Origin of the sequence: Longimicrobium sp. (assembly GCA_036377595.1) — a bacterium.
In the GTDB taxonomy this organism is placed as follows: domain Bacteria; phylum Gemmatimonadota; class Gemmatimonadetes; order Longimicrobiales; family Longimicrobiaceae; genus Longimicrobium.
Genome location: DASUYB010000107.1, coordinates 1 through 57671, shown reverse-complemented (window position 1 = coordinate 57671; position 57671 = coordinate 1). Strand labels below are relative to the sequence as shown.

The window sequence follows — 57671 nt, the reverse complement described above, 5'->3', positions numbered from 1 at the left end:
CGACGCGCGACGCGCCGCGCAGCCGCAGCGTGCGGTCGAGCGAGCGGTACTCGGCGCTGTCGGCGTTGTAGAAGATGGGGACGTAGCCCTGCAGCTTCAGCAGCGCGTCGATGGTCGAGTCGCTCTGCGTGGGGCGCCCCGTGGCCGCCGGGCGCGTGGTGTCGCCCTGCGGGCGCGGCTGGTTGGGGCGCGGCGTGGGCGTGGGCCGGGTGCCGCGGTTCATCCCCGGGATCACCTGCGCGCGCGCCGCCGTCGCCAGCAGCGCGCAGGCTGCGAGCGCCAGGGTGAGCGCCAGGGGAACTGCTCTCCGTTTCACGCGGTCCGTGGTCCGGGTGGGGTTTCCGTCATTCTTCCGCGAATCTAGCGCGCCGCGGCCCCGGCCGGGGAGCGCGGCGCGCGCCGTCTAACCGATTCCTCACGCCTCCGCCGGCTCCGCCGCCGCGGCCACCTTCTTCCGCGTGACCAGGCGGGAGAGGAAGATGCTGAACTCGTACAGCAGGATCAGCGGCACCATCATCATCAGCGTCAGCGTGATCACGTCGCCCGGGGTGAGCACCGACGCCAGCACGGTGATCAGGGCGATGGCGTGGCGCCGCTTGCTGGCCAGGAACTCGGGCGTCACCAGCCCCATCACCGAGAGGATGAGGATCACCACGGGGAGCTCGAACACGCCGCCGAACGCCAGCAGGAGGCGGGTGACGAAGCCCAGGTACTCGCCGATGACGATGCTCTGCTCCAGGCTCTCCGTCTGGAAGCCCATGGTGAAGCGCAGCGTCATCGGCAGCACGATCTCGTAGCTCATCAGCACGCCCAGCGCGAACAGCACCAGCCCCATGTACAGCGCGGGGATGATCACCCGCTTCTCGCGCGGCAGCAGCGCGGGCGACAGGAACGCCCACAGCTGGTAGATCACGATCGGCGACGCCAGCACCAGGCCGACGGAGACCGCCAGCTTCAGGGTGATGAAGAACGGCTCGGTGGGGCTCAGGTACTTCAGCTTGCTCCCGTGCAGGAACGGCTTGATGGGGGCGATCAGCAGCCCCAGCACGTCCAGCCGGGTGACCAGGAACCAGCCCGCCACCGCGCAGATCACGACCGCCAGCAGGCTCCAGATCAGCCGCCAGCGCAGCTCCTCGAGGTGGTCGAGGAACGGCATCTCGCCGCTGGCGGTCTTGGCGAATTTCGGCATCCTCGAATATCCGGTGCAGCCGGAGCCGCGGCGGCGCGGGGACGGATCCCGCGATCCGCGAGCTCCGTCGGGCGTGCTGCGTTGGTCTCCGGGAAAACGTCGGAGGGAGTGGCCCGTCTACCCCCGAGCCGCGCGAAAGTGCGGCGGGAGGCCGGGCTAAACGCGCGGCCTCCCGTAACTTCGGCGTTCGGGCCCCCGGTGGGAAGGGGGTGCGGCCTACGACGGCGAGGGATCGGGGCCGGGCATCTCCTCCTCGTCGCCGCCGTCGAGGGTGGCCAGCGGCAGCTCGCGCTGGTAGCGGCGCACCTCGCGCAGCGCCGCCAGCTCGCGCAGCTCGCCCAGCTCCTCGGCGAACTCCTGCACGTCGGCGAAGTTGCGGTACACGCTGGCGTAGCGCACGTAGGCGATCTGGTCGCGTTCCTTCAGCCGGCTCATCACCATCTCGCCGATCTCGCGGCTGCTGACCTCGCCGGTCTCGCGGCGGTCCAGCTCGCGCTCGATGTCCTCGACGATGGTCTCGATCTCGGCGGGGGTGATGGGGCGCTTGGCGCTGGCCACCTCGATGCTGCGCAGCAGCTTGCGGTGCTCGAACGGCTCCGTCTCGCCGTCGCGCTTGACCACCTGCAGCGTGCGCTCCTCGATGTACTCGTAGGTGGTGAAGCGGCGTCCGCAGCGCAGGCACTCGCGGCGGCGCCGCACCGCGCGCCCCTCGCGGCCGGTGCGGGAGTCGACCACGCGGTCGTCCTGGTGATGGCAGAACGGGCAGCGCACGGACGGGGGATCTCCTCGGGGTGATCAGGAATCTACAACAGATAGTCCTAAGTCCTAAGTCCTGAGTCCCAAGTAGCGCAAGATCTAGTGGGTACCCGTACGCGCTCCCGTCAACAGAATGTTCTCACGCGGAGACGCGGAGACGCGGAGAACTACAGGAGAGAGGAGACACGAATCCGTTTCCGCGTTTTTCTCTCCGCGACTCCGCCTCTCCGCGTGAGAACCATCGACAGCATCCGCCGCGACACAGAGGGCATGTCGCGGCGGACGTTCAACTCAGGACTCAGGACTCAGGACTCAGGACTTAGGACTCAGGACTTTCTTTTCCCTACCTCGTCCCCAGCCGGTCCAACTGCGTCCTCGCCTCCTCCGCCTCGTCGCTGCGGGGATAGCTGCGCAGGATCTGGTTGAGATGGCTGCGCGCCTGGGTCCGGTCGCCGCGCGCGATCTCCAGCCGCGCGATGCGCAGGAGCGCGGCCGGGGCGCGGGCGGACGTCGGGTAGCGGTCCACCACGCGCTGGTACGCGGCGATGGCGGCGTCGGGGTCGCGCGTGTACGTCTCGCCGATGTAGAACTGCGCCTCGGCCGCGCGCCGGTCGTTCGGCGCGATGCGGAGGAACTCCTGGAAGCCCGAGCGCGCGGTGGTCAGCGAGCCGCGCTGGTACGCGCCCATCGCCGCCTGGTACGCGTCGTCCGCCGTCGGCGGCGCGTCGTCGCGCGTGGGCCGCGGCCGCGTCGTGCTCCCCGACGTCGTCGGCCGATCCGCCGCCGCCGCGGGGCGATCGGTCGCGGGGCGCGTGGAGGTGCCGCGGTCCGTCGTCGCCGGACGATCGGTCGTGGCGGGACGGTCCGTCGCGGGGCGGTCGTTCGCGGCGGTGCGGTCGGTGGGCGCGTCGTCGGCCGGCGCGGGCTCGGCGGCTTCGGCAGCGGCCTGGGCGGCGCGGGCCTCCTCGGCGCGCTGCTCGATCTGGCGCTGCAGGTCGCGGATCTGCTGCTGGCTCTGGCCGCTGAGCGACTGGATCTGCACCAGCTGCCGGTCGATCTGCAGCAGGCGGTTGGCCACGTCGGCGCGCATCCGCGCGTTCTGCGTGCTCAGCGAGTCGAGCATGGCCTCGGTGCGCGCGATCAGCGCCTGGATCTGCCGCTGCTGCTCGATCCGGTCGCTGTCCATCTGTGTGCGCAGCGTCTCCAGGTCCTGCTTGGTGGCCAGGCATCCGGCCAGCAGGGGCAGGAGCGCGGCGGCCACGGCGGTGCGGGTGTGCTTCATCGGCGCAGCTCCGCGGGCACGGTGGTGATCTCGCCGCCGGCCACGGTGAACTCCGCGCGGCGGTTGCGGGCCCAGGCCTCCTCGCCCTCGCCCTCCTCCAGCGGCCGCTCCTTGCCGTAGCTGATGGTGGAGAGCCGCGATCCGTCGATCCCCAGGTTCTGCAGGTAGGCGCGTACCGCCTCGGCGCGGCGCTGGCCGAGCGCCAGGTTGTACTCGGTGCTGCCGCGCTGGTCGCAGTGCCCCTCCACGCGCAGGCGCACGCCGGGGTTGGCGCGGAGCACCGAGGCCTTCATCTCCAGCCGCCGCTCGGCCTCGGAGGTGATCTCGTCGCTGTCGTACTCGAAGAACACGATCTCGGTCAGCGCGTCGCGCGCGGTGGAGACGGCGGCCTCGCGGGCGCGGCGCTCGCGCTCCAGCCGGTCGCGCTCCGCCTGCAGCGCCACCTCGTTGGCGCGGGCGATGGAGTCGGCGCGCGCCCGCTCCCGGTCGGCGCCGTCGTTCACCACGGTGGTGCTGGTGTACGGCTCGGGGTTGTTCTGCGGCTTCTTCCGGCAGCCGGCCAGCGCCAGCGGAACCAGCAGCAGTGGGGCTGCGTGGCGAAGCTTCATCGTGTGTCTCCCCTCCGTTGGTTGTGACGATCCCGGGCGAATGAATTCGCGGCAACAAGGGCACAAAGTCCCTGCGGGACTGCTGGAGAGGCATTCTGCCGCTCCCTCATCACCCTGCCCGCCTCGATGATCTTCTCGAGAGTGGAGAAATCATCTCCACCCCTCACCATCGATGGCTGCGGCCGCGCTCATCTCACCCGCTCGCTCGGGTGCCGCGTCCGCAGTCGCGCAGCGACTTTGTGCTGTTGTTGCCGTGAATTCATTCGCCCGGGTACAGATGCCGGTCCCGCAGAGCGGCTATCTCCCCGCCCCCGCCGCCTGCGCGCCGCCGCCGCGCGCCAGCGCCGGCGACCATGCCGGCAGCCCGAAGCCGCGCCCGCCGACCAGCGTGCGCACCTTGCCGGTGACGGTGTCGAGCACGAACAGGCCGCCGCCGTCGCGGTTGGGGCTGGCAAAGACCAGGTGCCGCCCGTCCGGCGCCCAGCTGGGGTCCTCGTTGCGGCCGCGGTCGGTCAGCAGCCGCGCGCCGCGCCCGTCCGCGCCCACCATCACGATCTGCGGCACGCCGTTCACGCGCGACGAGAACGCGATCCAGTCTCCCGCGGGCGACCAGTCGGGCGAGGTGGAGTAGCCGCTGCGGCCGTAGGTGTAGTCGGAGACGATGCGCGGCTCGCCGCCGCCGGCGCTCATCACGTACACCGCGGGCTCGCCCAGCCGGTCGCTCACGAACGCGATCCGCCCGCCGTCGGGCGAGAAGGAGGGCGACAGGTTCTCGAAGCGCCGCGACTGCGTCAGCGTGCGCGTCCCCCCCGGCCCCGCCAGCGCGATCTCCGTGTTCCCGCCCTCCGTCATCCCGAAGGCGATGGTCCGCCCGTCCGGCGCGTACGCGGGGGTGATGTTGATGCCGTCGCGGGCGGAGACGGTGCGCTCGCCCCCCGTCCCCAGGTCGCGCTCGAACAGGTGCGGGCCGCCGCGCTTGAAGCTGGTGTACGCCAGCCGCCGCCCGTCCGGCGACCACGCGGGCGAGAGCGCGATCGAGCCGTCGCTCGTCACCCGCGTCACCCCCTCACCGTCGCTGTCGACCAGGTAGATCTCCTTCGAGCCGCGTCCCTGCGTCACGAACGCGATCCGCGTCGCGGCGAAGCCTGGCTGCCCCGTCGCCCATCTCACCACCGCGTCGCTGGCGGCGTGCACGGCCATGCGGAATCCGCGCGAGCCACGGGCGGGGAGGCCGAAGCTTCCCGTCCCCTTCACCTCGCCGTAGACGGCGTCGTAGAGGGTAAGCCGCAGCGTCGCGCCTGCGCCGTTGTCCGTCACCGTGCCGTTCAGCAGCCAGTCGGCGCCGCGGTCGCGCCAGGTGGCGACGTCGGGGCGGTCGGCGACCGGGGTGCCGGCGGGCGGGTCCTTCATCTCGAAGCGATCGCTCAACTCCAGGTCGTTGCGGAGGATCTGCCGCGCCGCGGCCGCGTCCTCGCCGGCGAAGGGGAGGACGAGGAAGCCCGGCGCGGTGCCGGTCTCGTACGTCATCCGCAGCCGCACGCCGGGCGTGGTGTCGTTCTGGGCGAGGGCGGCGGCGGGCGCGAGCGCGGCCAGCGCCAGGGAGAGCGGGACGATTCGGGAGATGGAACGCACGCGGCCGATGGTCACAGTTGGGGGGTGATGTCCACGCAGACGGGAAGCTCGGGCGCCCCGAACGCGCGTGGCAGCGCGCCGAAGGCCTTGTGCAGCCCGGCCTGCTCCACCGCTTCCTGCACCGCCAGCCGGAAGGTGAAGCCGCCGCGCACGCGCCGCACGTCGATGTCGTCCACGCTGCCGTCGGGGAGCACGGTGAAGCACGCCTCGGCGCTGCCGGTGGAGCCCTCGGGGCGGCGGAAGTAGCGCCGCACCTGGCGGACGATGTTCTCGCAGTAGCCCGCGGACGGGCACTCCACGCCGCGCTGGCTCACGTTCAGCCCCTCGCCCCCGGCGGAATTGGGATCGGGATCGCGGCCGGTCGGCTGGCCGCGCGTGCCCGTCCCCGTGCTGCGCGGCCCGCTCCCCGGACCGTTGGATGCGGAAGGCTGCCGCGGGGTTGTGTTCCCCGCGTCCGGCTTCGGCGGCGTGGCGCGGTTCGTCGCCGGCGGCTTCGCGGGTGGCGCCGCCGGGGGCGCGGGACGCGGCTGCGGGCGCGTGGGCGTTGTAGGCGCGGGAGGGTGCGAGGGTTCCTTCGGCGGCGCGGGCGCCGGCTTCGGAGGCGTGGGTGCGGGCGCTGGCGCGGGCGGCGGAGGCGGGGCGGGGGGAGCCGGCCGCGGCGCCTGGTTTCCGCCGAGGTTGGGCGCGGGAGATTCGGCCGGGGGCGCGCCGCGCACGGTGGGCGGGGGCGAGACGATGTTGACGGCGTACACGCGCATCCGGCGGTCGCGCGGCGGCGCGTGCCCGAACCCCGCCTCGGCGATCAGCAGCGCGGCGATGACCACGGCGTGCACGACGACGGAGCCCGCGGCGGCGCGCCACATCCTGCCGCGCCGCTCATTCCTCGCTCGTCCGCCGCGCCCGCCAAGATCCATCTAGGGAGTCCTAAGTCCTGGGTCCTAAGTCCTAAGTCCTAAGTGGCTACTGTGCTTGGGATCTGCTCAGCGCCCAATTGCTGTCATTCCGAGCGCCGCCGCTCGACCGATGCCGCGTCGTGTACCATCATCTGCGCGGCGGCCGAGGAATCTTTGGCCGGCCTCCGCGCGAATGGCCGCCTGTCGCTCGTGCCCCGTCTACAGATTCCTCGGGCGCCGCCGGCATTGGCGCCGACGCGGTTGCGGTGCGGCGGCGCGCCTCGGAATGCCAGCTTTCGCGCGGATGCCGCGTCCGCAGTCGCGCAGCGACTTTGTGCTGTTGTTGCCGCGATTCATTCGCCCGCTCTACGCGGACGTCCGCGCACTCAGCACTCAGCACTCAGCACTCAGCACTCAGCACTCAGCACTCAGCACTCAGCACTTCCCTACCGCCCGCCCGGCCTCTCCTCCTCCGCGATCAGCCCGACCGTCGCTACGTCCGCCGCCTTCATCGCGCCGAGGACCTGCACGACGCGGCCGTAGGGGACGCCCTGGTCGGCGCGGAGGTAGACGCTCTTCGCGCCGCGCACGGCTACCGCCTCGGGGAAGCGGCGCTCGAACTCCTCCCAGCGCACGGGCGAATCGCCGATGAACACGGCGCCCTGGCGATCGACGGTGACGACGACGCCCTCGGACGAGGGGACGGACTCGGTGCGGGCGCGGGGGACGCTCACCTCCACGCCGCCCTGCAGCATCGGCGCGGTGATCATGAAGATCACCAGCAGCGTCAGCACCACGTCCACCAGCGAGGTGACGTTGATCTCCGCGCTGATCTCCAGCCCGCCGTGCCCGCGCCGCCGCGGCATCAGATGCGCCCCTCGCGCGCCAGCGCCCCGATGAACTCGCTGGAGAAGCCCTCCAACTCGCCCATGAAGAGGTTCAATCGACCCGTCAGGTAGTTGTACCCGATGGCCGCGGGGATGGCCACGACCAGCCCGCCCGCCGTCGCCACCAGCGCCTCCGCGATCCCCGGCGCCACGGCGGTGATGCTGCTCGATCCCGCGCTCGCGACGCCGATGAACGAGTTCATCACCCCGATCACCGTCCCCAGCAGGCCGAGAAGCGGCGACACCGTGGCGAAGATGGCCAGCCAGATCAGGCCGCGCGTCAGCCCGTCCCGCTCGTCCCCCTCCTCCTTCTCCAGGACGAGGCGGAGGACCTCGAGCTGCGCGGGGAGGAGGCCCTTCACCTCGCCCGTGGTGCGCGCGGCGGGGCGGAGCTCGGCGTAGAAGGTCATCCCTCGCTTGAACACGCGGGTGAAGGGGCTCTCGGGGAGCGCCATGATGGCATGGTAGGCGTCTTCCAGCCGCTCTGCCCGCTCCAGCCGCTCCACGAAGCGGTCGCTCTCGCGGCGGAGGCGGCGGAACTGGCGCACCTTCATCACGATCACCGCCCAGGAGACGATGGAGAAGACGGCCAGGAGGAACATGATGAGCTGGGTGGAGAGCGTTCCGGCGGCGATCATCCGCCAGACGTTGCCCAGCTCTCCGGTTTGTGCGGCCGACTGGATGATCATGCGGCGGGGGCGGGGCGAAGCGTCATTCGTCGTCCTTGCCGGCGGTTTCGTCGTTTTCGAGCTCGAAGAGGTAGCGCACCGTGTCCAGCACGCCGGTGCCGCGGCCGTTCCCCGCCGCCTGGCGGAGACGGGAGGTCGGCGCGTGCAGCAGCTTGTTCAGCAGCGAGCGGGTCAGCGCGTCCACCGCCGCCCGGTCCTCGTCCGACAGGTGGCTGAGGCGATGGAGCGCGCGCTCGGTCTCCTCCTGCCGCACCCGCTCGCCGTGGTCGCGGAGCGCGCGGATGGTGGGGACGACGGCGAGCGACGCGTACCACGCCCAGAAGTCGTCCACCCCGGCCGCGACGATCCGCTCCGCCTCGGGGAGCTCGGCGCGGCGGCGGTCCAGCGAGTCGTCGACGATCTGCTGCAGGTCGTCGATGTTGTAGAGGAAGACGTTGCGCTCGTCGGCCACCGCCGGCTCCACGTCGCGCGGGATGGCGATGTCGATGATGCACAGCGGCCGCCGCGCGCCGCGGGGGAGCGCCTGGCGGAAGCGCTCACGCGTGAGCACCGGCCGCGGCGCCGCCGTGCTGGCGATGACGATGTCCACATCCGCCAGCGCCAGCGCGAACTCGTCCCAGTGGATGGCGGCGCCGCCCCACTTCTCCGCCAGCTCGCAGGCGCGCTCGTACGTGCGGTTGGCCACGACGGCGGTGCGCACGCCCTCCGCGGCGAGGCATTCGAGCGTGACCTCGCTCATCTCCCCCGCGCCCAGGACCAGCGCGCGGCGGCCCTTCAGCGAACCGAAGATCTTCTTCGCCAGCTCCACCGCGGCGCTGGAGACGGACGCGGCGCCGATCCCCAGCCCCGTCTCGCTGCGCACCCGCCCGCCGATGCTGAACGCCGTCTGGAACATGCGGTTGAGCGCGGGGCCCACGACCGGTCCGCGGTCGCCGGCCACCTCGCGCGCGGCGGCGTACGCCTCCTTCACCTGCCCCTGGATCTGCGGCTCGCCCAGGATCATCGAATCGAGCCCCGAGGCCACGCGGAAGAGGTGCTGCGCGGCCTCGCGGTCGCGGTGCACGTAAAGCCAGCGCGCCGCGTCCTCCGCGCGCACGCCGATCCGCGCGGCGAGCGCCTCCTGCGCCCGGGCGACGCCGTCATCCCCTTCCACCGACGCGAGATAGAACTCCGTGCGGTTGCAGGTCGTAAGCAGCACCGCCTCGACCCCGGCCTCGCGGGCGAGCGCGCCCAGGGCCGGCGGGATCTCGGCGCGCCCGAAGGCGAGCCGTTCCCGCAGCTCGATGGGAGCCGTGCGGTGGCTGGCGCCTACGACTGCGACAGGCATCGGGCGATGCGGTGCTCCACGTCGTCGTCGCGGCCGGCGATGGCCGCGTCCACGAAGTCGGGGGTGATCAGGTCGAACCAGGCCGCGCGCCGCCGCGCCTCGTCGGCCGGCCAGCGCTTCCGCACCTCCCCGCGCAATTCGGCGAGACGCCGCGCCGCGCGACCGAGGCCGGGGGTGACGACGGATTCCAGCCTCTCCCTCAGCCGCCGCGCGAGAAGCGGACTCGCGCCGCCGGTGGAGAACGCCACCAGCACCTCGTCGTGGGCGATGCTGGAGGGGACGTGGACGATGGAGTGCGCCGGATCGTCGGCGAGGTTGAAGAGGGCGCCTTCTTCCGCAGCCTCGCGCCCCACCCTCGCGTTCACATCCGCGCTGTTCGTCGCGGCGAAGACGAGCGCGTAGCCGTCCGTGTCCCCCTTCGCGAACGTGCGCTGGTCCCACCGCAGCCCGTGCTGCTCGACCAGCCCGCGCAGCTCGGGGTGAAGCTGCGGGGCCACCACGTCCGGCCGCGCGCCGGCGTCGACCAGTCCCCGCACCTTGCGCAGCGCCACCTCGCCGCCGCCGACCACGAGGACGGCGAGGCGCGAGACGTCGAGCATCACCGGGTAGCGCGCGCTCACAGGAACGCTCCCCCGCGGCTCTCCGCCACGCGCAGGACGACGTAGCCGACGATCACCACCGCGAAGCCGAACACGCTGGCCAGCGCCGCGCGCCGCGCCGGCCGTCCCCCGCCCGCGCGCACCGCGAGGGCGACGGCGAAGACGAGCCAGGTCAGGATCCCCCACACCACCTTGGGATTGCCGGGCGACATCGGGTGGCCGAAGCGCTCCGTCCACGCCCAGCCGACCAGGAGAGAGACGGTGAGGAACCCCATCCCCGCGATCAGCGCGCCGCGGCCGATGCGGTCGAGCGTGTCGAGCGGGGGGAAGAAGCGGAAGATGGCGCCGAAGCGCTTGCTCTTGAGCTCGCGGAACTGGATCAGGTACATCAGCCCCGCGGCGAACGCGACGGTCAGCCCCGCGTAGCCCAGGAAGGCGAGGACCACGTGGAAGACGAACCACGGCCCCTGGAAGTCCATCACCTGCCGCGACGGCTGCACCCCCGCGATCTCCGCGATGGCGGCCACCGCGGCGGCGACGGGGACCAGCACGAGGCCGACGGGCCCGGTGCGCCCGAACGTCGCCAGCCCCAGCGACCCGGCGGCGATCAGCAGGGCGAAAACGGAGAGCGAGGGGCCCAGCCCGACCAGCGGCAGCTCGTGGAACTCGCCGTGGTAGACGGCGAACTCGGCCACGTGCACCACCAGCGCCGCGCCCAGCACCGCCGTGGCGATGCCGGGAAGGCGCCGGTCGCTGCGCGCCATCGACACGCCCAGGAGGGCGGCCGAGAGCGCGTACAGTGCCAGGGAGAGCAGGTGCAGCGTGGCGGTGGTCATCGCGTGGAAAATGCGTCGCGGCGCGGCGTTACGGAAGGGCGAGAATGCCGCTTCGAGCCGAACGGGCGTTCGACTCCCGCGTACCCCGCGAGGTCTCGCGCGGTCCGTTGCCGGGCGGGTGCGGAGGGAGTGCGAGAGTGCGAGAGTGCGAGAGTGCGGGGGTGCGAAAGCGCGAAACCGCACCGGCCGTGACGCCGATGCGGTTTCGCACTTCCGCACTTCCGCACTTCCGCACTCTCGCACTTCTAGGGCATCGCCCTCACGCGGCGGACGGGCTGGCCGACGACGATCGCCGGCTGCTGCATGGTGGTGATGCGCGCGCTGGCGGTCTGGTCCGTCACCTTCACCACCTGCAGGCGGGCGACGGGGATCTCCGGGCGGGTGCCCCAGTCGCGGCGCTCGCGCGGCATGAACACCTCGAACTCGTCGCCCTCCTTCACCCCTGCCTGCCGACCCACGTCGAGGAAGGCGATCTCCTCGACCGCCTGCGCCGGGTGCGGCTTCTCGAAGGCGAAGATGCGCGCCTGCATCCCGGTGGACGCCACCGGCATCACCCCCGCGCGGACCGGGAAGGGCGCCACGGGAACGACCAGGTCGCCGCGGCGCACGGGGTCGAACATGCGGATCACCACCACCGTGGCCACGTTGCCGTCGACGTTCGCCACGGTGCCCACGCCGGTCGGCGTCCACACGCGGCCGTACGGGCGCAGCTCGCGGGTGGGGCGCACGAACTGGATGCGGTCGCCGATGCGGAACGAGGCGCCGTCCATGGCCGCCACGTACACCTGGTCGTACACCTGGATGGCGGGCTGCTCCTCGAGCGGCACGACGGTGGGCGAGATGACCTCGGTCACCCGCCCCTTCGGCGTGATCTCGACGTCGCGCGCCACGAAGCCGGCGCGGTAGTAGTCGCCCACGCGCACCACCGGGTACTCGGCGCTGCCGGCGGGGAGGATGGTCAGCCGGTCGCGCGCGGTGTTGCGGGAGCCCTGGTAGAACACCGTGTGCTCGGGCTCCTGCTGCGCCGACGCGTACACGCCCACCGGCAGCACCAGCCGCTCGTTGGGATAGATCCAGCGCGGGTCGCGCACCACGTCGGTGTTGAGCCGGAAGATCTCGGGCCAGAGGAACGGGTCGGACAGGTACTGGCGGGCCAGGTCCCACAGCGTGTCGCCGCGGCGGACCACGTGCACGCGTCCTTCCGGCACGGTGTCCCGCTGCGCGGCCAGCGGGGCCGCGGCGGCCAGGGTGGCGGCGGCGACGAGTGCGGCTTTCTTCACGAGACCTCGCTGGGTGCGGAAAGTCGGGTCGGTGTGGTGGCGGCGGGCGCGCAATGGCGGCGCCCGCGCGGGCGTGTCCGGGCGGCTCCGTGCGGGGGAGTCGCCGGGTACGGGTGCTGTAATCGGGGGGAGTGGCAGGAATGGTAAGGCGCTGCCGTCCTGCCCGTCAAGACGGACGGCGCGCTATCCTTCGTCCCGATGCCGCGTTGCGCGCCCGTATACGTTGAGCGTCCGCCCTACCGCCATCCCCGTGCCGTGGCGTCCGTTTCGATGTAAGAAGATGCAGTGCAATCACTTGCATTGTATCGCCACGAGGAGGGGAATGCACAAGTGGATGACCGATGTTCGCGGAATGGAAAAGATTGCGCCGGCTTTACCGTCATACGAGCGGCCTCCGCCCGTCAGCCGGGAGGAAGTGGCCCGGGTGGAAGGCCAAGGTCGGGAAGGGCGTTGACTTGCACCCAACGGCGGAAGAACGGATCGTCGAACGTGTATGCGCCCGTGGCATCACGAGCGAGGACTTCGCGCTCGAGGAGGCGGGAAAGCGCGCTGGACACGGTCGACTTGGCTCCCAGCCGGTAGCGGGCCAGTACGTCTGCCGCGAGAATCGCGATCCCCGGCTCGGCGGCAATCGCCCGCAGGATTCGCTGCTCGATTTTCTGGAGCGTTCTCCAGAGCGCGTCGTAGAGTGCGCCTTCCTCGCGGACGAGCTGGTCGAGCGCGGCTTCCGCTGCACCATCATCCGCACGTCCTGCCCGGATCGCGGAATCCCACACCACGCGGGCGAGCTGCACCACGTCGCGCGTGCGCGGCTGGGCGAGCGCCACGATCCGGTCCGCGAGCGCGAGCGGAACCGTCACTCCCGTTCGTGCCGCGCGGCGTGTGATCCACTCCGCCAGCACATCCGGAGCGATGGAACCGAAATCCAATCGGTCCACCTGCTTCCACAACGCGCGGCCCTTGTTCGTCAGCATGGCCTCGATCAGGTGCCGCTTGGAGCCGGCCAGGACGTAACTCAGGTTGCGGTGGGTTTCCATCGCGGATTTCAGTGCCCACTCGGCATCCTCGCCGCCCCATTCGTGGATGCGCTGGAACTCGTCGATCCCGATCCCGAGCGTGATTCGCTGGGCTTCCATCTGCGCGTCGATGGCCCCGAGCACGTCCCACAGGAGCCGGGGACGCGCATCGGATTCCTCGCGAAGACCGAACGCGAAGCGCACCGACGGCGGCAGGCCTGCCGCCGTCCCGGGGCGCAGCTCCATCGTGGCCTGGAGCCGCTCCGCGATCCGTTCCATTGTCTCGCGCCAGTTCCTCCCGATCTCGTGACGGACCGCGCCGAGCAGCTGCTGCGCGGCATCCGCGGGATCGGTCGCGGTGGCGAAGCTCGCGACCGCGACCTTCTGGCCGGCTTTGCGGGCCGCTGCCGCTGCCCGGTCCAGCGCACTCGACTTGCCGAGCCGGCGATCACCGAACACGACCAGCCGCGTGCCGGGCTCCCGGAACGCACGGACGATTCGGGCGACCTCCTGCTCGCGGTCGGCAAAATGATCGTCGTGGGCCAGAAGCCCGATCTCGAACGGATTTCGTGGCGTCGCAGGCAGTTTCTTCGCCATCGGCAACTCTCCGCGCTGGTACGACGAAAATCGGTCCGATAAATATCGGACCGAAGTGTTCGTACTGCAAGCCCAGTCGTCGGCTCGGCTACGTAGAGGCGAACAATTCCGGCTCGGCAGCTTCGGGCTCGATGAGCGCAGGGCCGTCGTTGGCGGGGCGGTTGACGGCGGTGGAGACGGCGTGCATGCGCAGCGTGCCGTCGGGCGCGGAGCGGAGGAGCGCCAGCAGGTCGTCGGTGGGCGTCTCCGGGTCCAGCCACCCGTCGCGGTCGCCCGGGGCGACGATCACGGGCATGCGGTCGTGGATGCCGGCCACGTCCGCGCTGGGCGTGGTGGTGAGGATCGTGAAGGTGAGCACCGGCTCCGCGTCCTTCGCCGGGCGCCAGATCTCCCACAGCCCCGCGAAGGTGAGCGGCCCGCCGTCCATCGCGTGGATCCAGTGCGGGATCTTGCCGCCGGGCGCCTTCTTCCACTCGTAGAAGCCGCTGGCGGGCACCAGGCAGCGGCGGCGCTGGAACGCGGCGCGGTAGGCGGGCTTCTCGGCCACCCCCTCGGCGCGCGCGTTGATCATCTTGTTGCCGATGGCGGCGTCCTTGGCCCACGACGGGATCAGCCCCCAGCGGAACACGTCGAGCACGCGGCGGCCGGCGTCGCTCAGCAGCACCGGCGCGTGCTGCGTGGGCGCGATGTTGAAGCGCGGCAGCTCCGGCTCGGGGCATCGCCACGCCGCCTCGAACGCCGCCGCCAGCTCCGCGCTGCTCGCCTTCTGCCCGAATCGCCCGCACATCGCGCATCTCCTCCGTCCGAGGGGTCGCCCACATCACACCACGTGCGGATCAATCTAGTACAGAAAAAAGAAAAAACATGGGCTCACGCAGAGTCGGCAGAGTGAGCAGCTTCAATCTGCCGACCCTGCTAACCCTGCGTGAGCCAGATAGATAATCAGGTCTGCGCGAGGTCTTTCAGAACACACCGGTGACAGAGGTAGCAACCGGCCACGAGCGGATCAAGCGCTGGCGGGGGCGAGATCGGCAAGGAGGCGGCGGAGGCGCTGGAGACCGAGGCGGGTGCGCGTCTTGACGGTGCCCAGCGGCTCGCCCGTGGCCTCGGCGATCTCGCTCTGGCTCATCCCGCCGAAGTAGGCCATCTCCAGCGTCCGCCGCTGGTCGGCGGGAATGGTTTCCAGCGCGCGCCGCACCGCCGCGCGCGCCTCGGACGCGACGAGCTCGCGCAGCGGGTCCTCGGACGAGGCCTCGCACGCGGCCGAGGGGTCGGCCAGCACGGAGGCGGAGTGCGCCGCGCGCATCCGGTTGCGGGCGCGCAGCCGGTCCAGCGCGCGGCTGCGGGCGATGATCGTCAGCCAGCTGCCCACGGCGCCGCGCTCGCCGGCGTAGCGCGCGGACTGCCGCCACGCCTGCCAGAACGTCTCCTCCACCACCTCCTCGGCCTCATCCTGGTCACCCAGCAAGTGCAGGGCGAGGGCGAAGATCTGCGCGTGCCAGCGGTCGTACAGCGTGCCCAGCGCCCGGTCGTCGCCCTCGGCCATGTGCCGCACCAGCGCGGCGTCCGTCTCCGCCGGCGGGGTCGCGGGCGCGAACGAGGGGGCGGGCGCTGCGGATGCGAGCCTGCGAAATCCGCGTCCCAGGATCTGCGCGAACAGGGGGGTGCCGCCCAGCCAGATCTCCATCCGTGCCGCCGGGGCGGCCATGGTCACTGCGAGCTGCATCTTGAGTCCAAGATCAGAAGTTGGGGATCAGGAAAGCGCCGGCTCGGGCGAGCCGATGCGCGCGTTCGACACGTCGACCGTCGCGGCCTGCGCGGCGGCGACCAGGGCGCGGATGCGCGGGTTCACGTCCACGTGGTGATGCACCGCCGTCCATCCCGCGCCGTCGCGGCGGACGACCAGCGTGGCGCGGCTGTCGACCTCCACCGTCTCCGGCCCGATCGTCCCCCGGCCCGTCTCCACGGCCGAGACCACGGCCACGTCGCTCGTCACCAGGCGGATGGAAATGTCGCGCGGGGTGATGCGGCCGTCGCTGACGGCGGCCGCCCACGCCTGGAAGGCGCCGCGGACCTCCTCCGGGCCCATCTGGCGCGCGCCGTCGGGGTGCATCACGGTGGCCTCGGGGCCCTGCGTCCACAGCGCCAGCATCGGCGCGGGATCGCCGTTCAGCGTGCGGTTGAGCGCGGCGTAGAAGCGCTCCACGAACTCGCGGATGGTCTGCTCGGTGCTCATCGGTCCGGTCACGGTGGGGGGTGAGTGGATTTCGGGAGATGCGGGGCTCACGACGCGGTGACGGGCTCCGCGCGCCGGATCGGGACGGCCGACGGGGCCGCGTCGCCGAGACGGCGCAGGGAGATGCCGAGCCAGGCGGTGCCGATGCCGGCCAGCACGGCACCCGCGACGAACGCGGCCCACGGCGCCGGCCCGATGGGGTGCGGGGGGACGAGGATGCTGGCGCCGCCCACGGCCAGGCACGCGGCGCCGGCCGCCGGCATCAGCCCCGCGCGCGCCATGGCGACGGCGGTCAGCACCATCCCCGCCGCGAACAGCAGGTTGGTGACGACGATCAGCGGGTGCGGCGGGGAGAAGATCGGCCCCGTCGCCTCGGTCATCGCCGGGGCGTGGGCGGCCAGCGTGGGCCAGACGTACGCGGTGATCATCCCCGTCCCCGTCCACAGCGCCGAGCCGGCGAACCACACCGCGGCCGCCGCCGTGCCGAAGCGCGACGCCGTCCGCACGCGCAGCACCGCGAACCCGGCGATGGCGCCCAGCAGCAGGAGCCCGGAGAGGAAGTGGAAGGTGTGCGCGGCGATCCACCGCGGCGTCTGGCCCACGGCGGCGCCGGTGAGGTGGTCCCACGGGTGGAGCGTGGCCCAGAGCACCAGCGACGCGCCGGCGGCGGCGAAGGTCGCGGAGGTCGCGCGGGCGAGGGTGCTGGTCTGCATCGTGTGCGATCGGGGTTGCGGTCCGGCGGCCGGAAAACGCGAGCGGCCGCCCCCATCGGGAACGGCCGCACGATGTGCCGGGTGTTTGTTCACCCACCAGTTCAAAATCTGCTCACCCGTTGTTCAATCTTCTCCGCGGGTTGCTCACGCTCGCGACGGGCGGCTGAAGCCGCGGCTGGAACATTGGAAAGCCTCGCAAACCGCGCGAGGCTCCAACCGCATGCGGACGCGGCAGCGGCGCGGGTTCTTGCCAACTTGCAGGGAGGCCGGCTTCCGCAGCCTGCGCAGCAGGCTTCCCAATGTTCCAGCCGCGCGTTCACGCGCCCGTCGCGATGCGTGGTCGTCGGGCTTCCGGTTGCCACGGCTGTCGTTGCGCCGGTAACTTCACCGCACCTCAACCGCCATGATCTTCCGATCCCCACCCGTCCCGCGCCCCACGTCCGTCGATGAGCACAACCGAGCCCGCGCTGCGCGTGACCTGCTGGGGGACGCGCGGGTCCATCGCCACGCCGGGGGCGGCGACGCTGCGCTACGGCGGCAACACCAGCTGCGTCGAGGTGCGCGCGGCGGACGGGCCGCGGATCATCCTCGACGCGGGGACCGGGATCCGCGCGCTCGGGCGGCATCTCGCGCACCGGGGCGAAGACGCGCTCGAGGCGCATCTTTTCATCACCCACTACCACTGGGACCACATCCAGGGCTTCCCCTTCCTCCCGCAGCTCCATCACCCCGGCACCCACCTCTGCATCCACGGCCCGCGGCAGGGCGACGTGCCCGTCGACCGCGCGTTCGCGGGGCAGATGACGCCGCTCTACTTCCCCGTCCCCCTGTCCGACGTGCCCGCGACGGTGGAGTTCGCGGCCGCCGACGGAGCGCCGTGGAGCGAGGGCGGGGTGGAGGTGACCGCGTTCCGCGTCCGCCATCCCGGCGTCACCTTGGGCTATCGCGTGTCGGCCGGCGGCGCGTCCGTCATCTACGTCCCCGACGACGAGCTCGGCGACGCCGATCCGCGCTGGTACGCGGGAATGGTGGAGTTCGCGCGCGGCGCCGATCTCCTCGTGCACGACGCGATGTACACGGACGCCGAGTACGCTCGCTTCCGCGGCTGGGGCCACAGCGGCGCGGGGCAGGCGGTGCGGCTGGCGGAGGACGCGGGGGTGCGGAAGTTGGCCCTCTTCCACCACGCGCCGGACCGCACGGACGACGAGGTGGAGCGGATGGCCGGCGAGTTGCGCGATGAGCTGCAGGCGCGCGGCTCGCCGCTGGTGCTCTCGGCGGCTGCGGAAGGCGAGGAAATCGCGCTCGGCGGGAGTGCTGGATGAGCGTAAACATGCGTGCGAGCGGTGTTTCGGCGCGAAGGATCACGGAGGCGAGGCGCGAGGCGCGGCCGGTCCTGCTGCACGGGCCGGCCGCCGGGCTGTCGCGCCTGCAGACGTTCATCGCGGCAAAACGCATCGACCTGCTGCAGGTTGCCACGCTGGCCGACGTCGGCGCCATCCCCGGATCGCCGTCCGTCCTGCTGCTGGATGAAGATCTCGCCGCCACGCCCGACCTCGTCCCCCTCCTCCGCCACGTCCCCGAGTCCGTCGCCATCATCGCCGCGTCGCGCGAGGTGGAGCGGGCCGCGCGCGGGTGCGACCGCATCGCCGCGGTGCTGCCTGAGGACGGGGAGGGCGCGGCCGCCACGCTGCGCACTGCCTTCCGCCTGGCCGCGGCGAAGATGGGCGCGGCGCGGCTGGAGGCGGAGCTGGCGCGCACCCGCGGCGAGCTGCGCGAGCTGACCGCCGTGGGGATGGCGCTGATGACCGAGCGCGACCCCGACCAGCTGCTGGGGAAGATCGTCGACAAGGCGCGGCAGCTCACCGGGAGCGACGCGGGGAGCCTGTATCTCGTCGAGCACGGCGACGATGGCGTGGCCCGGCTGCGCTTCGCGCAGGCGCAGAACGACTCGCTTCCGAACACGGCGTTCGTCACCTTCACCCTCCCGCTCGACACCACCTCGCTGGCCGGCTACGCGGCGCTCACCGGCGAGACGCTGCGGATCGACGATGCGTATCATCTTCCCGCAAACGCGCCGTACGCGCTGAACCGCTCGTTCGACGAGCGCTTCGGCTACCGCACCAGGTCCCAGCTGGTCGTCCCCATGGTCGACCACAGGGGCGAGACCGTGGGGGTGCTGCAGCTGATTAACCGCAAGTGCATCCCCGCCGCGCGGATCAGGGACGAGAACGACGCGGCGCGCTGGGTGCTGCCGTACACCGACCGCGAGCTGGCGCTGGTGCAGGCGCTCGCCGGCCAGGCCGCCGTCTCCATCGAGAACTCGCTGCTGAATCGGCAGATCGAGACCATCTTCGAGAGCTTCGTGAAGGCCGCGGTCATCGCCGTGGACTCGCGCGACCCGACGACCTCGGGGCACAGCGTCCGCGTCGCCACGCTGACCTGCGACCTGGCCGAGGGGCTGGAGCGGCACGCGCCGGCGCCGTACCGCGGCGTCCGCTTCACCGCCGCGCAGCTGCGCGAGCTGCGCTACGCCGCGCTGCTGCACGACTTTGGCAAGGTGGGGGTGCGCGAGGAGGTGCTGGTGAAGGCCAAGAAGCTGCCGCCGGTGCTGCACGAGCGGGTGCTCGGCCGCTTCGACCTGATCCGCCGCACGCTCGAGGCGGACCACTACCGCGAGCGCGCGGAGCTGCTGGAACGCGGCGTCCGCCCCGGTGTGGAGATGGAGACGGCGTTCCGCGCGCGGCTGGACGAGCTGGAGCGCATCCGCGCGGTCGTGGCCGCGTCGAACGAGCCGACGATCCTGCGCGAGCGCGTGGCCGAGGCGCTGGAGCAGGCGGGGCGGCTCACCTTCCGCGGTCCCGACGACCGGCCGGTGCCGTACGTGACGGAGGAGGAGCTGCGCTACCTCCGCATCCCCAGGGGCACGCTGGACGAGGGGGAGCGGCGGGAGATCGAGAGCCACGTGGAGCAGACGTACCGCTTCCTCGTCCAGATCCCGTGGACGGGGGATCTGCGGAACGTGGCGGAGATCGCGTACGGGCACCACGAGAAGCTGAACGGCTGCGGCTATCCGCGCGGCGTGCCGGGCGACGAGATCCCCCTGCAGACGCGGATGATGACGGTGGCCGACATCTTCGACGCGCTGACCGCGAGCGACCGCCCGTACAAGCGCGCGCTGCCGCCCGAGCGCGCGCTCGACATCCTCACCGCCGAGGCGCGCGAGGGGCTGCTCGACGCGGCGATCGTGGAGATGCTGATCGAGAGCGGCGCCTACCGGAAGGTGCTGGAGGTGGACTGGAAGGAGCTGTAGGACCGTTCCGTCTGCGATGGGAGATTCGCCGAGTCCGCGGGGATGGACAGGCGAATGGAATTCGCGGCAACAACGGCCCGAAGTCCGCCTTCGCGGACTCCCGGGGCGAGCTTGGCGCGCGACACCGACACCTGCGCGTCCGCTGGGATTCCCGGGTTGAAACCCGGGGCTGGAACATCAAGAAGTCCGCCTGCGCGGACTCCCGTACGAGGGTTTCGGCGCGCGGATCCAGCTCCGTTGCACCGAAAGGCTGCGTTGGGAGTCCGCGAAGGCGGACTTCGGGCCGTTGTAGCCCCGGGTTTCGACCCGGGGTACATGGCGGACTCCCGAGTCGACCGCCAGGCTGTCGCTCGGAGCAGGCCACAGATTCCTCGGCCTGCAGGCATCGGCGCGGACGCAAGTACGGTCTGGCCGGCCTCGGAATGACATCTCCTCTTCAATCCCGGGGACGTCGCGATTCCCCGCTCCTCCCTCTGTACCCTGTCCCCTGCGGCTGGAAGCACTCTTGCATCCGCCGACGCGAGCGCGCACGTTGGCGCGCGCCGCGGGGACGCATCCGTTTCGCGCATCTCCCGGCATCTCCCGTAACCCGCGCCTGATGTCGTCCAAGCCCCCGCTCGACCCTCGGCTCACCGAGCAGCGCAACCCCGCCACCACGGACATCGACCGGCTGTCGGCCCTCGAGATCGTCCGCGTCATCAACGACGAAGACCACCGCATCGCCCCCGCCGTGGCCGGCCAGCTGGAGCAGGTCGCGCGCGCGGTGGAGATGGCCGAGGAGGCGCTCCGCGCCGGCGGCCGCCTGATCTACGTCGGCGCGGGGACGTCCGGCCGGCTGGGCGTGCTCGACGCGTCGGAGATGCCGCCCACCTACGGCGTCGACCCGCGCATGGTGCAGGGGATCATCGCCGGCGGGCGCGCGGCGCTGACCAACGCCGTCGAGGGCGCCGAGGACAGCCGCGAGGACGGCGCGAAGGCGATCGACGAGATGCAGGTCGACAGCCGCGACTTCGTCTTCGGCATCGCCGCGAGCGGGACGACGCCGTACGTGCACGGCGCCCTCACCCGCGCGAAGCAGCTGGGCGCGAAGGCGGGCTTCCTCCTCTGCACCTATCCCGAGGAGTGGATGCTGATGGTGTACGACGTGGTGATCGCCCCGCTGGTGGGCCCCGAGGTCGTCACGGGGTCGACGCGGATGAAGGCGGGGACGGCGACGAAGCTCGTCCTCAACATGATCAGCACCGGCGCCATGATCCGGCTGGGGAAGGTGTACGGCAACCTGATGGTTGACCTGCGCGCAACCAACCAGAAACTTCAGGACCGCAGCGAGCGCATCTTGATGGAGACGCTGGACCTGGACCGCCACTCGGCCGCGGAGCTGCTGGAGGCGTCGGGGGGGAGCGTGAAGACGGCGATGGTGATGCACTGGTGCAAGGTGGGCCGGCAGGAGGCCACGAAGATGCTGATGCGCGCCGGCGGCCGCCTGGGCGAGATCCTGGAGCCGCGGTCGTGAGCTTCTACGAGGACTTCCCCGCGCGCCCCGCCAGCGAGATGGAGTGGGAGGAACTGCTCGTCCGCTACGAGATCGCCCCGCGCGCGCTCCGCGTCGCCCTGTCGGATGGGGACGCGGCCGGGCCCGCGCGCGAGCGCGTGTGCGACCTGCTGCTGGGGCTCGTCGCGAACGAGCTGTGGACTGCGCTGATCTTCGCCGCCATGCGCGACCGCGCGGGGATCAGCCAGCGCCCGGGGTTCGAGTTCGCGAAGGACGATCCGGACGCGCTGTTCGAGCGCTTCCAGCGGCTGCGCGAGCGCAACTTCAACGAGGTGCAGCGGCGGGGGATCGGCGTCTGGCAGTGGGAGGCCGACGTGCCGCGCTTCGGCCACGCCACCGCGCACCAGGTGATCCTCTCCTCCCTGGAGTTGGACGGGAAGACGCTCGCCGAGGTGCGCGAGGTGCTGCGCGGGGCGGGCGCGTGCTGATCGTCGGGCTGATGTCCGGCACCTCGCTGGACGGGATCGACGCGGCGCTGGTGGAGGTCGGCGGAGCGGACGAAACGAACGTCACCGCGCGCGTGGTTCGCTCGTTGACGGTGGAGTACGAGCCGGCGCGCCGCGAGGCCATCCACGCCGCCATCGTCGCCGGCACCGCCGAGGCGCTCTGCGGGCTGCACGCCGACCTGGGCGAATGGCTGGCCGAGGCGGCGCTCCGCGTCTGCGAGGAGGCGGGGATCTCGCCCGAGACGGTGGACGCCGTCGGTTCGCACGGGCAGACGGTGTGGCACCGGCCGCCGTCCGCGGAGACGCGCGGGGCGACGCTGCAGCTGGGCGACGCGGCGACCATCGCGGAGCGGACGGGGATCGCCGTGGTCTCGGACTTCCGCACGCGCGACGTGGCCGCGGGCGGACAGGGCGCGCCGCTGGTTCCCTGGGTGGAGAAGGTCCTCTTCTCCGTCGAAGGAAAGGCCCGCGCGCTGCAGAACATCGGAGGGATCGGCAACGTCACGCGCGTGCCGCCGCGGGGGAGCGCGGAGCCCGTCTTCGCCTTCGACACCGGCCCGGGGAACGCGCTGATCGACGCCGCCGTGGAGCTGGCGACCGACGGCCGCGCCACCTTCGACCGCGACGGAATGCTCGCCGCGCGGGGCGAGGTCGACGAGGCGCTCCTCGCGGACTTGCTGCGGCACCCGTACTTTGCCGCCGCGCCGCCGAAGTCCACCGGCCGCGAGGAGTTCGGCCGCCCGTTCGTGATCCGCCTGGTCGAGGCGGTGCGGCCCGAGGGTGACCGCGACTGGCTGGACCTCGTCTCCACGCTGACCGAGCTGACCGCGCGCACCGTCGCCGATGCGTACCGCCGCTGGGTGCTGCCGCGCGGGGTGGACGAGGTGGTGGTCTCCGGCGGCGGCGCGCGGAACCCCACGCTGGTGGCGCGGATACGAGAGCTCCTGGCGCCGCTTCCCGTCGCCGACGGCGCGGCGCTGGGGATGGACCCCGACGCCAAGGAGGCGGTGGCGTTCGCGCTGCTGGCGTGGGCGCACCTGCGCGGCCTCCCCGCCAACGAGCCCGGGGCCACGGGCGCGGCGGGTCCGCGCATCCTGGGCTCCTTCACCCCCGGCCGGCGGCCCCCGGCGCGCACCTGAATCTCCCGCTGCCCATGCCCCGCACACCCACCGTCCGCACGCTCCGCCGCCCGGCGCGGTTCGCGCTGCTGGCGGCGCTCGTGCTGGCCACGCCCGGGTGCGAGTCGCTTCTCCGCCGCACGCCGCCGCCGCAGTACGGCTTCAACCGGCTGGTGTACGACGTCAACCGCATCCTCGACGTGGAGGAGCCGGACCCGGCCTTCTACCGCCAGCGCGCGCGGCTGGAGGTGATGGGGCCCGAGCTCGATCCCGCGCTCACCCAGCTCATCACCACCGGCTCGGTGAAGGACAACGTCCGAGCCAACGCCATCCTGCTGCTGGCCGACCGGCGCGGCTTCAACGCGGCCAACCTGCTGCGCGGGATCCTCATCTCCAGCAACAACGACGACGTGCGCGTGGCCGCGGCGGCCGGCCTGCAGCGCTTCGCCGCCGACAGCCCCGCGGTGCGGAACGCGCTGCGCGCGGCGCTGCTGGACCCGCACAACCGCGTGCGCCTGGCCGCGCTGCAGGGGCTGGACGTGGAGGACGCGGCGGCCATCCGCTCGCTGCTGGCCAAGGAGGAGAACGGGCAGGTGCGCGTCGTCGCGGCGCAACTGCTGACGCTGTTCGAGGCGCGCGGCGCGCCGCTGGCCGCCGACGCGCGCGGCGACCTGCGCACCTACGGCGACGACTCGGTGCCGCACATCGTCTTCCACCCGGCCACGGCGGACAGGGCGATGCGGCTGCAGACGGGCGCGCTCTGGGTGGAGCTTCCCGGCGGGCGGGGGCTGGTGCCGCTGGCGCCGACGGTGGAGGTGGTGAACGACGTGGTCCCCGCGTTCTTCGACCCGCTGCGGCGCGTGGTGGTGTACGAGGCCGAGCGGCAGGTGCACGTGCGCGACATCGCCAGCGGCGCCACGCGCACGGTGGGGCCGGGGATCGCGCCGCGGCCGGGGCCGTTCACCGACGCGTTCGTCTACCTGCGCGAGACGCCCGGCTCGCGGCGCGCGAGCGGCACGGCGACGGAGGTGGAGTACGCGGTGGTCCGCGCCCCCTTCGCCGGCGGCGAGCCGACCGTCGTGGGGACGCTGCACGCGACCGTGCGCCCCGAGCGCTTCGGCGGCGCGTCGCCGGTGCGCACCATGGTGGTGGGCGAGACCAGCGCCGGCTTCGTGCTGCGCGGCACGGACGTGAGCACCTTCGTCCTCCCCGGGCCCACTCCGCGCGCGCAGTGAGCGCCGCGCGGTGAACGACTGCCCCTCCCGCGGCGGGAGGGGTGTTTTGTTTGGGTGATGGACGGGGGATTGCGGTGCGTGCGTGCGGAGAGCGCCGGCGCGGCATGGGCTCACCACGCTGAGTTCTCCCCCGCCCCTGCGAAGCGGGGGAGGGGGCCGGGGGGAGGGGGCCGCCTGCGGCCGCGGACGGGCCGGCTTTCCGCGCTACTATCGACCCCGACCTCTCAGCGGGGACACGGCGAACCCAGCAGTTTGAAACGCATTCGAACATCGACGGGATGGAGATGACGGACGATCGGCTGGAGGTCGCGCGGCTGCTGCTGCCCGCGGTGCGGTGGAGCGCGGAGAACGGCTACGAGGAGCATCGCGACACCATCGAGCGCGGACTGGCGCTGGGCGTGGGCGGCTTCATCCTGTTCGGCGGCGAGGCGTCCGCCGTCCGCGCGCTGACGGCCGAGCTGCGGTCGCGGGCGCGGCACCCGCTGCTGATCGCCAGCGACCTGGAGCGCGGCGCGGGGCAGCAGTTCCGCGGCGCCACGCCGCTCCCCCCCGCCGCGGCCATCGGCTGGCTGGGCGACGAATCGGTGGCCGAGCGCGCGGGCGAGCTGACGGCGCGCGAGGCGCGGGCGCTGGGGGTGAACTGGATCTACGCGCCCGTGGCCGACGTGGACCTCGAGCCCGAGAACCCCATCATCGGCGTGCGCGCGTTCGGGACGGAGCCGGACGCCGTCGCCGCGCAGGTGGCGGCGTGGGTGCGCGGGTGTCGGCGCGGCGGGGCGCTGTCGTGCGCCAAGCACTTCCCCGGCCACGGCCGTACCGTCGGCGACTCGCACATCGAACGGCCCACCGTCTCCGCGCCGCGCGAGGTGCTGGAGGAGGACCTGAAGCCCTTCCGCGCCGCCGCAGCCGCCGGCGCCGACGCGATGATGACCGCGCACGTCGCCTATCTCGCGCTCGACGCGGACGGCCGCCCGGCGACGCTCAGCCCGCGCATCCTGGGCGACCTGCTGCGCGGTGAGCTGGGCTTCGGCGGGCTGGTCGTCACCGACGCGCTGGTGATGGACGGGCTGGTGGAGGACACCACCGAGGCCGCCGCCGCCGTGCAGGCGCTCGCCGCCGGGTGCGACGTGCTCCTCTACCCGGACGATGCGGAGGCGGTGATCCGCGCCGTCGAGTCGGCCGTCGCGGACGGGCGGCTGCCGCGCGCACGGGTGGCGGAGGCGCTCGCCCGCATCGCCGCGGCGGCGGACCGCGTGAGCGGCGCGGCGGGCGGCGACGTCGGTACCGAGGCGGACCGCCGCTGGGCGCTGGAGATCGGCATCCGCGCGCTCCGCGTCTGCCGCGGCGAGCCGGGTCTTCCGCAGGGTCCGGTGCGGCTGGTGGAGATCGAGGACGACGCGGGCGGCCCGTATCCCCCCTATCCACGCGACGCCTTTCCGGCCGCGCTCCGGCGTGCGGGCGTCGAGCTGTCGGACGGGGGGACGCCGCTGGTGGCGCTCTACTCCGACATCCGCGCGTGGAAGGGGCGCCCCGGCATCAGCGCCGCCGCCCGGGAGCGCGTCCGCGAGGTGACGGACGCCGCGCCGGACGCGACGGTGCTGCTGTTCAGCCATCCGCGCCTGGCGCACGAGATCCCCACCGCGCGCAACCTGCTGGCCGCCTGGGGCGGCGAGGGCGTGATGCAGGAAGCCGTCGCCGCGTGGCTGCTGGGCCAGACCAGCGGCGCCGCGGGGATGACGACGGGGGTGGATCGATAGCGGGAAGTGCTGAGTGCTGAGTGCCCAGTGCCCAGTTCTGTGCGGCGGCACGCTGATGGCGCCCTGGCCTTGGGTGTCATTGCCGCGAGCGAAGCGAGCCCAGGTCCCTCCTCCGTGTTGTTCGGGGGAGGGACAGGCGCGGAGCGCCAGGGAGAGGGCGCAGCGGGGGAGGGGCGGGGGGAGGGGGCCCGTTGCGGCCGCGCTGATGCTCGCGAACCGCACCGGCCTCGATCCCGGCGCGGTTTTTTCGTGCGATTGGCGGGCGATGCGGGTCGATGCTGATCACCCGATGGGGAGGGGCGCGTGGCGGAGCGGCGGGCGGCGGGGATCGGGCAGGTGTTCGCGAGCCGGAAGATGGCGTCCATCCTCCTGCTCGGCTTCGCGTCGGGGCTCCCCCTCTACCTCACCAGCAAGGACCTCCAGGCCTGGATGAAGCTGGAGCAGGTCGATCTCGCCACCATCGGCTACATCTCCCTCCTCTCCTGGCCGTATACCTTCAAGTTCCTCTGGTCGCCGTTGATCGACGCGCTCCCGATCCCCATTCTCGGGCGGCGGCGGGGGTGGCTGCTGGCCACGCAGATCGGCCTCCTCCTGGCCATCGGCTGGATGGCGACGCACGAGCCGCGGGCGGGGCTGCAGCTCGTCGCGATCAACGCCATCATCATCGCCTTCTTCAGCGCCACGCAGGACATCGCCTTCGACGCGTACAAGATCGACGTCCTGCGCGAGGAGGAGCTGGGCGCGGGCGCGGCCATCGGCGTGCTGGGCTACCGCGTCGGGATGCTGGTGGTCGGCGGGCTGGGCTTCATCCTGGCGGACCAGATCGGCTGGCGCGCGGTGTACGCGCTGATGGCGGCGCTGATGATCCCCGGCATCGTGGGCACGCTGATGGCGCCCGAGCCCGAGCGGGTGATGCGCGCGCCGGGGCTGGGGCAGGCCATCGTGCAGCCGTTCGTGGATTTCTGGCGGCGCGCCGGAGTCTACGCCGCGCCCATCCTCGCCTTCATCGTGCTGTACAAGCTGGGCGACGCGGTGCTGAACAACATGGCCACGCCGTTCCTGCTCGAGGCCGGCTTCACGCAGACGCAGATCGGCGAGGTGCAGGGGGTGATCGGGCTCGCCGCCACCATCGTCGGGGTGATCGCGGGTGGGGCGGTGCAGGCGCGGATCGGGCTGGTGCGCTCGCTCTGGATCCTGGGCGTGCTGCAGTCCGCCGTGAACGTGAGCTACTACGTGCTGGCGCTGAACCCCGGCAACCACGCGCTGATGATCGGCGCCGTGGTGCTGGAGAACTTCTTCCAGGGGACGGGGACGGCGGCGCTGGTGGCGTACATGATGAGCCTGGCCAATCCCCGCTTCTCCGCCACGCAGTACGCGCTGCTGAGCAGCTTCATGGCCTTCGGGCGCGACTGGCTGGGCGCGCCGGCGGGGCGCCTGGCCGAGCACATGGGGTGGCCGCAGTTCTTCCTGATCACCCTGCTGCTCGCGGTTCCCGGCATCCTCCTGCTGCCGCTGATCGCCCCGTGGAACGCCGAGCATCCCCGAGCCGCCATCGCCGCCCAGGTCGAGGAGCCGATCGGGGGACGGGGAGAGACGGAGGATCTGGGGGCGGGGGGGAGGCCGTAGCGTACCTCGCATCCGTGCGGTCGCGGCCGAGAGGCCCTCACCCGAAAATCTGGAAGGGCGAAGACAAAACCCCCGTCTTCGCCCTTCCAGATTTTCGACCTCTCCCGACAGCAGGAGAGGTGAACTGCAACTGCAACTAAACTCGGCCCGCGCTTCCGTTCTCCCCTCCCCTGCGCAGCGGGGGAGGGGCCGGGGGAGGGGGCCACTCGTGGCGGGAAGATGCGTCTCAACCAGCTCCGCAGCCCCTCCCCGCGCTGAGGTCTCCCCCTTCTCCCGGCAATTCGGGAGAAGGGGGTCGGGGGGATGAGGGCCCCGGCGCGAAGCGCCCCCGCCGTCATCTCGTTGTGATCCGAAATCTCCAGATCACCACCCGCCGCCCTCCGGCAGCCAGGGCGCCAGCCGCTCGCGGAGGAGCTTGAGCGCTCGGCCCATGCGCGCCTCCACCGTCTTCACCGAGATCTCCAGCACGCGGGCGATCTCGGGGTAGGTAAGCGCGTCCACGCGGCTGAGCTGGAAGGTCTCGCGCACCTCGTCGGGGAGCTCGGCCACGGCGGCGCGCACCGCCATCTCCAGCTCGCCCGTGCGCGCGTCGGCGTCGGCCGGCGGCGGGGGCGTGGGCGGGCGGATGTGCGGCTCGCCCTCGCGCACCACGCGACCGTGGCGCAGCTGGTTGAGCGCGCGGTTGCGGGCGGACTGGTGCAGGTACGCGCGCAGCGACACGTCCGGCGGCAGCGTGTGGCGGCGGCGCCAGAGCTCCAGCATAACCTCCTGCGCCACGTCCTCCGCGGGCGCGCGCTCGCGCAGCAGCCGCTCCGCCGCGCCCACCAGCGCGGCGTAGTGCGCGCGGAAGATGGCCGCGAACGCGCCGTCGTCGTCCCGGCGCAGCCGCGCGAGGAGTTCCGGCTCGTCCATTGCGGAGGTATCTTCAGGCACGCGCGGCACCGGTCAGGCGTCTCGGAGATTCTTCGGACGAACATGATACGGCTCGCCTCGCACCTCCGCAGGAAGCGGGCGAGACAAATCGATAGGGTGACGCCGCACTCGCGTGTCTCACAGGGCATGAACGACCCGGACCGCACCTCCGCTCCCGCTGACGACGCCGTGTGGCGGGCCGTCGCGCGCTCCCTCGCCGGCGAGGCCACGCCGGACGAGGAGGCCGCGCTACGCCGCCAGCTCGACGGGCACCCCCAGCGTGCCGCCCTGGTGGCCGCGCTGGACGGCGCGCTCGCGGGGCTGCGCGCCGACGCCGCGCCGGAGGTGGACGTGGAGGCGGCGCTGGCGTCGGTGATGGCGCGCCGCGACCGCCCCGCGCTGACGGTGGAGCGCGGCGGGGTGGCGGACGCGCCGCCCCCGCGCCGCCCCGCGATCGCTCCGCAGCCGGCGCGGTGGCGGACGCCGGCGTGGATGCGCATCGCCGCGGCGCTGGTCCTGCTCGCCGGCGGGGCGCTGCTCTGGCGCGCGCTGTCGAACCGTGGCGGGCCGTGGCAGATCCAGTACGCCACGCGCACGGGGATGCGGCAGGAGGTGAGTCTTCCCGACGGCAGCCGCGTGGTGCTCGGACCCGCCAGCCGCCTGGCCGTCGCGCGCGATTACGGGCGGCCCGCGCGCTCGGTCGAGTTGCACGGGCAGGCATACTTCGAGGTCACGCACGACGACGCGCACGAGTTCTCCGTCTCCACTCCCGCCGCGCGGGTGACCGACGTGGGGACGGCGTTCTCCGTCGCGACGGACGACGCGGCGGCGGGGACGCGCGTGGTCGTCACCTCCGGCGCGGTGGCGGTGACGCCGTCCGGCCGCGCGGCGACGCTGCTGCACGCGGGGGACCGCGCCGCCGTCGTGTCGGGTGCCGTGACGGTGCAGCGCGGCGTGGCGACGGCCGAGGACGTGGCGTGGACGCAGGGACGCCTCGTCTTCCGCGACGCGACGGTGGCGGACGTGGCCGCGGAGCTGAAGCGGTGGTACGGCGTCAACCTGCGCGTGGACGACCCCGCGCTGGCGGGGCGGCACCTCACCGCCGACTTCCAGGGCCAGACGGCGGACGGCGCGCTGCGCATCATCGCCGCCACGCTGGGCGGCCAGCTGCGGATGCGCGGCGACACCGCCGTGATCGAATCCCCCCGAGGAGAGACGCGATCGCCGTGAGACCACGGGCGGCCCCGCTCGGCACCACGATGCCCCGGACGCGCTCCATGCGCGCCCGGGGCGTGGCGCTTCCCGCCGCCCTTCTTCTCCTCGCGGCGACGTCGATGCCGGCGCGTGCGCAGATGGGGTGCGTCCCCGCCACGCTCGCGTCGGCGGAGAGCCGCGCGTGGGCGCCGCCGCTGGACCGCGCCGTCACCCTCCGCGCGCGCGACGTTCCCCTGCGCGACGCGCTCGACCGTCTCTCCGCCGTCTCGGGCGTACGGCTCTCCTACTCCTCCGATCTCCTTCCCCTCGACCGCCGCGTCTGCGTCTCCGCCGCGCGGGTGCCGCTGGGGGATGCGCTCGTCGCGCTGGTCGGCGGCGCGGGCGCGGAGCCGATGGTGGTCGCCGGGCAGGTGGTGCTCGCCCCCGTGCGCCCGGCGGCGACGGCGGCCGCGTCCGCGCCGGAGACCGAGCGCGAGAGCGTGCTGGAGCGGATCGTGGTGACGGGCAGCCCGTCCGGCGCCGCCCGCCGCTCGCTCTCCGTCGGCCTGGACGTGCTCGAGGGGCCGGAGCTGGCGCGGCGCTCGGCCACCTCGCTGGCGGAGGTGATGAACGCCACCGTCCCCGCCGTGTGGGTGTGGCGCCGCGGGCCGTCGGACCTCCTGGCGCAGTACGGCAGCATGCGCGGCGCGAGCTCGTTCGCGGCGACCTATCCCAAAGTCTACATCGACGGGGTGGAGGTGGCCAACCCGCTGGTGCTGACGCAGATCGATCCCGATCTCGTGGAGCGGGTGGAGGTGATCCGCGGGCCGCAGGGCGCCGCGCTCTACGGGTCGGACGCGATCAGCGGGGTGATCAACATCGTCACCCGCCACGACGCGGATGGGGCGACGCGGGTGGAGTTCCGCACCGACGGGGGCGTTGCCGCGAGCGACTATGCCGCGCTGCTGGTGCCCACGCACCGCGAGCGGCTGGCCTTCCGCACGGGCGACAACCTGCGGTCGATGGCCGCGGCGGTCACCGTGGGCGGTAGCGGCGCGGTGTATCCCGACGCGGGCAGCCGCACCGTCAGCGCGCTGGCCACGGGGCGATGGGTGGCGCCGCACGCCATCTTCACCGGCACCTTCCGCTTCTACGACCAGACCGCCGGCGCGGGGGTGAATCCCATCCTCGGCGAGATCACCTTCGACACCACCGCGCCGCCGGTCGCCGGGACCGCGGCCAATGCGCGCGGAGAGCGGTGGGTGATGCAGGGGTCGCCGGTGAACGCGGTCTCCGCGACGGCGTATCCGCGGCAGGGGATCCGGCAGTACACCGCCGGCGGCGCCGCCGCGCTGGCGCCGGGGCGATGGACGGTGAACCTGCTGGCGGGGATCGACGGCTACCGCCTCAGCCACGTGGCGGAGAACACCGGCCCCTTCCCCGTGGCCGTCGACCCCACCCTGCGCGCCGGCACCGGCGCGGGCGACCGGGCCACGCTGCGCGCGGCGGGGACCACGCGCGTGCTGGAGCGGGGCGATGCGTCCGCGGACCTGACGGTGGCGCTGGAGCACTCGATCCTGCACCAGCGCTCGACACTCACGATGAATCGCACGCTGCCGGAGGGCGGGCGCTACCCCGACACCACCACCACCATGCCCATGGTGGACTGGCGCAACGACACCGGCCTGATGGCGCAGGCCAGCGGCGCGTGGCGCAACACGCTGTTCGGCACGGCGGGGGTGCGCTTCGAGCGCAACGACGCGTTCGGCAGCGGCTTCGAGCTCTCCACCCTGCCCATGCTCGGCGCGGCGTGGGTGCGCGACCTCGGTGCGGCGGAGCTGAAGCTGCGCGCCGCGTACGGCCGCGGCATCCGCCCGCCGCGGGTGCCCGCGCGCGAGAGCCTGCGCGTGGGCGAGCACGGCTTCATCGGCTTTCCGCTGGAGCCCGAGTCGCAGGCGGGGTTCGAGTTCGGCGCGGAGATGTACTTCGGCGACCGGCTCTCGCTGCAGGTGACGCGCTTCGATCAGCGCGCCACGGGACTGATCCAGGACGTGGTGGTGGGGGTGGAGACCATCACCCGCGGCGGCGGCTCGCCCGAGCAGCACGTGCGCTACGTGCCGCAGAACGTGGGCTCCATCGCCAACCGCGGGTGGGAGATGCAGGGCACGGCGCGGCGGGGGGCGCTGGCGCTGACCGGCTCGCTGGCGTTCGTCGACAGCCGCGTGCGCAGGCTGGCCACCGGCTACGGCGGCGACCTGCGCGCGGGGGACCGGATGCTGGCCGTGCCCGCGCGCACGGCCGGGCTCACGGCGGAGTGGACGGGGCCCGGGTTCAGCACGGCGCTGACCGCCAGCCGCGCGTGGGACTGGATCAACTACGACCGCGTGGCGCTGGCCACGGCGTTCGCCGGGTCCGGCGCCGACTGGCGGCAGTTCAGCGGCGACGCGCTGCGGGCGTTCTGGCGCAAGTACGACGGCAGCACCAACGTGCGCCTGACCACCAACCGCCAGGTGGCGCCCACCGTCTGGCTGGTGGTGACGGGCGACAATCTCCTCGGCCGCCAGCTCGGCGAGCCCGACAACGTGACCATCCGCGCCGGCCGCACCCTCACGCTGGGCATCCGCACGTCGTTCTGAGGTCGGCTCCTCATCCCCCGGCCTTCGTCTCCCGAACTGCAGATGGGGAGAACTCAGCGCGTGGGAAGGCGTTGCGCCGTGGCGAGAAGCGTCGGCGCGGCCGCGAGCGGCCCCCTCCCCCGACCCCTCCCCCGCTTCGCAGGGGAGGGGAGAACAGAAAACTTCGTCCGCGGTTGGTTGCTGTTGCTGTTCACCTCTCCTGCTGTCGGGAGAGGTCGAAAACGTGAAGGGCCGAGACGGCGGTTTTGTCTCGGCCCTTCACGTTTTCGGGTGAGGGTCCCGGCTGGTGTCGTTCTGGCGCAATCTTTCCAGCCGGCCTAGACTGATCCGGCATCGGAACATCCGGCTCCCATCGGCACGGCGGCGGTTTGCGCATCCTCTACGTATCGCACTCGTTTCCCCTTCCCGGGCAGCCGCTCAGCAACGTGGGCGGCATGCAGCGCGTGGCCACCGGCCTGCACGCCGCGCTGGCCGAGCGCACGGACCTGCACCTCTCGCGGCTGGTGCTGGAGACGAGCTGGAAGGCCACGCCCTACCGCATGCCCGGCTACATGGCCGGCCTCCTGCGCCGCATCCCGCGCGTGGTCCGGGAGGAGCGCATCGACGTCGTGCTCTTCTCGTCAATGGTGACGGCGTCGCTCGCGGTGGCGCTGCGGAAGCGGCTGGCGCGGACGGGCGCGCTGCTGGCCGCCATCCCCGTGGGCCGAGACGTGACGCTCCCCACGCCGGGGTACCAATGGTTCGTGCGCCGCGTCTTCCGCGCGCTCGACCTGGTCTTCCCCATCAGCCGCGCGACGGCGGACGAGTGCCTGGCGCGCGGCGCGGACCCGGCGCACGTGCACGTGATTCCCTGCGGCGTCGACGTCTCCTCGTTCGAGCCGCCGCGCGACCGCGCCGCGGCCCGCCGCGAGCTGCTGCGAGCCATCGGCGAGTCGCCCGGGACCATCCCCGACGACGCGCTGCTGCTGGTGAGCGTGGGCCGCCACCAGGAGCGCAAGGGCTTCCAGTGGTTCGCCGACGAGGTGATGCCGCGTCTCCCCGATGACGTGCACTATCTCGTGACGGGCGAGGGGCCGATGACGCCGCGCATCCAGGCCGCCATCGACCGCCACGGGCTGCGGGGGCGCGCGCGGCTGCTGGGGAAGGTGCCCGAGGAGACGCTGCGCACCCTCTACCGCGGCGGCGACCTGTTCGTGATGCCCAACATCCACGTTCCTGGCGACATCGAGGGGTTCGGGGTGGTGATGCTCGAGGCGGGGATGTGCGGGATGCCGGTGCTGGCGGCGGACCTGGAGGGGATCAGCGACGTGGTCGTCGAGGGCGAGAACGGGCACCTCGTCCCCAGCCGCGACGCGGCCGCCTTCGCCGACGCGGTGGCGCGGTACCGCGGCGACCGGGCGCGGCTGGCGGCGGCGTCGCGCTCGGCCGCGCGGTACACGGCGCGGACGTACTCGTGGGAAGGGATCGCGGAGCGGTTCGTGGAGATCTTCCGGGAGCGGCTGGGCCGTCCGGCCGCCGCGCCCGCCGCGCGCGCCGCCGGCGCGCGCTGAACGGCAAAACCTCATCGCGGGGCGATTTTCGCATGGAAAACCTGACTGGCATGATCGCGGTGCTCGGCGGGCTCCTGCTCGTGCTCATTCCCATCGCGGGGCTCACGGCGCGCTTCGCGCTCAAGCCGCTGATCGAGTCCATCGCCGCCGCCATGCGCGCGCGGCAGGGCCCCGGCGGCGGCGAGTCGCTGGCGTCGGTGGAGCGGCGGCTGGCCTCGCTCGAAGCCGAGGTCTCCTCGCTCCGCACGGACCTCGTCCGCCTCGGCGACGGCCGCGACTTCGACCGCAAGCTCGCCGCCTCGTCCACCGAACCGGGGCAGGGCGAGAGCTGAACGGTCGTCGGAGGAAGTACGGCAGGGGCGAGACGGGATGCTGTCTCGCCCCTGCTCTTTGTGGGATTCAATACCGAATCGCCGGATCAACTGTGCATTGGAGGAAGGAACAGGCATAGGCATGTCATTCCGAAGGCGCTGCGCCGCCCTGTCCTCCACGCGAAGCCGTGGCGCCTGAGGAATCTGTGGCCGGCTCCCGAGCCACAGGCCGCCTATCGCTCGGACGCATGCCACAGATTCCTCGGGCGCCGCCCGACATCGTCGTGATTGAAGGTTCGGAGCAGCGGCGCCGCTCGGAATGACATCCGATCAGAATGCACAATCAATTGCAGCAACCGGTGTCATCCTGAGGGAGGCGCCGCGCCAGCCTCGCGTCCACTCTACAGGCTGGCGCCGACCGAAGGATCTGCTCGCCCCCGCGGAGATGCCTGCTCGACGCGCCGTCCTCGCTCACGCCGAGGCAAGATCCTTCGGGCGCGCAACCTACTGCGCGGACTTGGTTTGGGTGCTCCGCGCCCTCAGGATGACACTGTGTGGCGAATCGTCCCGTGCCGAATCTCATACGCCTCACCCGATCTCGTCGGAGAGGATGCCGTACAGCTCGATGTCCTCGAACACGCCCCACTTGAGCACGTGCTTGCGCTGCCGGCCCTCGAAGGTCATCCCGATCTTCTGCATCACCTTCCCCGACGCGGGGTTGCGCGAGTAGTAGTGCGCCGTCACGCGGTTCAGCCCCAGCGCGCGGAACCCGAACTCCACCACCGCGCGGCTCCCCTCGGTGGCGTAGCCCAGGTTCCAGTGCGGCCGCGCCACCCAGTACCCCAGCTCGGCGCGCCGGTGGTGCGGCTCGATCTCCAGCCCCACGGCCGCCACCACCTCGCCCGTGCCGCGCAGCGTGGCGGCGAACACCGCGCTCTCGCCCGTCTCCCAGCGTGCCGTGACGCGCTCGATCCACTCCGCCGCCATCCCCTCGGGGTACGGGTGCGGGATGTGGGCGGTGTTGTACGCGATCTCGCGGTCGCTCACGATGGCGTGCACCGCGTCGGCGTCGGCCGGGGTGAAAGGGCGCAGGATCAGCCGTTCGGTGGTGAGCGTGGGCTGCGCGGGCATGGGCGCGACAGGCTCAGGGAGACAAGGATTCGTCCGCGGGGTCCAGCGGGCGCGCCTCGATCAGGAACTCGTCCACGGCGCGCCCGCCGATCAGGTGCTCCTGGATGATGCGCTCCAGCACGGGCGGGTCGCAGCGCCCGTACCACGCGCCCTCGGGATAGACCACCGCGATGGGCCCGCCCTCGCACACGCGCAGGCAGTTGGCCTTGGTGCGGGCGACGCCGCCGCGCTCGGACAGGCCCAGCGCCTTCAGCCGCGACTTGAGGTACTCCCACGCCTCCAGCCCGCGCGCGTGGTCGCAGCACCTGGGCTTGGTCTGGTCGCAGCAGAGGAAGATGTGGCGCCGCGCCGCGGGGACGCCGACGGCGTGGGCCACGCGCCGCAGCCGCTCGCGGTCGAACTCGCTGCCGGTGTCGGGGATCTCGGGCGCGTCGCTCACGTAGGGCCGGGTGCGGGAGATGGATGGTGGCGGCGCCTCCATCGAACCCGCGGCGCGGGGATGAACGCCTCTCTCGCGGCAATGTGCGGGCGCGGACGCCGCGGATCAATCGGCGGTGATGCTCGGCGCGGATATCGCGCCCTCTCCGGCTCGCCCTCTCCGGCTCGCCTAGGCTCGCCACCTCTCCCGTACCGGGAGAGGTAGGGGTGAGGACGTCCGCGCGAGTGGCGGGGATTCGCGCGGCCGCGGAGTGGCCCCCTCCCCCGGCCCCTCCCCCGCTGCGCAGGGGAGGGGAGAACTCAGTGCGGCGCAAGCACTTGCGTGAGGGATGCGCGCCCGGAGGGCCGGGACGCCGCCGCGCGTGCGCGGACGCCGGCGGATCGCGCGGATGCGTGGCGCGGCGGGGGCCCGGCGCCGTTGGCCACAGTAGTATCGTGGCCTACGGCGCGCGCAGCCCGTTTGGGCGTCTCAGCGCCCAACACGTCCCAAACCCGCGGTTCATCTTCTTCCTCCATGAACAAGCCCCGGGACGGCGAACCGCCCCGGGGCCCTTTCACATCCGGATCTCAGCAACGAACCATCACAGCGTGCTCTTGTAGAGCAGGCGGTTCGGCGTGCCGGTGACGTTGCCGGTGATCACGTTCGCCGTGGAGTTGTTGATGATCCACGACACGATCGTGCTGCTGGCCGCGTCGCCGAACGCGGACTTGTACAGCGCCGCCACGCCGGCCGCGTGCGGGCTGGCCATCGAGGTGCCGCTGATGGTGGCCGTGCCGCTGTTGATCCAGGTGCTGGTGATGCTGCTGCCGGGCGCGTACACGTCCACGCAGCCGCCCCAGTTGCTGAAGCTGGACTTGGCGTCGCTGCTGGTGCTCGACGCCACCGTCAGCGTGCCCGACGCGCTGGCCGGCGACACGTTGCAGGCGTTCTGGTTCTCGTTCCCCGCGGCCACGGCCAGGAACACGCCCGCGTTCACCAGGTTGGTGGCCGCCGTGTTCAGCGACGAGCTGAGGCCGCCGCCCAGCGACATGTTGGCCACGGCCGGCTTGATGTGGTTCAGCCGCACCCAGTCGATCCCCGCGATGATGCCGCTGGTGCTGCCGCTGCCGCTGCAGTTCAGCACCCGCACGCCGCGCAGCAGCGCGTTCTTGGCCACGCCGTAGGTCGTGGACCCGATGGTGCCGGCCACGTGCGTGCCGTGCCCGTTGCAGTCGGCGCCGCTGCCGCCCAGCGCGTCGTACACGGCGCTGGCGCGCGTGCCGAACTGCGGGTGGTTGGCCTGGATGCCGGTGTCGATGATGTACGCCCGCACGCCCGAGCCGCTGGCGGTGTAGGTGTACGTGCCCGACAGCGGCCGGTTGCGCTGGTCGATGCGGTCGATCCCCCAGGTGGCGCCGGACTGCGTCGTCTCGACGGTGTACGCCTGGTCCTGCTCGATGTAGTCCACGCCGGGGTTGTGCTGCAGCGCGTTCAGCTGTCCCTGGTTCAGCTCGGCCGAGAAGCCGTTCAGCGCCGCGGTGTACACGAAGTGCGGGTTCACGCCGGCCACCGCCGCCACCGAGCGCGGGTCGGCGCCTTCCTTCAGCACCACGATGTAGCTGCCGTCGATCGCGGCGCCGCGCGCCATGTGCAGCGGCGCGCTGGCCCGCGGCCCCGCGGCGGTGGGGCCCTGGTCGGCGCAGGCGGCCAGCGACAGCGCGGCACCGGCCAGCAGCAGATTGCGGATCGATTTCATACCACGTCCTCCAGTTGGTGGGGTGGTGGATGCCGCCGGCCGGGCGCTCCCGCCGGCGCGTGGGGGCCTCGCTCAGAGCGACGCCTTGTAGAGCAGCCGGTTCGGGGTGCCCGCGGGAACGTTCTTCACCACGCCCGCGGTGGCGTTGGTCTTGATCCAGGTGTCGATGGTGCTCGACGCGGCGTCGCCGAAGGTGGCCTTGTACAGCGCGGCCACCCCCGCCACGTGCGGCGCCGCCATCGAGCTGCCGCTCAGGGTCGCCGCCCCCGAGCCGATCCAGGTGGAGGGGATGGAGCCGCCGGGCGCGTAGATGTCGACGCACGGGCCGAAGTTGCCGGAGCTCAGCCGCGTGTCGTCGCGGTTGGTGCCGGCCACCGCCATCACCGCCGTGGCGCTGGCGGGGGAGACGGTGCACGCGTCCCGGTTCTCGTTCCCCGCGACCACGGAGGTGAAGATCCCCGCGTTCCACAGGTTGGTGACCGCGGTGTTCAGCGTGGACGAGAACGGCCCGCCCAGGGAAAGGTTGGCGACGGCGGGCCTGACCGCGTTGGCGCGCACCCAGTCGATGGCCGCCACGATCGCCGAGGTGGTGCCCGAGCCGCTGCAGTTCAGCACGCGCACCCCGCGCAGCTGCACGTTCTTCGCGACGCCGTACGTCGCCGCCCCGACGATTCCCGCGACGTGCGTCCCGTGGCCGTTGCAGTCCGCGCCCGTGCCGCCGAACGCGTCGTACACGTTCTGCGCGCGGGTGCCGAACTGCGGGTGGTCGTGCTGGATGCCGGTGTCGATGATGTACGCGCGGACGCCCGTTCCCGTGGAGTTGTAGGAGTAGCTCAGGGAGAGCGGGAGATTGCGTTGGTCGATGCGGTCCAGCCCCCACGGCGGGTTGAGCTGCGTGGTGGCGGCGTGATAGACCGCGTCCTGCTCGATGTACGCGACCGCGGGATTCTGCCGCAGCGCGTTCAGCTGCCCCGCGTTGAGCGTGGCCGCGAAGCCGTGGACGGCGGAGGTGTAGACGAAGCGCGGCGCGATCCCCATCGCCGCTGCCAGCCCGCGGGGATCCGCGCCGTCATCGAGGACGACGAGAAACGCGTCCGCGACCGCCGCCCCGCGCGAGGCGAGGATGGGCGCGGCGTGGGGCTCGCGCGCGGCCGTGGGCCCACCGTCCGCGCAGGCCGCGGCGGCCGCCATGAGTGCGAGAAGGGACGTCGAGCGGAGTGGGCGCATCGGTTCCGCCTCCTCGAGTTATCTTCCGCGATGGCTATCGGATAGCGACAGATGTTAGGGGATGGCGGAATCATGGAGACGCCGCCGTTCTCCGCAATTCCATCGTGCCGCACCAAGCCGTGCTGTGCTCAGGGACAGGCAATTCGCAGCATGAGGTGAGCCAGATACCACGCGAAGATCAACTGCTTGTCTCCCAATCACATAACCCTTTCAGGACATTGCGCGCGCGCACCGGATTGGTGCGGGTTGCACCGGGACGGTGCGAACCGAAGTGCTGATACCGGATTCCAGGATCAACTGTGCATTGGACGAAGGAATGTCATTCCGAAGGCGCTGCGCCGCCCTGTTCTCCGTGCCAAAGCCGTGGCGCCTGAGGAATCTGTGGCCGGCTCCCGAGCCACAGGCCGCCTATCGCTCGGACGCATGCCACAGATTCCTCGGGCGCCGCCTGGCATCAGCGCGATTGGAGGTTCGGAGCAGCGGCGCCGCTCGGAATGACATCTGATTGGAATGCACAATCAATCGCGGCAGCCGGTATGAGTGCTGAGTGCGGGATCGAGCTTGGTCGTCGATCCGAACTCTCGTCACGCGCGGATGCGAAGTCCGCGAAGGCGGACTGTGTGTCGTTGTAGCCGCGACTTCAGTCGCATCGTCCAACAATCCCCTCGTCGCCGCACGCTCGAGGTCGGTCACGCATCCATTCAACCCAGCACTTAGGACTTAGGACTCAGGACTCAGGACTCAGGACTCAGGACTCAGGACTCAGGACTCAGCACTCAGCACTCAGCACTCAGCACTAAAAGAATCCGCCCGGCGCGCGGGTGCGCGCCGGGCGGAGTCCTTCACGGCCGAGCCGAGGCCCGGCTTACGGGTGCTTCAGCCAGAGGTTGAAGGTGCCGCTGCCGCTGTACGAGCGCACTTCCCACTCGTAGTAGCCCGACGTGCCGCTGTACGACACCGTCTCGTTGTTGCTGGCCGTGGTGCCGCTGGCCACGACCACCCAGCTGCTGCCGTTCCACTTGTACAGGTACAGGTCGAAGTCGGTGCCCGCCGGGCCCTGCAGCCAGCCCTGGTGCGTGCCCGACACCGAGCTGAAGTAGTAGGTGCCGTTCGGCTGGTACGACGAGGCGCCGCTGGAGAGCGTGCCCGTGTACTGCGTGCAGCCGGTGCACGGGGCCGTCGTGCCGCCGCCGCCGCCGCCGCCCGTGCCCGACAGCAGCGAGTACAGCAGGCGGTTGGGCGAGCCGTTCGTCCCCGTCACCACGCCGGTGGTGGCGGTGGTGATGATCGCGTTCGTCACCGTCGCCGGCGTCGCCGACGGGTTGCCCTGCAGGTACAGCGCGGCCACGCCGGCCACGTGCGGGCTGGCCATCGAGGTGCCGCTGATGGTGTTGGTGGCGGTCGTCGACGAGTACCAGGCCGAGGTGATGCTGCTCCCCGGCGCGAAGATGTCGACGCAGCTGCCGTAGTTCGAGTAGCTGGCGCGCGCGTCGGTGCTGGTGGTGGCGCCCACCGTGATGGCCGACGGAGCGCGCGACGGGCTCTCGGTGCAGGCGTCCACCGTCTCGTTCCCCGCGGCCACGGCCACCGTCACGCCCGCGTTGGTCATGCGCGCGATGGCGTCGTCCACCGCCTGGCTGGCGCCGCCGCCCAGCGACATGTTGGCCACGGCCGGAAGCACGCGGTTGTTGGCCACCCAGTCCATGCCGGCGATCACGCCCGAGTTGGTGCCGTTCCCCGCGCAGTCCAGCACGCGCACGGCCACGAGCGTGACGCCCTTGGCCACGCCGTAGGTGCTGCCGCCCACGGTGCCGGCCACGTGCGTCCCGTGCCCGTTGCAGTCCACGCCGTTGCGCCCGTCGCCCACGGCGTCGTAGCCCACCGAGGCGCGGCCGCCGAACTGCGTGTGGCTGGCCAGGATGCCGGTGTCGATGATGTACGCGCGCACCCCCGCGCCGGTGGGCGTGTAGGTGTAGGTGCCGTTCAGCGGCAGCGCGAGCTGGTCGATGCGGTCCAGCCCCCAGGTGGCGCCGGTCTGCGTGGTGCTGGCGTGCACCACCGCGTCTTCCTCGATGTACGCCACGCCCGGGTCGCGGCGCAGGGCGTTCACCTGCCCCGCGTTCAGCTCGGCCGCGAAGCCGTCCACCGTGCTGGTGTAGAAGTGGTGCACCTGCGCGCCCACCGCGTGGGCCAGCGTCTGCGGCGCGGTGCCGTCCTTAAGCACCACGATGTACGAGCCTTCCACCGCCATCCCGGGGGCGGCCCGGTAGAGCGGCGCCAGCTCCTGCGAGCTCCGCGCGGGCGTGCGCGCCGAGGTGGGCTGGTCGGTGGAGCAGGCGGCGGCGCCAAGCGCCAGCGCCGCCAGGGCGAAGGGTGTAGCTCTGCGCATGAAAGCGTCCTCCAGGGGGTGAGGTGCGGCGCGCGGCCCGATGCCGGGCGCCCATTGCCGCGCTCGTGTGGGGAACGTCGGCGACAACGGCGAAAGCGCAGCGGCGCCGCGCTCCAGGTGGGAAGGAGGCGGAGGCCGGCGATCCATGGCTGATGCCTGGGCTGAGCGCGTGGTAGCAGGGCACGCACTGCGCCGAAGCTGCCACAGATGCAAAGTCGTTGCAGCGGTTCTACTTGGGATTCGCGGCGCGGAAAAGGCGCCGCGAGATAGTGGTGCGGCTGCACCAAGCCGGTGCACCGAGACGGTGCGTCCTCGCGTATGCCCGCGCGGAACACGCGCACGCGCGGGTCGCATTCACGAGGAATGAGGTGACGGCGGAAACGCGGGAGAGACCGAGGTGCTCGCGCGGGAGGCGCCGGTTTGCTTCCGCCGGCAGCGGTCTCGGAGGCCGCATCCCGGATCCTGGATCATGGGGGAGATGAAGGAGACCGGCCCGTGTTCCTCCTCCCGGTTACCGCCGTTTCCTCCGCGGCGACGGCTTTCCTCTCCGCCGGATGCCGGAACGGCGCGAGGGCGCGGGAGGAAGATTCCCCCCGCGCCCTCGCGCCGTTCAGACTGCGTCCGCTTCGGGTCCCGGGCTCAGAACGAGGCCAGGAACTTGTTCGGCGTGCCGTTGCGGCTGCTGGTCTTGCTCAGCGTGATGGTGTTGGAGCGCGCCGCGTTCTTGATGGCGGTCATCACCTGCGCCGGGGTGGCGGTCGGGTTGCTCCCCAGGTACTGCGCGGCCACGCCGGCCACGTGCGGGCTGGCCATCGAGGTGCCGCTCATCCCCACCACCTGGTTGGTGACCGAGTAGTCCGACGACACGATGTTGACGCCCGGAGCCAGGATGTCGACGCAGGTGCCGTAGTTCGAGAACGAGGCTTCCTTGTCGGTGTTGTCGGTGGCGCCCACGGTCAGCACGTTCGGCGCGTTGGCCGGCGACTCGTTGCAGGCGTTGATCGGCTGGCCGATGAAGTTGCCGTTGCCGGCCGCCACCGCCACCACGAAGCCGGCGGCCACCAGGCGCTCGGCCGCGTCCTTCACGGCCGTCACGTTGCCGTAGCCCAGCGACATGTTCACCACGGCCGGCTTTACGCCGTTGGCGGCGACCCAGTCCATCCCGGCGATCACCATCGAGGCGTTGCCGCCGCCCGAGCAGTTGACCACGCGGCCAACCCACAGCGTCACGTTCTTGGCCACGCCCGAGTAGGTGCCGCCCACGGTGCCCGAGACGTGCGTCCCGTGGCCGTGGCAGTCGGCCGCGTCGGGGTTGGAGTCACCCACGAAGTTGCCGCCCAGGCCGTTGGGGATGTAGTTGGCGCGGAGGCCGAAGTCCAGGTGGGTCTTGTTGATCCCCGAGTCGAGGATGTAGGCGTTCACGCCCGTGCCGTCGGAGCCCCAGCCGAAGGTGTTGTCGAGCGGCAGGTCCACGTCGTCGATGCGGTCCAGCCCCCACGAGTACAGCGTGGTCTGCAGCCCCGAGGCGAACAGCTTCACCTCGGCGTCGGGCTCCACGTACGCCACGCGCGGGTCGGCGCGGAAGGCGGCCACCTGCCCCGAGGTCAGCTCGGCGGCGAAGCCCTTCAGCGCGGTGCTGTACACCTGCGTGGGGGTGATGCCGGACTCGTCGGTCACGTTGTTGATGGCGGTGGCGATCGACGCGCGCGGGCCATGGAACGACGCGTCCTTGAAGACGACGATGTACTTGCCCGAAGCGGAGGTCTCCGCCTGGGTCACGGGAGTGGCGGGGGTGGTCACGTCGCCCGAGCAGGCGGCGAGAGCCAGGAGCGGGAGAGCTACGGCCAGACTGCGCTTCATCGGAACTCCTCGGGGCACAAGCACGCGTGGCGCTGCCCGGTGGTAGGCGGCGCGATCCAGGTTCGATCGGGATGGGCCGAGATGAGTCAGCGGTGGTCCGATGCGGTGGGATCGGCGCTGGGAAAGGCAGGGACCGCGCCACCGTTTTGCATCTACGTAAATGGCCGTATTTGATAGGGTTACGTAGATCTGCAGCAGTGTGGACGCCTCTCAGGTTGGTGCAGCACGCACCGGATTGGTGCAGCAAACGTGTGCCGGGTATGCCGGGGAAGATTGGTCCAACCGGGGACGAAGCGTCCGCTCGTCCATTCATCTTCCGCCTGCTCTCGCGGCGTGTGTGCGCACCACATCGGTGCGGCAGGCGACGCGAAGCGGTGCGGCAGATGATCCCCGCACCGCTTCTTCGCGTGTCCAATTTTGATGCGGACCGCCCGAGCCGATCATCGCGACTGCTTGGTGCGGAGACCCATCTCCCTAGCCGTCCATATCTTCTGCGAGGCCGATGGCGCAAGCGGTCTGCATCTTGTAATCACCCTGCGTCACGCGAGCACGGACCCACCTTCGAAACATGCGACCTCCCAACCAGGACGCGTCGCTCGCGCCCGCCGGTCCCTGGCGACCGGCCCGTCCTGGCACCGCGCCACCCCTGGCGCGGCCACACTCCTCATTTGTGGAGGTCGCATGCCCCGCATTCCGTCCCTCGCAGTTGTCGCCGGTCTCGTCGCGCTCGCGGCGTGCTCGGACCAGAATCCCACCCAGACCACCCCCGCCAGCGCGGTCGACCAGGTGAGCACCGAGCACCTGGGAATCGTGCCGCTGCGCGGCACGCCCACGCCGCCGCGGTTCAACAACGGCAACGAGATGAACCACGGCAACGCCGGCACCGGCACCGCGCTCACGCAGGCCGGCATCAACTACCACGGCGGCCCGGTGCTGCAGGCGCAGACCAACGTGGCGGCCATCTACTGGTCGGCCACCACCATCTACCCGGGCGGGCCCACGCCGGGGAGCACGGGCGCCGGCTCGGCCGACGGCTCCAACGTGGGCTTCTTCCTGAACCACGTGGGCGGCTCGCCGTACTTCAACATCAACACCAGCTACACCGACGGCACCGGCCTGCCCATCGTCAACCAGGTCAGCTACACGCAGTTCTGGGCCAACAACTCGTACAACGTGCCCGGCGGCAAGACGCGCGTGACGGACGCCAACATGGTGGCCATGCTCCAGTACGCGTTCAACAACGGCAAGCTGGCGTACGACCCCAACACGCTGTACGCCATCTTCACCCAGGGCACGGTGAACCTGGGCGGCGGCTTCGGCACGCAGTACTGCGCCTACCACTACCACGGCACGGTGACGATCAACGGCGTGTCGCGCACGGTGCTGTACGCGGCCATGCCCGACGACTACGCCAAGGCCAGCGCTTGCTCGTCGGGGCTCAAGTCGCCCAACAACGACCCGCACGCCGACGCCGAGGTGAGCACCCTGATCCACGAGATCGAGGAGACCACCACCGACCCGCTGGGCAACGCCTGGTTCGACGCGCAGGGCAACGAGAACGCCGACAAGTGCGCCTGGACGTGGGGCACCACGTACACCACGGCCAACGGCGGCGTGGCGAACGTGAACCTGGGCGGCAAGGACTTCCTGATCCAGCGCAACTGGCTGAACGTGGGCTCCGGCAGCTGCCAGCTGAGCTTCTAGCCTCCAGTGGTTTCACGAACGGATGGGCCCGCGTGCGATGCCGCACGCGGGCCCATCTCATTTCATACCGAATCTCCGGATCGACTGTGCATTGGAGGAAGGAATAGGCATGTCATTCCGAAGGCGCTGCGCCGCCCTGTCCTCCATGTCGAAGCCGTGGCGCCTGAGGAATCTGTGGCTGGCTCCCGAGCCACAGGCCGCCTTTCGCTCGGACGCATGCCACAGATTCCTCGGGCGGCGCCCGGCATCAGCGCGATTGGAGATTCGGAGCAGCGGCGCCGCTCGGAATGACATTCGACCGGAATGCACAATCAATTGCGGCAGCCGGTATCAGACGACAACGGAAGACTCACACGGAGGGAACGGAGGAAACGGAGGACCGACCTGAGTTCCTCCGTAGCGGCCGGCGACGTTCCTACCGGATTCGATTGGCCCGCAGGGTGTTTCCGCGTTCGACCCAGTTCAGGTGCGTGACCGCGTTCCCGTCCCTGACGAAGGTGATTTCGGCCGGCCGGATCTTGAAGAAGAAGGTCGTCGGCGATTCGGGGAAGAGTTCGGATTCCTGGTTGCGGGGGATGTCCGCGTACAGCCGGCCGTCGTGGCTGGTCACGTTGAGGGTCTGCGCCGGGTCGAACTCGAACCGGTACTGCCCCACGTAGGACTCGACGGTCGCACGATCGACCGGGACCACGGCATGCGCGCCCGCCCGCTCTTCGGCCAGGGATCTCGCCACGGCGGTTTCGGACGTCCGGGCGCAGTCCACGTCCTGCGTCGGCGCGAACACGAAGTCGCGCAGGAACGCGCACGCGAACGCGTTGTGCACGATGTCCTCGCCGACCGCGTACATGTGGCCGTTCAGGACATCGCTGTTGGCGAACATGATCAGGGACAGGCGTTGTGCCGGGACCTTGACGTAGATCGCGGAGAAGCCGGTGCCCCAGTTGCCGCCGTGCCAGACGATCCGTGCGCCGTTGTAGTCGCGCACGTACCATCCCAGGCCGTACGGCAGCGGCTGGCCGCCATTGGAGACGAAGGGCGTCCAGGCGCGGGCCTGCGTCTCGGGCTTCAACAGCACATGGCGGTCGAGCGCGATGTCGAACTTCGCCATGTCCATCACCGTCGACAGCAAACCGGCCGACGCGCCGAAGAAGTCGCCCGGATAGCCGACGTGGACGATCTCGCCGTCGCCGTAGAGCGTGTAGGGCTGCGCCTGCCGTTCCAGCACCTTCGCGTACCGCGCGAGCCGGTCCTGCCCGAGCACGGCCCACTTCGGATCCCTGAGGACGCCAGAGCCGGGCACGCTGCTCGTCATGCCGAGCGGGTCGAGGATCGTCTCGGCCACCACCAGGCGCATCGGCCTGCCGGCGTGCTTCTCGATGACGTTCGTCAGGTACTCGTAATGCGCGGGGTCGTACGCGAAGCGCTCGCCCGGCGGTTCGCTGCCCGCGGTATGGCTGAGCAGGTGCCTGATGCGGATCGCATCGCCCGTGATCTCGCTCGTGTAGTGCGAGGCAGGCTCGTCGAGGTCGAGCCTGCCCTGCTCGACGAGCTGCATCACGAGCGTCGCCGCCACCGGCTTGGTCTCGGACGCGATGTGATAGACGGTCTCCGGCGTGGCGGGGATGCGGTGTTCGACATCGGCATAGCCGAATCCCTTCGCCCACAGGACCTGCTCGTCCTTGAGGATGACCGCGGACATGCCGGGGATGAAGAGGCGCGCTCGGAGCGCTTCGGCCTGCTGCTCGAAACGCGCCACCTGGTCCGCTTCGGGACCCGGAACGGCGCGGGAGGACGTGGCGCACCCATCGAGCAGCAGCGACCATGCTGCCATCGCGGCCAACGCCAGCGTTCCGTGATTCTTCATCATCGTACCCTCCAGCCCGGGTGGCCCGCCGGCACCCACGGGATCAGGGCTGTCCGAGCCCGGCGACAAGCGCGGAAAGCCTCTGCCGGCGTGAACGCGTCGTCAGCAGGGTGTAGATGCCCATACCTGGTCGCGGGTTGGAACAGTCGTGCGAGTCTTTGATTACGCAGCCAGAATGGTGAGCCGCCCAACGCACCCTCAGCCGATTGTCAGGCCGCAGGCACGTCGATCCAATGCCTGCCATCACTCACAACTGTCGCTCGGTCAGCGCAAAGAAGCGACAGTTCCCGCTCCGCGGCGCCCACTTCGACGTGCCAGCCAGCAGCGTGAATGGACCCTCATACCAGAAGCTCCGGCAGTTGTCCACGGCGAGAAACAAGTGCTCGTTGCAGATGTTGCGAAGATAAACGTCATCCTCGGAAATGCGGATACAGCGGCTGACGACCGCGTCGGAATCTTCACGCCGGCTCGCATGGGCCACTCCAAACTGGGCGAAGTCGGAAGCCGCGATGGGGCTTTCACGAAGCGCATCGAGATACCATCGCCCAGTGCTGCTAGACACCCCGCATACGCGCCTTGGCGCCTCGCGACACCACGTTGCGGACGCACCGTCAGAACGGTAGCCAACAAAAAGCCTATCTCTTGCACGCTCGTAGATGACCACGTAGCGGAGATTGTACCGGCGGTGCTCAGCGATGCAGATGTCGTCGAAAATCGGGCATATCGGATAGATTTCCCAACTGCGACTCCGTCGGCCGCCCGAATACTCCTCCAGGCTCTGTACCCCGGCATTAATGGGCACGCTGATGTAGTACGAATCCTCGGACATTCGGAGCAGTGACGCGATGCGTGTGCGCAGCTCCCGGGATATGCCCATGGTGACCCCGGCGAAAAGCTTGTTCCTGGCAGCTGCGTCCCGCTCTTCCGGCGTCTGCGATACTGCAGGAATGGCCCCGGAGAAGCCGGTGAGTGTGGCCAGAACCACGAACGACCTGCGGGTGAACTTTATGAGCGGTTTCATCATGCATTCCTCTCGCGTGTGGGTATTTCATCCGCATTCTGCAAACTTGGCGGGCCGATAGCGAGCGGCCCGATACTACGAGCGTCTAGCGTGTAAGGGACCGAACTCTTGGTTGAAGATGTACACGGCAGCCGCGAGAGATCACATGCCGCTATCGGGATGTTGATCCAGCGGCCGAACGTGAGAGCTTCAGGGGCGTGGGGCCTCGACGCACTTTCAGCATGAAGAGATGCCTGGCCCCACGTCCCCTGCAAGCGGAAGTCAGGCGCGGGTGCCGGAGGATGACATGGGCGTTAGTCTTGATCATCATAGGGAAGGTCTGCTTCATCCACGCCAGCGAAGTCCGGCTCCGGATCGCGCTCCAACCGGACGGCCAGGATGGTGGACCGACCTTCGAGGTAGGCCTTGGCTACCCGATGCATGCCGTCCATCACGCGGCCGTCGGCTCCCAGGATGACCGGGTACTTCAGATCGGTCTCGGAAATCAGACGAGCATGGTCCGCTACCGCGCGACAGGTTGCCGTCTCGCTTCCGCCTCCGAACCAGAACGGCTCGTCGAGTTCCCGGATGGAGTCAAGTGGTACCTCCACAGGCGGAAGCCGCCTGGTCAACTCGATGAGCCGGTCGACATCCCAGGCGAGAAGACCGAGAGGCGATGGACGGAGGTGATACTGCTTCCTCATCGAAAGGTCTGGAGTTACAAGCCTGGCTTGTGGATAGGCAGATGCATTTCCAGCCAACGCGCAGACCTCGCCGCCGGGCGCGCGACCATACCCGGCCCGCGCCATGGCCGAATCTGCTCCGATCCAGATAATACCCCGCTCTCTCGAACGTCAAGCGACAGTAGATCGCACGCATTCTATCCAATGCCGTGCGTGCCAGGTCCCACTGAGACGCCCGTGCCTCACGACCGGGCCGCGATCTGCCGCCGGTGGCGCGAACGGCGGGGCCGCGGCAACGGCGCCTCGCCAACCGCGCGTCGGGCGATAAGACGGTGCGGCGCCACGGCTTGCCGAGCGCCCGCCACGTCGCGTTCAACGGAATGCCTCACACGGAGGGAACGGAGGAAACGGAGGAAACGGAGGAAACGGAGGACTGCACATGAGTCCTCCGCTTCCTCCGTTCCCTCCGTGTGAGACTCCTTTGATCAGAGACCGTTGCATGCACGGTCGCTGCCGCAATCCGGGATCAGTAGTTCGTGAACAGGAAGAGGTTGGGCGTCCCGTTCTTCTTGCTCTTCTGGTGCAGGGTGATGGTGTTGCTCCGGGCGGCCGCCTTGATGGCGGTGGTCACCTGCGCCGGGGTGGCGGTGGGGTTGTTCTGCAGGTAGAGCGCGGCCACGCCGGCCACGTGCGGGCTGGCCATCGAGGTGCCGCTCTTGGTGACCACCTGGTTGGTGACCTGGTAGTCCGACGAGTAGATGGACACGCCCGGCGCCAGGATGTCGACGCAGGTGCCGTAGTTGGAGAACGAGGCCTCCTTGTCGGTCTGGTCGGTGGCCCCCACGGTGATCACGTTCGGCGAGTTGGCGGGCGCCTCGGTGCAGGCGTCGATCGGCTGTCCGGCGAAGTTGCCGTTGCCGGCCGCCACGGCCACCACGAAGCCCGCGGCCACCAGGTTCGTGGCGGCGTCGCGCACCGAGGCCACGTTGCCGTAGCCCAGGCTCATGTTGACCACGGCCGGGTGCACGCCGTTGGCGGCGATCCAGTCCATCCCGGCGATCACCATCGAGGCGGTGCCGCCGCCCGCGCAGTTGACCACGCGGCCCATGAGGATGGTCACGTTCTTGGCCACGCCCGAGTAGATGCCGCCCACGGTGCCGGCCACGTGGGTGCCGTGGCCGTTGCAGTCGGCCGCGGTGAGGCCGTCGCCCACGAAGTTGCCGTTCAGGCCGTTGGGGATGTAGCCGGCGCGGGTGCCGAAGTCCAGGTGCGCGGTGTTGATCCCCGAATCGAGGATGTACGCGGTGACACCGGTGCCGTCGGCAGTGTAGGTGAAGCTCAGGTCCAGCGGCAGGTCCAGGTCGTCGATGCGGTCCAGCCCCCAGCTGAACAGGTTCACCGTCTGCGTGGTGAACAGCCTGACCTCGGCGTCGGGCTCCACGTAGGCCACGCGCGGGTCGGCGCGGAGGGCGGCCAGCTGCCCCGCGGTGAGATCGGCCGCGAAGCCCTTGAGCGCGGTGCCGTACACGTGGCTGGGCTTGATGCCGCCCTCGTCGGCCACCTCGGTGATGGCGGTGGTGATGGAGGCGCGCGGCCCGCGGAACGAGGCGTCCTTGAACACCACGATGTACTTGCCGGACGCGCTCCGCGCCGGTCCCGCCGCAACCGGCGACACCGGGCTCTGCGCGCCGTCGGAGCAGGCGGCGAGGACGAGGAGCGAGAGAACGACGGCGCTGCGTTTCATCGGAGCACTCCCTGGGTGTGGGAAGGAGGGCGCCGGCCCGAAAGGGGGGACGGCGCGATCCACGGGAAGGACCGGCGGAGAATCCCGGAAAACCGGGCGGGAACCGGCACGTGGATGGAACTGTGAGCAGCACCGATCACGCCACGGATGCGCGGCCATTCAACATAACTCATTGCAATTACTTAATTTGTTTATGAGGTTCGGGCTGTCGGTCGATATTGGTGCACGAGAACCAGAATGGTGCAGTTGAATCGCGAATAAAAAATCTGCTACACGGATGTTTACGGCTCCGTGCGTGAACATCCCGATGCGCGGACGCGGCGCGTGCCGGGATGCCATCGCCGCCGCAAGGCCTGCGTGCGACGCCGTGAATCGTCACCGCGCCGGCCGCCGATCCCCCGCGCGGGCGCTTGCTTGACACCCCCCGGCACCGGGGGTACGCTGTCCCGTTCTCCCCATCTCGATCTGCCCCGTCTGTCACTGGGCACTTGGCACTTGGCACTGGGCACTGGGGACTCGGCACTCCGACTCCGCACTCAGCACTGTCCGGGAACATGTCAGACCGACGGCAGGACGCGCTCGACTACCACAGCCAGGGACGCCGCGGCAAGATCGCCGTGGTGCCCACCAAGCCGGCCAGCACGCAGCGCGACCTGTCGCTGGCCTACTCGCCGGGCGTGGCCGAGCCCTGCCGCGAGATCGCCCGCGACCCCGAGGAGGTGTTCAAGTACACGGCGCGCGGCAACCTCGTGGCCGTGGTCTCCAACGGCACGGCGGTGCTGGGGCTGGGGAACATCGGCCCGCTGGCCTCCAAGCCGGTGATGGAGGGAAAGGGCGTGCTGTTCAAGCGCTTCGCCGACATCGACGTGTTCGACCTGGAGGTGGGCTCGCAGGACCCCGAGGACGTGATCCGCTTCTGCCAGCTGCTCGAGCCCACCGTCGGCGGGATCAACCTGGAAGACATCGCCGCGCCCGAGTGCTTCTACATCGAGGAGACGCTCAAGGCGCGCATGGGGATCCCCGTCTTCCACGACGACCAGCACGGCACGGCGGTGATCTCCGGCGCCGCGCTGCTGAACGCGGTGGAGCTGGTGGGGAAGAAGCTCGACGAGGTGCGCGTGGTCTTCTCCGGCGCCGGCGCGGCGGCCATCTCCACGGCCGAGCACTACGTCTCCCTCGGCGTGCGCCGCGCGAACATCTGGATGTGCGACCGGCAGGGGCTTGTCACCACCGACCGCGATCCCGAGCACACGGACCCGTACAAGTCCCGCTTCGCGCAGACGTCCAGTCTCCGCACGCTGGCCGAGGTGATCGCGGGGGCGGACGTGTTCGTGGGCCTCTCCGTCGCCGGCGCGGTGACGAAGGAGATGGTGGCGTCGATGGCGGAGCATCCCATCGTCTTCGCCCTGGCCAATCCCGACCCGGAGATCATGCCCGAGGAGGTGATGGAGGTGCGGCCCGACGCCATCATCGCCACCGGACGGTCGGACTATCCCAACCAGGTGAACAACGTCCTGGGCTTCCCCTTTATCTTCCGCGGCGCGCTGGACGTGCGCGCGAAGGCCATCAACGACCCGATGAAGATGGCCGCCACGCGCGCGCTGGCCGAGCTCGCCCGGCTCGACGTCCCCGAATCCGTCGAGCGCGCGTACGGCGACGAGCGGCTGCGCTACGGCCGCGACTACCTGATCCCCAAGCCGTTCGACCCGCGCATCATGCTCTGGGTGGCCCCCGCCGTGGCGCAGGCGGCGATGGAGACGGGCGTCGCGCGGCGCGAGATCGAGCTGGTCGCCTACCGCGAGGAGCTGGAGGCGCGGCTGGGCCGCGGCCGCGAGGTGATGCGCGACATCATGCGCCAGGCGCGCGGCGACCCGCGCGCCATCGTCTATCCCGAGGGCGAGCACGAGCGGATCATCCGCGCCGCCGCGCTGGTGGTGGGCGAGGGGATCGCGCGCCCCATCCTGGTCGGCCGCCCCGACCGCATCGCGGAGACGGCGAAGGCGCTGGGCGTGTCGCTGGAGGGGATCCGGGTCGTCGACCGGCTGGCCGACGAGGAGCGGCTGGAGCGCTACGCGCAGACGCTGTGGTCGCGCCGGCAGCGCAAGGGGATGACCTTGGCCGACGCGCGCGGCGAGGTGCGGCGCGCCATCACCTTCGGGATGATGATGGTGCGCGAGGGCGAGGCCGACGGGCTCGTGGCGGGGGAGGACCTGCACTACCCGGAGACGATCCGCCCCGCGCTGCAGGCGATCGGCACCGCGCCCGGCGTCCGCCACGTGGCCGGGCTGTACATGATGGTGCTGGAGCAGGAGATGCTCTTCTTCGCCGACACCACCGTGAACATCGAGCCCGACGCCGAGGCGCTGGCCGAGATCGCCACGCTGGCGGCGGGGTTCGTCCGCCGCCTGGGGCTGGAGCCGCGCGTGGCGATGCTGTCGTTCTCCAACTTCGGCTCGGCGCGCCACCCGCTGAGCGACAAGGTGCGCAAGGCCACGGAGCTGGTGCGCAGCACCGATCCCACGCTCGAGGTGGACGGCGAGATGCAGGCCGACATCGCGGTGATGGACGACCTGCGCAAGGAGCTGTACCCGTTCAGCACGCTGCGCAAGCGGCCCAACGTGCTGATCTTCCCGGACCTGAACTCCGCCAACATCGCCTACAAGCTGATGATGCGGCTGGGGAAGGCCGAGGCGTTCGGCCCCATCCTGCTGGGGATGGGCCACCCGGTGCACGTCCTCCAGCGCGCCAGCGAGGCCGCCGAGATCGCCAACCTCACCGCCGTAGCCGTGGTCGACGCGCAGGAGCACGGCGGGGCGCGGTATCGGGCGCGGTAGGGCGGCGACTCTCAAAGACGGAGAACAGGAGGACTGGTCTCAGGATCGGTATCGGCGCCGACGGCGGGGACCCTCACCCCCCGGCCCCCTCTCCCGACAGCAGGAGAGGGGGAGACCTCAGCGCGGGGGGAGTTTTCGGCTCTCTTCCTCTGGTTTCATCGCAACCACTTTGACGGAGGTTCAGATCAATCCGAATCGTATCCGCAAGAACACGCGAGAGTTGCAGCAGGCGGCGCGGGGCATGCGCAGCGAGCCCACGGAGGCCGAGGACGTGCTCTGGGAGGCGCTGCGCGGACGGCGGCTGGATGGGCTGCGCTTCCGGCGGCAGCACCCCGTCGGCCGCTTCGTGCTCGACTTCTACTGCCCGATCCACAAGCTCGCCGTGGAGGTGGACGGCGAGGTGCACGATTCGCAGCAGGAGCGCGACGCCGAGCGCACCGCCGTGATCGAGGCGCACGGCTACCGCGTGATCCGTTTCCGCAACGAGGAAGTGATGCAGAACCTGCCCGATGTCCTGGCTCGCATAAGGACGACAATTTCCCCGGAGTCACCCCCTCTCCTGCTGTCGGGAGAGGGGGCCGGGGGGTGAGGGTCTCCGCATGACGCACGGTGATTTCGTCCACATCCACTACCGCCGCCTCCCCGACCAGGAGCAGGTGTTCCGGCAGATTGTGGTGCACGATGCCGGGGCCTACGTTGTCACCCTCCTCGAATCGGCGGAGCTGGCGAAGCCGGTGACGGCGGGAGGGCGCACGGTGCTGGAGCCGGGCGCCCCGGTCGTCTGGATCACCTACCGCGGGCAGTGGCACGACGTCGGGCGCTTCCACCTGGCCGACGGCACCTTCACCGGCGTGTACGCCAACATGCTCACGCCGGTGGAGATGGACGGCGCGCGGTGGGAGACCACCGACCTCTGCCTCGACCTCTGGGCCGGCGACGACGGCACGCTGGTGGTGCTGGACGAGGACGAGCTTCGCGCCGCCGAGGCCGCCGGCTGGGTGGCGCCCGAGGTCTCCACCCGCGCGCGCGAGGAGGCCGCCGCGCTGCTCGAGGCCGCGCGGGCGGACCGCTGGCCCGGCCCCGAGGTGCACGAATGGACGCTGGAGCGCGCGCGGGAGGCGGTCTCCCGGGGCGCGCGGCCGGCCACCGACCCCGAATCATCGTGACCACACATCGCTCCGCGCGCCGCACGCGCCTGGCCGCCACCCTCGCGGCCGGCGCGGTGGCGCTCCTCTCGGCCGTCGCCGCCTGCGCGCAGGGCGGCGGCCAGGCGGGGAACGCCGCCAGCGCCGGCGCCGCGCGCGGGCTGCCGCCGCTGGACTCGGTGCTGAACCGCGCCAGCACCGCCCGCCAGAAGGGCCCGTCCGACGCCAAGGTCACGGTGATCGAGGTGTCGGACTTCCAGTGCCCGTACTGCAAGATGTTCTACGACAGCACCTACCGACGCTTCGACAGCGCGTACGTGAAGACGGGGCGCGTGCGGATGGTGTACATCAACTACCCCCTTCCCATGCACAACCAGGCGTTCGCGGCGGCCAAGGCGGCCATGTGCGCGGGCGCGCAGGGGAAGTTCTGGGAGATGCACGACCTGCTCTTCGGTCGCCAGCGCGAGTGGGCCGACCAGCAGGACGCGCCGCAGCGCTTCACCCGCTTCGCCACGGAGCTGCGGCTCGACGCGGCGCAGTACCGCGACTGCTACGACAACGACCGCGTCTCACCGCTGATCACGAACGACCTGACCCAGGCCGCCAGCGCGGGGATCAACTCCACGCCGACCTTCGTCATCAACCGCGAGAAGATGCTGAACGGCGCCATCCCCTTCGCCGAGCTGGCGGCGGAGGTGGATTCCGCCATCGCCCGGCAGAGCGGCACTCCGCCGGCCGGCGCCCCGCCGCCCACGCCGCCTCCAACCGCGCCGCGGCCATAAAAACAATCACACAGAGGCACAGAGTGAACAGAGAGGCGCAGAGAACTTGAGTGCTCTTCTCTGTGCCTCCGTGTCTCTGTGTGAAACCAGGATCGTCCGCGCCCGAAGCATAATCTTCGGATTAGGGAGTTCGCTCCGGAATAGAAAATGGCGGGGCCGCCCGATGGGGCGGCCCCGCCTTCTCCTTCTCTCCCAGCCGGATCAGCAGCGCGCCGTGGCCGGCATGTTCGGGCAGTAGCGGATCGGGTACGTGGTATACGTGAGGGTGTCGGAGTGCGCGAGCACCGTCCCCTCGCCGTCCTTCATCTCCGGCTCCACCTGGAACTGATCCACCCGCAGCGTGTCGACGTCGAGCTTCAGCTTGTTCATCGGGAACTCCGTGCACAGGAGAGGTGAGATGCGGACACGAAATGGCTCGCGTCCGCCGGCGCATCGCCCATATGTGGGGGGAAGGGAACCGCGCCCGTCGAAGATAAGCAGATCTTATTGCGCCGTGCAACGGTAACAAATACGTCATTTTATCACAATCAGAGCCTACGGACGAAGAACGACGAAGCCCTCCCTCCGCGCCGAGGCGAAGGAAGGGCTTCGATCATCGCCGACGGACAGGCTACTCGCCGTCGTTCACCACGTAGGCGCTCACCAGGCGGTCGAGGTCGACATAGACCTGGCGCGTGACGGTCTCCTCCTCGCGCAGGAGGTCGATCAGCCGGTCGTACTCGGAGAGCATCGCCGCCGGCACGTGCACCGTCTCGTCGTGGAAGGTGCCCTGGTCGGCGAACACCAGCCGCACCGGCACCGTGGCACCCGCGTCGCTCTGCTCCGGCATCGGCTCCTCCTCGGGCACGCCGCCGCTCACCGGGCCCGCCTCAGCCCGGGGATGGACAGGAAGAAGATCAGGGTGATGAGGATGGCCGAGATCACGCAGTACATGCACCACATCTCGATCACGAACGCCTCGATGTAGGTCAGGTACCCCGAGAACGCCACTCCCACCGCGGCCATCCCGAACAGCGCCAGCGGCACCCACCGCGCCTCCACGAAGCGCGGCTGCAGCCCGAGCACGGCCACGGTGAGGATCACCGCGTACGCGCCCAGCCCCCAGATGGAGACGGGGAGCCCCAGGAAGGTGGCCCAGGGCGACTGCTGCACCTGCTCGCAGCTTCCCACCGTGCACGTCAGCCCGCCGATCAGGCCGAGCTTGTACAGCGACAGGTAGGCGGCCACGAGCAGCCCGACCAGCGCCAGCACGGCGATGGCCATGCGCGTGACCGGCGGCGCGGCGTACTCCTCCTCGTCGGGCGTGCGCGCGGGGGCGTCCATCACCGCCGCGGTCACGTGCCGGCCGGCGCGGCGGCCGCCGCCGCCGGCGAGTCGGCCGGCGCCGTCACAGGCGAGGCCGGGGCGGGCGCAGCGCCGAACGCGCCCGGCGCGATGGCGCGCACCTGCACGGCCAGGTCGCGGTAGCTGCTGGGCGTCTCGATCTTGCGGCCGTTGATGAAGAGCGTGGGCGTCCCCTGCACGCCCAGCGACTGGGCCAGCTGCGCGCTCTCCGACACCTCGCGCACGTACCGGTCGGAGCGCACGCACTCCTCGAACTTCGCGCCGTCGAGCCCGGCCTGCGTCGCGTAGCCGGTGAACTTGGCGGCGGGGTCCTTGTCGAACGCCCACTCGGTCTGCCGGGCGAAGATGATCTGGTGGTACTCCCAGAACTTGCCCTGCTCGTTGGCGCAGCGGCCCGAGCGCGCGGAGAGGAAGCTCCACTTGAAGCCCAGCGGGAACTCGAAGAACACGTAGCGCGCCTTCCCCGTGTTCACCAGCGAGTCGACGATCACCGGCTCGAGCTTCCACGCGAACTCGGCGCAGTGCGGGCACTGGAAGTCGGCGAACTCGTAGATGGTGATGGGCGCGTCCTCGCGGCCGCGCGAGATCCCCTTGACGCGCTGGAGCTGGTCGGGGGTGAGCGTGACGCGCACGCCCTGGTTGGCGCCCTCGCTCTTGGTGCCGATGAGCTGCGTGGCCAGCACGCCGAGGCCCGCCACGAGCACGAGGCCCAGCAGGACGTAGAAGGGCGTGAGCGACCGCCGCTGCTTCGCGGGCGCGGGTCGGGGCACGGAGATCCTCCGGTCTGTACGGGTGGGGTGGATTGCGCCCGTGGGCGCGGCGGAACATGATAACCGCCCCGCTCCCGGCCGAGCAAGCCGTTCCGCGCCGGAAAGCGAACGGGGAACGGCGCTTGCGAACAGCAGGGGACAGGGGACAGGGAACAGGGGATAGCAAGGAACGCAGTCCCCGCTCCCGGTCGCCGGCGATCGATCCGCGTCTTCGGTGGCGCGATGTACCCGCGATGCGGGCGATTCGGTCCCGCTGTCCCCCGTAACCTGTCCCCCTGGTCCCCTGGCGGTTCATGGACATCCGGCTCGTACGCGGTCGCAACCACCGGGTCTGGCTCTGGACCCTGACGCTCGCCTTCCTGGGCGCGCTGGCCATCCTGGCCGCCGTGCTCTTCGGCGATCCCACGTCGCACGGGCGTTACGGCGGGGTGGGCGCCGACGCCAACTTCGGCGCCGACCGCGCGCCGGTGATCCCCGTGGTGATCGAGTCGTTCGACGACGTCGACAAGCTCACCGACCGCGAGCTCGGCCGCGTCGTCCACCTGGTGGGCACGGCGGAGACGCCCGTGCGGCGCTCGGCGATCTACGTGCGCACGCGCGAGGGGCGGCGCATCCTGGTGCGCTTCGAGCCCGAGCCGCCGCGTGACCGGCTGGCGTCGATGTGCAGCGGCTGCGGCGTGAACGTGAACGGCTACCTGCAGAAGATCTCGCGCGCCGAGTTCAACGTGTGGATGGACACGCTGGGCTACGTCGTGCCGCGCCCCCGCCCGGGGGTGAAGTTCGGCGACCTGCCGGACAGCGGGTTCATCCGCATCGACTCGCTGTTCGTGAAG

The 57671-nt window shown here is 71.0% G+C and carries 51 protein-coding genes (1 of these 51 running past the window's edge); 18 read left to right on the top strand and 33 right to left on the bottom strand.

Annotated elements, in window-relative coordinates; all coding sequences use genetic code 11:
* The 18 genes from VF092_18915 to VF092_18830 form a co-directional block, all read right to left on the bottom strand.
* A protein-coding gene (locus VF092_18915) for a putative LPS assembly protein LptD (GenBank protein ID HEX6749374.1) crosses the window boundary here: on the bottom strand, nt 1-316 show its 5' portion. 2510 nt of this gene lie to the left of the window's left edge; only the first 316 of its 2826 coding nucleotides appear in the window; its start codon is at nt 314-316; its stop codon lies beyond the left edge, outside the window.
* 99 nt (nt 317-415) lie between these two features.
* Nucleotides 416-1189 carry a twin-arginine translocase subunit TatC gene (gene tatC, locus VF092_18910; protein ID HEX6749373.1) on the bottom strand — a complete coding sequence of 258 codons (774 nt, stop codon included), beginning with the start codon at nt 1187-1189 and terminating at the stop codon, nt 416-418.
* 216 nt (nt 1190-1405) lie between these two features.
* Nucleotides 1406-1960, bottom strand: a complete 555-nt coding sequence (gene nrdR / locus VF092_18905) for a transcriptional regulator NrdR (protein HEX6749372.1) — start codon at nt 1958-1960, stop codon at nt 1406-1408.
* A 328-nt stretch (nt 1961-2288) separates the two neighbouring features.
* On the bottom strand, nt 2289-3227 hold the full coding sequence (locus VF092_18900; GenBank protein ID HEX6749371.1) for a tetratricopeptide repeat protein: 939 nt from the start codon (nt 3225-3227) through the stop codon (nt 2289-2291).
* Nucleotides 3224-3835, bottom strand: coding sequence for a peptidoglycan-associated lipoprotein Pal (pal, locus tag VF092_18895; GenBank protein ID HEX6749370.1), 612 nt, complete (start codon nt 3833-3835; stop codon nt 3224-3226). Before pal ends, VF092_18900 begins: the two co-directional genes overlap by 4 nt.
* Nucleotides 3836-4132: 297 nt before the next feature.
* Nucleotides 4133-5467, bottom strand: coding sequence for a hypothetical protein (locus VF092_18890; GenBank protein ID HEX6749369.1), 1335 nt, complete (start codon nt 5465-5467; stop codon nt 4133-4135).
* A gap of 11 nt (nt 5468-5478) precedes the next feature.
* Complete coding sequence (locus VF092_18885) at nt 5479-6330, bottom strand: hypothetical protein (protein ID HEX6749368.1); 852 nt, start codon at nt 6328-6330, stop codon at nt 5479-5481.
* Between the two features lie 476 nt (nt 6331-6806).
* Complete coding sequence (locus tag VF092_18880) at nt 6807-7226, bottom strand: biopolymer transporter ExbD (GenBank protein HEX6749367.1); 420 nt, start codon at nt 7224-7226, stop codon at nt 6807-6809.
* Nucleotides 7226-7936 carry a MotA/TolQ/ExbB proton channel family protein gene (locus VF092_18875; GenBank protein HEX6749366.1) on the bottom strand — a complete coding sequence of 237 codons (711 nt, stop codon included), beginning with the start codon at nt 7934-7936 and terminating at the stop codon, nt 7226-7228. The genes VF092_18880 and VF092_18875 overlap by 1 nt, the downstream gene beginning before the upstream one ends.
* Nucleotides 7937-7958: 22 nt before the next feature.
* Nucleotides 7959-9263, bottom strand: a complete 1305-nt coding sequence (gene hemA / locus VF092_18870; protein ID HEX6749365.1) for a glutamyl-tRNA reductase — start codon at nt 9261-9263, stop codon at nt 7959-7961.
* On the bottom strand, nt 9245-9883 hold the full coding sequence (locus VF092_18865) for a bifunctional precorrin-2 dehydrogenase/sirohydrochlorin ferrochelatase (protein HEX6749364.1): 639 nt from the start codon (nt 9881-9883) through the stop codon (nt 9245-9247). The genes hemA and VF092_18865 overlap by 19 nt, the downstream gene beginning before the upstream one ends.
* Nucleotides 9880-10698 carry a cytochrome c biogenesis protein CcsA gene (gene ccsA / locus VF092_18860; protein HEX6749363.1) on the bottom strand — a complete coding sequence of 273 codons (819 nt, stop codon included), beginning with the start codon at nt 10696-10698 and terminating at the stop codon, nt 9880-9882. The genes VF092_18865 and ccsA overlap by 4 nt, the downstream gene beginning before the upstream one ends.
* A gap of 245 nt (nt 10699-10943) precedes the next feature.
* Complete coding sequence (locus VF092_18855) at nt 10944-11978, bottom strand: LysM peptidoglycan-binding domain-containing protein (protein ID HEX6749362.1); 1035 nt, start codon at nt 11976-11978, stop codon at nt 10944-10946.
* Nucleotides 11979-12379: 401 nt separating this feature from the next.
* Nucleotides 12380-13591 (bottom strand): hypothetical protein, encoded by a 1212-nt coding sequence (locus VF092_18850; protein HEX6749361.1) that lies wholly within the window; start codon nt 13589-13591, stop codon nt 12380-12382.
* 88 nt (nt 13592-13679) lie between these two features.
* Nucleotides 13680-14378: an SOS response-associated peptidase gene (locus VF092_18845; protein ID HEX6749360.1), complete on the bottom strand. Its 699-nt coding sequence runs from the start codon at nt 14376-14378 to the stop codon at nt 13680-13682.
* 219 nt (nt 14379-14597) lie between these two features.
* Entirely contained in the window at nt 14598-15317 is a 720-nt protein-coding gene (locus VF092_18840) for a sigma-70 family RNA polymerase sigma factor (protein ID HEX6749359.1), read from the bottom strand.
* Between the two features lie 27 nt (nt 15318-15344).
* A complete protein-coding gene (locus tag VF092_18835) occupies nt 15345-15827 on the bottom strand; it encodes a nuclear transport factor 2 family protein (protein ID HEX6749358.1) in 483 nt (160 codons plus the stop codon).
* A gap of 47 nt (nt 15828-15874) precedes the next feature.
* A complete protein-coding gene (locus VF092_18830; protein ID HEX6749357.1) occupies nt 15875-16540 on the bottom strand; it encodes a hypothetical protein in 666 nt (221 codons plus the stop codon).
* Nucleotides 16541-16986: 446 nt separating this feature from the next.
* Between VF092_18830 and VF092_18825 the strand changes: the two genes are divergently transcribed.
* The 8 genes from VF092_18825 (at nt 16987) to VF092_18790 (ending at nt 27584) form a co-directional block, all read left to right on the top strand.
* Nucleotides 16987-17862 (top strand): MBL fold metallo-hydrolase, encoded by an 876-nt coding sequence (locus VF092_18825; GenBank protein HEX6749356.1) that lies wholly within the window; start codon nt 16987-16989, stop codon nt 17860-17862.
* Nucleotides 17859-19850 carry an HD domain-containing phosphohydrolase gene (locus VF092_18820; GenBank protein ID HEX6749355.1) on the top strand — a complete coding sequence of 664 codons (1992 nt, stop codon included), beginning with the start codon at nt 17859-17861 and terminating at the stop codon, nt 19848-19850. The genes VF092_18825 and VF092_18820 overlap by 4 nt, the downstream gene beginning before the upstream one ends.
* A gap of 598 nt (nt 19851-20448) precedes the next feature.
* Nucleotides 20449-21363, top strand: a complete 915-nt coding sequence (gene murQ / locus VF092_18815) for an N-acetylmuramic acid 6-phosphate etherase (GenBank protein HEX6749354.1) — start codon at nt 20449-20451, stop codon at nt 21361-21363.
* Nucleotides 21360-21830 (top strand): hypothetical protein, encoded by a 471-nt coding sequence (locus VF092_18810; protein HEX6749353.1) that lies wholly within the window; start codon nt 21360-21362, stop codon nt 21828-21830. Before murQ ends, VF092_18810 begins: the two co-directional genes overlap by 4 nt.
* Nucleotides 21824-22987 (top strand): anhydro-N-acetylmuramic acid kinase, encoded by a 1164-nt coding sequence (locus tag VF092_18805; protein HEX6749352.1) that lies wholly within the window; start codon nt 21824-21826, stop codon nt 22985-22987. The genes VF092_18810 and VF092_18805 overlap by 7 nt, the downstream gene beginning before the upstream one ends.
* Before the next feature lie 14 nt (nt 22988-23001).
* Nucleotides 23002-24201 carry a HEAT repeat domain-containing protein gene (locus VF092_18800; GenBank protein ID HEX6749351.1) on the top strand — a complete coding sequence of 400 codons (1200 nt, stop codon included), beginning with the start codon at nt 23002-23004 and terminating at the stop codon, nt 24199-24201.
* Between the two features lie 284 nt (nt 24202-24485).
* Nucleotides 24486-25958: a glycoside hydrolase family 3 N-terminal domain-containing protein gene (locus VF092_18795; GenBank protein ID HEX6749350.1), complete on the top strand. Its 1473-nt coding sequence runs from the start codon at nt 24486-24488 to the stop codon at nt 25956-25958.
* Between the two features lie 303 nt (nt 25959-26261).
* The gene (locus VF092_18790; protein ID HEX6749349.1) at nt 26262-27584 is read left to right on the top strand and encodes an AmpG family muropeptide MFS transporter; all 1323 of its coding nucleotides are present in this window, start codon (nt 26262-26264) and stop codon (nt 27582-27584) included.
* A gap of 363 nt (nt 27585-27947) precedes the next feature.
* On the opposite strand, the gene VF092_18785 is transcribed toward VF092_18790, so the two are convergent.
* Complete coding sequence (locus tag VF092_18785; protein HEX6749348.1) at nt 27948-28496, bottom strand: RNA polymerase sigma-70 factor; 549 nt, start codon at nt 28494-28496, stop codon at nt 27948-27950.
* A gap of 147 nt (nt 28497-28643) precedes the next feature.
* Between VF092_18785 and VF092_18780 the strand changes: the two genes are divergently transcribed.
* From VF092_18780 to VF092_18765, 4 genes are all read left to right on the top strand, one after another.
* Entirely contained in the window at nt 28644-29726 is a 1083-nt protein-coding gene (locus VF092_18780) for a FecR domain-containing protein (protein ID HEX6749347.1), read from the top strand.
* A 47-nt stretch (nt 29727-29773) separates the two neighbouring features.
* Nucleotides 29774-32326, top strand: coding sequence for a TonB-dependent receptor (locus tag VF092_18775; GenBank protein HEX6749346.1), 2553 nt, complete (start codon nt 29774-29776; stop codon nt 32324-32326).
* A gap of 368 nt (nt 32327-32694) precedes the next feature.
* Nucleotides 32695-33876, top strand: a complete 1182-nt coding sequence (locus VF092_18770; protein ID HEX6749345.1) for a glycosyltransferase family 4 protein — start codon at nt 32695-32697, stop codon at nt 33874-33876.
* A 32-nt stretch (nt 33877-33908) separates the two neighbouring features.
* On the top strand, nt 33909-34208 hold the full coding sequence (locus VF092_18765) for a hypothetical protein (protein ID HEX6749344.1): 300 nt from the start codon (nt 33909-33911) through the stop codon (nt 34206-34208).
* A gap of 567 nt (nt 34209-34775) precedes the next feature.
* Here VF092_18765 and VF092_18760 read toward each other — a convergent pair.
* From VF092_18760 to VF092_18735, 6 genes are all read right to left on the bottom strand, one after another.
* Nucleotides 34776-35318, bottom strand: coding sequence for a GNAT family N-acetyltransferase (locus VF092_18760; GenBank protein ID HEX6749343.1), 543 nt, complete (start codon nt 35316-35318; stop codon nt 34776-34778).
* 13 nt (nt 35319-35331) lie between these two features.
* Complete coding sequence (locus tag VF092_18755) at nt 35332-35757, bottom strand: hypothetical protein (protein ID HEX6749342.1); 426 nt, start codon at nt 35755-35757, stop codon at nt 35332-35334.
* A gap of 580 nt (nt 35758-36337) precedes the next feature.
* Complete coding sequence (locus VF092_18750) at nt 36338-37492, bottom strand: S8 family peptidase (GenBank protein ID HEX6749341.1); 1155 nt, start codon at nt 37490-37492, stop codon at nt 36338-36340.
* A 72-nt stretch (nt 37493-37564) separates the two neighbouring features.
* Nucleotides 37565-38719: a S8 family peptidase gene (locus tag VF092_18745; protein ID HEX6749340.1), complete on the bottom strand. Its 1155-nt coding sequence runs from the start codon at nt 38717-38719 to the stop codon at nt 37565-37567.
* Between the two features lie 865 nt (nt 38720-39584).
* The gene (locus tag VF092_18740) at nt 39585-41108 is read right to left on the bottom strand and encodes a S8 family peptidase (GenBank protein ID HEX6749339.1); all 1524 of its coding nucleotides are present in this window, start codon (nt 41106-41108) and stop codon (nt 39585-39587) included.
* A gap of 639 nt (nt 41109-41747) precedes the next feature.
* Nucleotides 41748-42968, bottom strand: a complete 1221-nt coding sequence (locus VF092_18735; GenBank protein HEX6749338.1) for a S8 family peptidase — start codon at nt 42966-42968, stop codon at nt 41748-41750.
* Between the two features lie 681 nt (nt 42969-43649).
* Between VF092_18735 and VF092_18730 the strand changes: the two genes are divergently transcribed.
* On the top strand, nt 43650-44672 hold the full coding sequence (locus VF092_18730) for a hypothetical protein (protein ID HEX6749337.1): 1023 nt from the start codon (nt 43650-43652) through the stop codon (nt 44670-44672).
* Between the two features lie 415 nt (nt 44673-45087).
* On the opposite strand, the gene VF092_18725 is transcribed toward VF092_18730, so the two are convergent.
* The 4 genes from VF092_18725 to VF092_18710 all read right to left on the bottom strand — a co-directional run bounded on the left by VF092_18725 (nt 45088) and on the right by VF092_18710 (nt 49963).
* Nucleotides 45088-46539, bottom strand: a complete 1452-nt coding sequence (locus VF092_18725) for a serine hydrolase (GenBank protein HEX6749336.1) — start codon at nt 46537-46539, stop codon at nt 45088-45090.
* 244 nt (nt 46540-46783) lie between these two features.
* Complete coding sequence (locus tag VF092_18720; protein ID HEX6749335.1) at nt 46784-47560, bottom strand: hypothetical protein; 777 nt, start codon at nt 47558-47560, stop codon at nt 46784-46786.
* Between the two features lie 290 nt (nt 47561-47850).
* On the bottom strand, nt 47851-48240 hold the full coding sequence (locus tag VF092_18715) for a hypothetical protein (GenBank protein HEX6749334.1): 390 nt from the start codon (nt 48238-48240) through the stop codon (nt 47851-47853).
* Between the two features lie 505 nt (nt 48241-48745).
* The gene (locus tag VF092_18710) at nt 48746-49963 is read right to left on the bottom strand and encodes a S8 family peptidase (protein ID HEX6749333.1); all 1218 of its coding nucleotides are present in this window, start codon (nt 49961-49963) and stop codon (nt 48746-48748) included.
* Between the two features lie 554 nt (nt 49964-50517).
* Here VF092_18710 and VF092_18705 point away from each other — a divergent pair.
* The 4 genes from VF092_18705 to VF092_18690 all read left to right on the top strand — a co-directional run bounded on the left by VF092_18705 (nt 50518) and on the right by VF092_18690 (nt 54724).
* Nucleotides 50518-52797: an NADP-dependent malic enzyme gene (locus VF092_18705; protein HEX6749332.1), complete on the top strand. Its 2280-nt coding sequence runs from the start codon at nt 50518-50520 to the stop codon at nt 52795-52797.
* 169 nt (nt 52798-52966) lie between these two features.
* Nucleotides 52967-53386 (top strand): endonuclease domain-containing protein, encoded by a 420-nt coding sequence (locus tag VF092_18700; GenBank protein HEX6749331.1) that lies wholly within the window; start codon nt 52967-52969, stop codon nt 53384-53386.
* Between the two features lie 10 nt (nt 53387-53396).
* Nucleotides 53397-53963: a DUF402 domain-containing protein gene (locus VF092_18695; protein ID HEX6749330.1), complete on the top strand. Its 567-nt coding sequence runs from the start codon at nt 53397-53399 to the stop codon at nt 53961-53963.
* Nucleotides 53960-54724 carry a thioredoxin domain-containing protein gene (locus VF092_18690; GenBank protein HEX6749329.1) on the top strand — a complete coding sequence of 255 codons (765 nt, stop codon included), beginning with the start codon at nt 53960-53962 and terminating at the stop codon, nt 54722-54724. The genes VF092_18695 and VF092_18690 overlap by 4 nt, the downstream gene beginning before the upstream one ends.
* A 201-nt stretch (nt 54725-54925) precedes the next feature.
* Here VF092_18690 and VF092_18685 read toward each other — a convergent pair whose 3' ends face one another.
* The 4 genes from VF092_18685 to VF092_18670 all read right to left on the bottom strand — a co-directional run bounded on the left by VF092_18685 (nt 54926) and on the right by VF092_18670 (nt 56838).
* Entirely contained in the window at nt 54926-55093 is a 168-nt protein-coding gene (locus tag VF092_18685; protein HEX6749328.1) for a hypothetical protein, read from the bottom strand.
* 241 nt (nt 55094-55334) lie between these two features.
* Nucleotides 55335-55553, bottom strand: coding sequence for a hypothetical protein (locus VF092_18680; GenBank protein ID HEX6749327.1), 219 nt, complete (start codon nt 55551-55553; stop codon nt 55335-55337).
* 26 nt (nt 55554-55579) lie between these two features.
* Complete coding sequence (locus VF092_18675) at nt 55580-56047, bottom strand: vitamin K epoxide reductase family protein (protein HEX6749326.1); 468 nt, start codon at nt 56045-56047, stop codon at nt 55580-55582.
* 11 nt (nt 56048-56058) lie between these two features.
* Nucleotides 56059-56838: a DsbA family protein gene (locus tag VF092_18670; GenBank protein HEX6749325.1), complete on the bottom strand. Its 780-nt coding sequence runs from the start codon at nt 56836-56838 to the stop codon at nt 56059-56061.
* A 293-nt stretch (nt 56839-57131) separates the two neighbouring features.
* Between VF092_18670 and VF092_18665 the strand changes: the two genes are divergently transcribed.
* On the top strand, nt 57132-57671 hold a 540-nt coding region (locus VF092_18665; GenBank protein HEX6749324.1), incomplete at its 3' end, for a hypothetical protein.

What these genes read in the sequence shown, in the direction of transcription:
- tatC (HEX6749373.1), bottom strand. Translation starts at nt 1,189, where the DNA reads ATGCCGAAATTCGCCAAGACCGCCAGCGGCGAGATGCCGTTCCTCGAC.
- VF092_18900 (HEX6749371.1), bottom strand. Translation starts at nt 3,227, where the DNA reads ATGAAGCACACCCGCACCGCCGTGGCCGCCGCGCTCCTGCCCCTGCTG.
- pal (HEX6749370.1), bottom strand. Translation starts at nt 3,835, where the DNA reads ATGAAGCTTCGCCACGCAGCCCCACTGCTGCTGGTTCCGCTGGCGCTG.
- VF092_18885 (HEX6749368.1), bottom strand. Translation starts at nt 6,330, where the DNA reads ATGTGGCGCGCCGCCGCGGGCTCCGTCGTCGTGCACGCCGTGGTCATC.
- VF092_18880 (HEX6749367.1), bottom strand. Translation starts at nt 7,226, where the DNA reads ATGCCGCGGCGGCGCGGGCACGGCGGGCTGGAGATCAGCGCGGAGATC.
- VF092_18875 (HEX6749366.1), bottom strand. Translation starts at nt 7,936, where the DNA reads ATGATCATCCAGTCGGCCGCACAAACCGGAGAGCTGGGCAACGTCTGG.
- hemA (HEX6749365.1), bottom strand. Translation starts at nt 9,263, where the DNA reads ATGCCTGTCGCAGTCGTAGGCGCCAGCCACCGCACGGCTCCCATCGAG.
- ccsA (HEX6749363.1), bottom strand. Translation starts at nt 10,698, where the DNA reads ATGACCACCGCCACGCTGCACCTGCTCTCCCTGGCACTGTACGCGCTC.
- VF092_18850 (HEX6749361.1), bottom strand. Translation starts at nt 13,591, where the DNA reads ATGGCGAAGAAACTGCCTGCGACGCCACGAAATCCGTTCGAGATCGGG.
- VF092_18845 (HEX6749360.1), bottom strand. Translation starts at nt 14,378, where the DNA reads ATGTGCGGGCGATTCGGGCAGAAGGCGAGCAGCGCGGAGCTGGCGGCG.
- VF092_18840 (HEX6749359.1), bottom strand. Translation starts at nt 15,317, where the DNA reads ATGCAGCTCGCAGTGACCATGGCCGCCCCGGCGGCACGGATGGAGATC.
- VF092_18835 (HEX6749358.1), bottom strand. Translation starts at nt 15,827, where the DNA reads ATGAGCACCGAGCAGACCATCCGCGAGTTCGTGGAGCGCTTCTACGCC.
- VF092_18830 (HEX6749357.1), bottom strand. Translation starts at nt 16,540, where the DNA reads ATGCAGACCAGCACCCTCGCCCGCGCGACCTCCGCGACCTTCGCCGCC.
- VF092_18825 (HEX6749356.1), top strand. Translation starts at nt 16,987, where the DNA reads ATGAGCACAACCGAGCCCGCGCTGCGCGTGACCTGCTGGGGGACGCGC.
- VF092_18820 (HEX6749355.1), top strand. Translation starts at nt 17,859, where the DNA reads ATGAGCGTAAACATGCGTGCGAGCGGTGTTTCGGCGCGAAGGATCACG.
- murQ (HEX6749354.1), top strand. Translation starts at nt 20,449, where the DNA reads ATGTCGTCCAAGCCCCCGCTCGACCCTCGGCTCACCGAGCAGCGCAAC.
- VF092_18800 (HEX6749351.1), top strand. Translation starts at nt 23,002, where the DNA reads ATGCCCCGCACACCCACCGTCCGCACGCTCCGCCGCCCGGCGCGGTTC.
- VF092_18795 (HEX6749350.1), top strand. Translation starts at nt 24,486, where the DNA reads ATGACGGACGATCGGCTGGAGGTCGCGCGGCTGCTGCTGCCCGCGGTG.
- VF092_18785 (HEX6749348.1), bottom strand. Translation starts at nt 28,496, where the DNA reads ATGGACGAGCCGGAACTCCTCGCGCGGCTGCGCCGGGACGACGACGGC.
- VF092_18780 (HEX6749347.1), top strand. Translation starts at nt 28,644, where the DNA reads ATGAACGACCCGGACCGCACCTCCGCTCCCGCTGACGACGCCGTGTGG.
- VF092_18775 (HEX6749346.1), top strand. Translation starts at nt 29,774, where the DNA reads ATGCGCGCCCGGGGCGTGGCGCTTCCCGCCGCCCTTCTTCTCCTCGCG.
- VF092_18765 (HEX6749344.1), top strand. Translation starts at nt 33,909, where the DNA reads ATGGAAAACCTGACTGGCATGATCGCGGTGCTCGGCGGGCTCCTGCTC.
- VF092_18760 (HEX6749343.1), bottom strand. Translation starts at nt 35,318, where the DNA reads ATGCCCGCGCAGCCCACGCTCACCACCGAACGGCTGATCCTGCGCCCT.
- VF092_18750 (HEX6749341.1), bottom strand. Translation starts at nt 37,492, where the DNA reads ATGAAATCGATCCGCAATCTGCTGCTGGCCGGTGCCGCGCTGTCGCTG.
- VF092_18745 (HEX6749340.1), bottom strand. Translation starts at nt 38,719, where the DNA reads ATGCGCCCACTCCGCTCGACGTCCCTTCTCGCACTCATGGCGGCCGCC.
- VF092_18740 (HEX6749339.1), bottom strand. Translation starts at nt 41,108, where the DNA reads ATGCGCAGAGCTACACCCTTCGCCCTGGCGGCGCTGGCGCTTGGCGCC.
- VF092_18735 (HEX6749338.1), bottom strand. Translation starts at nt 42,968, where the DNA reads ATGAAGCGCAGTCTGGCCGTAGCTCTCCCGCTCCTGGCTCTCGCCGCC.
- VF092_18730 (HEX6749337.1), top strand. Translation starts at nt 43,650, where the DNA reads ATGCCCCGCATTCCGTCCCTCGCAGTTGTCGCCGGTCTCGTCGCGCTC.
- VF092_18725 (HEX6749336.1), bottom strand. Translation starts at nt 46,539, where the DNA reads ATGATGAAGAATCACGGAACGCTGGCGTTGGCCGCGATGGCAGCATGG.
- VF092_18720 (HEX6749335.1), bottom strand. Translation starts at nt 47,560, where the DNA reads ATGATGAAACCGCTCATAAAGTTCACCCGCAGGTCGTTCGTGGTTCTG.
- VF092_18715 (HEX6749334.1), bottom strand. Translation starts at nt 48,240, where the DNA reads ATGAGGAAGCAGTATCACCTCCGTCCATCGCCTCTCGGTCTTCTCGCC.
- VF092_18710 (HEX6749333.1), bottom strand. Translation starts at nt 49,963, where the DNA reads ATGAAACGCAGCGCCGTCGTTCTCTCGCTCCTCGTCCTCGCCGCCTGC.
- VF092_18705 (HEX6749332.1), top strand. Translation starts at nt 50,518, where the DNA reads ATGTCAGACCGACGGCAGGACGCGCTCGACTACCACAGCCAGGGACGC.
- VF092_18695 (HEX6749330.1), top strand. Translation starts at nt 53,397, where the DNA reads ATGACGCACGGTGATTTCGTCCACATCCACTACCGCCGCCTCCCCGAC.
- VF092_18685 (HEX6749328.1), bottom strand. Translation starts at nt 55,093, where the DNA reads ATGAACAAGCTGAAGCTCGACGTCGACACGCTGCGGGTGGATCAGTTC.
- VF092_18680 (HEX6749327.1), bottom strand. Translation starts at nt 55,553, where the DNA reads ATGCCGGAGCAGAGCGACGCGGGTGCCACGGTGCCGGTGCGGCTGGTG.
- VF092_18675 (HEX6749326.1), bottom strand. Translation starts at nt 56,047, where the DNA reads ATGGACGCCCCCGCGCGCACGCCCGACGAGGAGGAGTACGCCGCGCCG.